This window comes from Pseudomonas sp. Root569, assembly GCF_001427465.1.
Taxonomy (GTDB): Bacteria; Pseudomonadota; Gammaproteobacteria; order Pseudomonadales; family Pseudomonadaceae; genus Aquipseudomonas; species Aquipseudomonas synxantha.
Genome location: NZ_LMGQ01000024.1, coordinates 525038 through 582047, shown reverse-complemented (window position 1 = coordinate 582047; position 57010 = coordinate 525038). Strand labels below are relative to the sequence as shown.

The following is a 57010-nucleotide window of genomic DNA, read 5'->3' as shown; positions in this document are numbered from 1 at the left end:
CGGTCGCCTGTTCGACTACCTCAACCTGCCGCTGACGTATCCGCTGCGGCGTGAATATGCCGAGTACATCAAATGGGTCGCCGGGCATTTTCTGGGCAGTGTCGAGTCCTCTGCGTTCGCGCAAAGGGTCGAGCCGTTGCTATTCAAAGGCGAGCAGGTGTGGAAGGTCACCTATAACGATCAGCGCGTCATTTACGGGCGTAGCCTGGTGCTGGGCACCGGGCGTACGGCGAATATCCCGGCGGTTTTCGAGGGCCTGACTGGCCCTCAGGTGTTCCACCTCAATCACTACCTGGAGCGCCTCAACAAGCTGCCTCCCAGCGTGCAGCGCATCGGTGTAGTGGGCTCCAGCCAGAGTGCCGTGGAGATTGTGCTCGACCTGACCGCCAGGTTCCCGGACAAAGACATCTACTCGCTGCACCGCAGCTTCAGCTTCCGGCTCAAGGACACCAGCCCATTCAGCGACAAGGTGTATTTCCCGGAGTTTATCGACTACTACTTCAACCTGCCGCCCGAGGCCAAGGCGCGGGTGGACAAGCAACTGCGCGGCACCAATTACAGCTCGGCCGATGAAGATGTGATCAACGCCCTCTACGTACGCATTCATGAGGAAAAGTTGCAGGGCAAGCAGCGCATTCACATTCTCAACAACATCGCCATTGAGCAGGCGCAGATCAGTGCATCGGGGCAGGTGGAGCTGGGGCTCAAGGAGGTCAACCAACTGACCCACTCGACCCTGGCGCTGGACGCACTGGTGCTCGCCACCGGCTTCAAGGACATTGCCGCCAAGGAAAATGGCGAGCTCTATCCGCCGCTGCTGGCGCCTTATCACGCACGGTTTCATGCGGACGCCCACGGCGCACTGGTGGTCAACCGCGATTACAGCCTCACGTCTCTTGAGGACTTGCCCGCCGTGTTTCTCAACGGGTTATGCGAAAGCTCCCACGGCCTGGGAGACGCCGGTTCATTCAGCCTGATTTCGCTGCGGGTCGAACACATCCTGGCGTCCCTGGAGGAAAAACTCGCACAGGCCGAAGCCCCGCTGCACGCATTGGCCTGACCTGCCCTCGGCAGCAGCCTGCGCCGGCTGCTGCCTCATACAAGGAGTTCCCATGTTTACAGCAGCATTGATCTATATCCTGGCGGTGATAAGCCCGGGGCCCAACTTCATCATTGTCAGCCGATTTTCTTCGCTGGGGTCGGTCTCGACCGGTATCGGTGCGACCCTGGGCATTTGCACGGTCGGCGTGTTTTTCTCGACCATCTCATTGCTGGGCCTGGCGGCTCTGCTGCATCAGTACCCGGCGTTTTCCAAAGTCGCCACGTTATGCGGCTCGGCGTACCTGCTGTACATCGCCTACAGCATCATCAAAAGCGTACTGGCAAAGAACACCGGCACCGCCGACAGCACCGCCCCGGGCGCGACCAGCTTCGCCAAGGCTTACCGCGTGGGGGTCATCACCAACATCAGCAACATGAAAACCATCGCCTTCATGATCAGTATCTACGCCGGCTTTCTTTCATCGCCGCGTACGGACATCGAAAAAGTCCTGGTGGTGCTGCTGTGCTCGACGCTCGAAGTCATCTGGTACTCCGTGGTGGCCCTGCTCTTCGGTCAGGGCCCGATCAAAGCGCTGTTCCTCAAATACACCCGGCAGATCGACGTGGGCCTGGCCGTATTCCTCGTGGCGTTTTCACTGAACAACGCCATTCCTGTGCTGATAGCCAGTCGATGAGGCTTCGCCATGGAATGGAACGCGTTGCTCAAGGATGTGGGAGGGCGCTTCAAGCATCGTAGTTGGTTGTTGATTGACCTGGCGCCGGAAGCGTTGGTGCTGAGCGATTTGTCGGGAGAGTTGGTAAGGGATTATCCGGGGGTGACGTTGATTCTGGATTGTCATCTTGAGGGGGTTTTTCGGGTGATTGATGGGTTTGGGCCGGGGGTTAGCTATGCGGCGTCGTTGCAGGCTGCTCGGGGGAAGGGTCACTACGTGACTGCTGTGTTGCCTGGGGAGGTGGCTTTCCAGGACTTTAAATGGGCGTGTTGAGCGCACACAAAAAAGCCCCAGGTCTTTTGGCCTGGGGCTTTTTCATGCGTAGGGGGCGCTTGCATTGCCTAGCTGGGTATATGTCAAAGTCTGCCAGGCGCGCGATTTACCCATCTGTGTGAAATAGAACATTTTTGGGCTGAAAAAAACACAGGGGCAAATACGCATATACTGTGCACGATGATGGTAATAGTTGTCTGATGTTGTGGCATGAGGTCTGTTGAGCGTCGATGAATAAAACTGATCTACTGAACTATTTGAAAGAGACCAGTTACGCGATGACCCAAAGTGATATGGACGAAGCTATTCTTCTCCACTTCGAGTTGGTAACGCAAAGCTATCGAGAAAAGCCGTTTTTCTACAAGACGTTGTTGAAATACGACAGGTACATAGTCGCGCTCTCTTTATTAAGCTTCAGTTATGAAGATAGTCGCGTTCCCTTGTCTAAAGTCAAGGCCTTCTGTCAGGAGCGAGGATATCTTTCGCGCAATAGCCTAGATGCCTATTTTTCTTTTTTTTTCATCTCCGGGTATATGCATGTTCATCTGCATAACGAAGATGGAAGGCAGCGTATTTTCGTACCGACACAAACGGCATTGTGTGAAACCGCGAGTATGCTCAAGGCGTTTCTGTTGCCGTCGCAAATGATCGTGCCTTATTTGGGCCGCCAGGTGAACGCCTTAAATTCCGAAGATTTGTTGCGCTATTTCTTCAGAGGCTTCTCCAAGTTGCTTGAAGCCGACTTGATGCTTGACAAGCTAATGCCCGAAACAATGTGGCTCGTCAATCGAGCCGGGGGGCATCTACCCATGCTCGCGCTTTATACAGATGCAATGAGGAACGGATCGTTACACTCTAATCAGAAAGTCTCATCCTATGTTGAGCTTTCGAAACGTTTGAGTGTTTCAAAGACGCATTTGATACGTATGGTTAAAGAAGGCGAGGTGAAAGGTTATTTTAAGTGTCACAAACATTCGGTAGAGCTGCGCCCGGTGTTTCTGGAACTGGCGCGTAAGATCATGTCAGTGCATTTTTCTGTCGTGTGCATAAGCATTGAATTGGGCATGGATATGAAAGCCGACAAATACGCATGCTAAGGCTTTCGGCGTTCGGTGAACCGTCAGGCCTTTAGACGTTTCCAAATGACGGGTGACTGTGTCGGTGTAGTTGATGGGCGGCCTCAAAGATTGACGAGCATATTCGATGGTCTTGGGAAAGGAGTTTATCAATGCCGGCGATTTTCAAGATTAGACCGAGAATGCGAACGCTGTTATCACCAGCAGTCATAAAAATTGAGTTGGTAGGTATATTGGCGTGGCTGGGGGCGCTTTTCATTGATTCGGTATCTGCACTGAATGTGATACATCTGTTGATCACGCTTTGCTTGTTGAGCGTTTGGTACGTTCATCGCGTGATACGCAGTTTTTTAATGTGGAGGGTGATGGGCGGTCTTTACATTTTTGTCCTTTCAGTCGGGTTTGCCTACATTATTCGCTCGCATATGGAGCTGCGAATATTTGCCTTGCCGTTGGCAGTGATCATTGTACTCAGCAGCGCTATCTTATTTATAACCGTTAGTGATTATCTGCTGTCCAGTGTGCAGGTCTGGCTATTGATGTGGACCCATATTGATATCGATATATATCGCGGTCAAGAGTTGTATTTACTGTTGTTTTGCCTCTCGTCTGTGTCGATTGGCTTTACCCTGAGTTTTACCTATTTGAGAAATTTGCGCTCGGTGTTATTGGTAGAGAGTGAGATCAGGACGCTCGCCGAGACTGACTTTCTCACGTCTTTGCTGAATCGTCGCGCCTTTATGGAACTCTTCCAAAAGCTATTGGCGGATGGGCGGTACGGCTATTTCATCATGTTAGATATCGACGGCTTTAAACTGAAGAATGATCAGTACGGTCATGATGTCGGCGACAAGATCCTGTGTGCCATGGCCAACTGCCTGAAATCAACACCGGGCAGTTACTGTGTCGGACGAATCGGCGGTGAAGAGTTCGGGGTCTTGGTGTTGGGCGGCGACGACTTGGTGGTTCAGGAATACGCGTTGCGTTTATTGGGTGCTATCCGGGCCAGTGTGGCGCCCCCGCATCATTACACCTGCAGTGCGGGAATAGCGCGATTCTCGGAAAACTCCGACATGTCGGCGGTGCTCAAGTGCGCCGATAAAAATATGTATAGGGCCAAACATAACGGCAAGGATCGCGTGTTTCAGGATGGCGAACAGGTTGGCGCACTCATGCTTCCTCTTTTTGCGCAATAACCATCAAACGTGGGTGTGATCATGAATATCGAGATTGACTATATTGACTCGCCGCCTTGCTACGTCTTGACGATGGGTGAACTGACTTTGATGTTTGAAACGCGTGACGAGGCAGAAGAGTTTATTCGGTTCCTGCGCGGCTCCGACGATGAAGAAAAAAACGTCAAGGATTAGATAGCTTCATCTGGGCGCGGAAATGGTTTAGCAACTGTTTTTTGTCGGGAGTGATCAGCGCTTTATCACTGAAGCCTCCTCGCCAATAGGTCGGTGCATCTTTTAAATAACCTGAGCACATGCAATGAAGTGGATAAAAAATGCGAAGCTTGCAACCAAGCTGTTGATGTCCTTCGTTTTGGTTGCGCTGATTACGTTGGTGGTCGGGGGCATCGGCTGGAGTGGCGTCAAGAAGTTGGGTTTTGCACTCAATCTTACCTTTTCAGACACCTTGGTTTCGGCTTCCAGCGTGTCCGAGGCGAAAGGCTTGATCATGACGCACAACCGCAATCTTTATCGTTTGTTGACGTTTGCGGCATCGGGCGCCGACAGAGCGGATGTGGAAGCGGTAGCGCGAGCATTGAATGACACCCAGCAACAGGTCGATAAGGTCTTCCACCACTATCGCTCAACCCCAATGGGCACTGAAGAGCGCCTGGCAGGTGAGGCATTCGAGAAACTCTGGGCAGCTTATCTGGTAAGCGCCAAACAGGTCATTGAGGCCATTAATCAAGCAAACTTTTCATCGGCCAGAAACCTGTTGAGCAATGAAAATGTACGCGCCATGAGTAACGCCCGCGAGCAGCTGGACGTTATCTTGGGCATCAACAGGGTTGAAGTAGACAAGCAAGCGCAAGCCGTTAACGCCACGATCAGTGAGTCGACGACTCAGTTGCTCGTGGGCGTATTGCTGTCCTTCATGATCGCCATTGCGTTGGGGGTGTGCATTACGCGCAGTATCACCCGTCCGATCGCCTCGGCGGTCATCAGTGCCGAGCGGGTTGCTCGTGGCGATCTGACTGAAATGATCCGCACCCATCGTGAAGATGAAGTGGGGCAGTTGCTTAACGCGCTGAGCGCAATGCAACGGAGCCTGAAAAAGACGCTACAGGAAATCGCGAGTGCCTCGGATCAATTGGCTGCCGCTGCAGAAGAGCTGAGCGCCGTGACCGATGAAAGTACCCAAGGCTTGATTCGCCAGAACGACGAAATTCAGCAAGCGGCGACGGCGGTCAACCAAATGACCGTGGCTGTGGAAGAAGTGGCGCGCAATGCTATTTCCACATCGCAGGCTTCTGAAGAAACGCGCAACGAGGCAGTAAAGGGGCACGCTCACGTCGATGATGCGGTGATCGGGATCACGCGAATGGTCAGCGAGATTGAAGGTTCGGCCGGTAAAGTCGAATCCCTCGCGGGGCAAGTTCGCGACATCGGCAAGGTGATTGACGTTATACGCAGCGTCGCAGAGCAGACAAATTTATTGGCATTGAACGCTGCGATCGAAGCGGCCAGGGCTGGAGAGCAGGGCAGGGGCTTTGCCGTGGTTGCTGATGAAGTACGCGCTTTGGCCCATCGCACCCAGTCATCGACCGTTGAAATCGAAGGGATGATCAATGCCGTACAGCAATGCGCGGATGAGGCCGTTGCCGCAATGGGCGATAGTCGGTCCTTGGCTACGCAGACGCAGCGCTTGGCCGCCCAGGCCGGGGAAGTGCTGCAAAGAATTTCGCTCGGCGTCGCGCAAATCAATGACCGCAATATCGTGATAGCCAGCGCCTCTGAAGAACAGGCCCAGGTAGCGCGTGAGGTTGATCGTAACTTGACGAACATCCAGGACTTGTCCGCGCAAACAGCCGCTGGCGCGAATCAGACCAATGCCTCCAGCCATGATCTTTCGCGACTGGCGCTGTCGTTCAATGATCTGGTTTCCAAGTTCAAGCTCTGAATGAAGGCCTGCTCTGTGTCGGCAGGGGGGCGTTTTCAAGGTTTTATAACCCGCCGTGGGCCTCTTGCACCGCTGCCAACAGGTAGAGCGCAGGCAGCGGCAGTTACCGCTGGCGACGTCCTTGACCAATTGCCCCGAAAAGCACGGCCCACGGTGGCCCGGCCCCCACATCCAACCGGGCGACACCATGCAAGCGTGCATCTGCGGATGGCTGTCAAGAAACCTCAGCACCTTCCGCTCAGCCAGGATCTTGCTGCGATAGTCGTCATTCGCATCGGCTTCGGCCCGCAGGCACGTTTCGTCGATGGACGTGCGTGGGGTACCGTCGAGCAAGGCAATCGATGACGTATGCACAAACCGTCGTACACCTGCATCGTAGGCATGCTGAAGCAAAGCTCGCGTACCGACGACATTGATCTTTTCCAGCGCTTCCCAATGGCTGCCGCCCTTGTAGTTGTCGCGAAAGAACGCCGCGCATTAACCTCCTTCACCGCAGCCAGCATCGCCTTGTTGCCGTCCCTGGACCTTCTACCCAGGAGTTCATCGTGGGAAGACAGGCGTGACCCATCCCACTGCCTGACTTCAGCGCCTGCGTTGCCTTTATCAAGCTACCCGTTGTCAGCCAGTCCGTTATTTGAGGTACGAGGTAATACGCGTACACGTCTTGCTGGTGACTTTCGGCAGCCGATGTGCCGCTGCAGGCCGTGCCGCTTGGATAATGCAGTGTTCCTTATGACCATCTCCGTAAACCATCACTGCCGAGGTGGTAGAGGTCCCATCTTCGTTCAAATACGTTGTGACATTTTCACTGCTCTCTGGGCGTTTATCAGGGCCGCCATAGGGGTCAGGGATCACAGGGGACTCGGCTGCATAGGTAGCCTGGGTGAGCAATAGAAATGTGAATGTGCAGATGAATTTCACAATAAGTCCTGAGACAGGGTTGGCGGTTCAGTAAATACGATTTGGGGCTGCCACGCAGCTTAGACCGCGAAACCTCTTAGGAAATTTTTGCCACTTTCTCGGCTTGCCTCTCAGACACCGAAAAACGAAAAGAAAAAGGGGATATTTTTATTTTCACAGCGAAAAAGGGACAGAAATCCCGTACAGCTCATACCGAAGGCCTGGGCGAGTAACTCCCAACACCTCGCCTCATCACCGCCCAAATCCAAAAAACAAAAAAGCCCCAGATCTCTCGACCTGGGGCTTTTTCATTTCATATCTGGTGCCCCGGCGTCGTTTGAACTGGTCGGCAAAAGGCCCGCATTCATTGGGTGTGCTTGGTGGTTCTTCGGTTAGGCATACACGTGGGCATACACGGCGCTTCCTTCTGCCCTCTTTTTCGAGGTATCCACGTAGGGTAAAGCAACACCAAATGTTGGCTGATGTGTTGCCATCCAGCAGAGTAATTACTTCTTGGTTCGACCTTCTGCCGCCAGTGAGGCGAGCCCAAGGGTGATGAATCCTGCATTTTCATCCAGGGTATCCAGTGCCCCTCGAATGTTCTGTGCCACTTCTGTAGATCCTCTTTGCTCAACCCAGTTTGACAGCTCCTCGATAGCTGCCCCCAGCGCCAGCTGGTTTTCATTCATGCGCTTAAGCAATGATGCGAGCAATGAGACATCTTCCATGAGTGTTCTCCAAGGGATGGGATCGTTTGAACTTGGCTCAGAATCATCAGCAATGATTGGCTTATGTCAGGTTTTGGAGCTGGGAATACAGCAGGGGGATACATGCCGAAATACCTGCGGTAACGCATCCCCGAGCTGTATTACTCAATCACTATTTTCTGAGCTTGTCGTACTCATCGTCCCCAATCACTGGCGCTGTCGGTGATTCGGATTTGATTAGGCTGACAGAGTCTTCGCAGTCAACGAGGTTGTTATATCCCTCGGAGCTTACGGCGATGATCTTTCCGTTCTTAGCTGTGAACCTCCACCGCCACTCGCCAGCCGTGTCTTTATAAATCTTGAAGTACGATACGCGACTCATGATCCTTTCCTTCTTTTATAGGTGAAAGCGAGCACTGATCCAGTGTTTGTATTAGCACTCCCTCATTAGCGTCCGTGCAGTTCCCACAGCAAAAGGGATACGCTCAACGGCGCCGATTCGACACTACCGGTTCCCTTGCCCACATGTCCATGAACCGAACGAGGATGACGGTAGAGATGGGGCGAGTTGAGCGCTGCCCTGAAACGCCGAAAACTGCTGGGGCCCCTGGCTATTTGTGCGTCACACGGGGCATGAAACCCGCGGGATCGAGGTAGCGGCAGCCGCACCAGCTTACTGAAATTTCAACGTTGAAATTGAAAGGATCTTGAAGAGAAAAGGGCATCCTTACCGGATCTGTAACGGTCATGGGTTTCGTTCAGGATAGTGAACGATTGTCCTGGTCAACTCGGTCAACCAGTCAACTAACTTTGGAGCCCAGCCACTAACGAGATCCGGCGGGTTCTATGCCCCGTGTCTATCCGAAATGCCCAGGGTCCCCAGCGGCTTTCCGATTCATAGGGCAAATGCACTGGTGAACAGCAGTTCACCCGGTTCACCTGTTCACTAAGCTGGGCACCTTTCCGCTGACACGATCACGCGGGTTTCCTACCCCGTGTCAAACCAATATGCGCAGGGTCCCCCGCTACCTAATCAGCCAAGAGAATGATCGATCTCCCTTCGCTGGAGGAGCAATACTCATGGGGCTCGGGGGGGGCATCAAAAAACCGTGTTACAGGTGTTACGCGTGTTACGGAAATGTTTAACTATATGATTTTAAACGATTTATGTGGCGTTACACAGCCATGCCTGGTCTGTCGATAGACGTGTTACATGGCGAATAGGTGTTACATCAATGAACGCTCTCGAGGAGCGGTTTCTGATGATTAAGGCGGCTGTCATCGAACCAGAGCCTTGCAATTAGAAGAGCCGCTGCCGACCACTAGCCAGCTATCGCATCCGTGTGCCGCACTCGAGTTCATGCCACTTCGCTATAAGCATCGAGTTAAGTCGCCACCTCGGCACTAACGCTACAACGTACTCCTGCATGCAAGCAACGGAAGACTAGCACCCGCGCGTGCATATCAGACTAAGCAAATTTGTTCGGCTTTTTGGCAATATGTGTGGTAATGCTAAAGTCTAGGATATTTCGTCAGGAGGACATGTGGTCTGCAATTTTTTGCGCGGCATCTGTAATCGTGTTCGGGGCATCTTCTGTTCTGAACAGAGGCCTGCCCAGCATACGTGGGAGCTCCTCCCGCTTACTCCTGAGTACATGGCAGAGGAGCATGGCTGCTATGTCGCCGCTATCGAAGCTGCCCTCGCTAAGCATCAGATCCGCAACATAGCGTTGTCCGGCAATTACGGGGTCGGTAAGAGCAGTATCATGTGGGAAGTCGCTCGGCGGCAGGATAATCGTATCGTAGAGTTATCTCTCTCGACGCTCGCACCTATCGAAGTTTCCAAGCTTGACAATTCAGTGCCCATCCAGGCCACAACCCCGACCAATCGGATCCAGCAGGAGATTGTCAAACAGCTACTTTATCGAGAATACCCGAGCAGAACCCCTGGCTCACGGTTTCGTCGTATTGAGCGTTTCCGATGGTGGCGGGCGATCGGAGTGTCGGTAATGGTGGGGGTTGTCGTTACTGTAATTTTCCTGCTGACTGGATGGACGGTAAAGATTGCTTCTGCGTTCACGCCATTTGTGGATATTGGTGTTTGGGCTCACCCTGTAATTTGTAGCACTGCGACGCTGATTACGCTTCTGGCGAGCTGGTTATTCTATGGGAAACTGCATATCAAGCAGTTCTCCGCAGGGGCTGCAACCGTCACGCTCAACGAAAGCTCCGTTTCGTACTTTGACCAATATCTCGACGAGATCGTCTACTTCTTTGAGGTCTCAGGCCGCGACGTTGTTCTATTCGAAGACATCGACCGGTTCAACGACTCTCATATCTTCGAGACACTTCGGGCGCTGAACACTTTGCTCAACGCCTCGCCCCAGATCAAGAAACCAATCCGATTCATCTATGCCATCAAAGACAGCATCTTCGATCGCATTGGCATGGAGATAGAAGGTCGGAGGTTGAATACAGAAGTGCTCACGACGGACGACCCGGCACATGTCGAGTCTATACGCGCCAACCGCACGAAATTCTTCGACCTAGTCATCCCGGTGGTTCCCTTTATTACTCACCGGAGTGCTCGCAACTTGGCATTACAGCTACTTGGTCAAGTCGAGCACAAGGTAGCTCCGGAGCTGCTTGACATAGCGACGCAGTACGTACCGGATATGCGGTTGCTCAAGAACGTCCGTAACGAATTCATCGTGTTCCGCGATCGAATCTTCTCCGGTGATGGCAAGCAACTCAAACTGAGTGAAACTGACCTGTTTGCGATGATGCTTTACAAGAGCACGCACCTGACAGACTTCGAGACTATTCGGCTCGGTCATAGCAAGCTGGATATGCTCTACAAGCTCAGCCGTGAACTTGTGATTGAGAACATCAGGCGAATCGAGGGCGAGCTTCGCGTACTTCGCCAGCAGACCACACGAATCAATAGGGCCTCCACCCGCAGTACTCAGATGGGTGAGCGTCTGCTTGCGCATGTCCAAAGGACAGCTGAGGCTGCTGGGTTTAGGACCCAGAGTGCGACTTACTCGCTCGCGGGTGTTGCGATGTCTTCGAAAGATCTCAAGGGTACGCAGTTCTGGATAGACTTCGTCTCTCCAGATGGAGACTCGGCACTCAAATATTACGACAACTACCACGGTCATACGCTGTCGTTCACTCGCGACAGTCTTGCGGCTGCGTTTGGTGATCCGCTGGACGCCGAGAGCTGGAACGAAGTGGACCGTGAGGCGCTCACTGAGCAGATTGACGAGAAAAGGGAGGAAATCAAGTTCCTGCGGAGCGCTGATCTTGGTGATCTCGTCAACCGACCGGAATTCCTCGTCCAGTATAAGGACAGCAAGCAGTCCTTCGAGGCAATTTCCAAGACCATACTAGCGCCGGGCTTGGCGTACCAGATCGTCCGTTCCGGGTATATCAACCGCAATTTCACGCTCTACACCTCAACCTTCCACGGTGATCGCGTGGGTTCCGCTGCCACGAATTTCATTATCCATCACGTTGAGCGAGACGTGATGGACCAGCATTTCCAGCTTACCCCGGAGGACGTGGACGCCGTTGTTCGCGAACGAGGCAAGAGCGCGTTAAAGGAGCCTGCGCTTTACAACATCGCTATCCTAGACCATCTCCTGGTCGAACATGTCGACGCGGCCGACATCATGATCAGCTCCCTAGTTGGTCTTGGGGAGCGTCAGGTTAGTTTTCTGCAGGCTTATCTTACTGCAGGGAAAGAGTGCCTGCGGCTCATCGAGCGGTTCACGGCCGCGTCCACACAAGTGCTCATCTATCTCGTGAGTCAGGCGGACCTAGACGACTCTTCACGACTGGCGCTTGTGGATGTAGCGCTAGCACACCTGACGCCTTCAAAGCAGCGGATAGATTCTGAGGTGTCGTCGTACCTGTCGGTGCACTACGCTGAGTTCGCGGCGCTAACGTCCGATGCGACCGTGCCGGTCCAGGCTGAACGTATCAGCTTACTCTTCGGAGATGCCGGTATTACGGTGCCTTGTCTGGAGCAGTTGGGCTGCCAGACTCGTACATCGTTCGTGTCACGAAATTTGTATGAGATCACATACCCGAACCTCGCGATCGCCATAGGCAATTCAACAAGCGTGGCGCTCGATGTCATCCGGGATCGAAGCGGGACGGTGTACGAATATGTGCTCAGGTATTTGAGCAAGTACATGGAGGCTGTTGATGGCGCTTCCATGACTATAGATGCGAGCGATCACTTCCTTGCAGTAATCGAAGATGTACTCTCGCTAGAAGCAACTCGTCTTGGTGACGTGATCGAGCGTGCTGCTCCAGAATGTGAGGTTGCAGATCTCGCAGAGGTGTCTGAGGGCGCGTGGCCAGCATTGGCCGAGCATAGGCGCGTCCCAGCAACGTTCAGCAACGTTAACCGCTACGTCTTGGTTCTCGGGGCGGTCGATGCGCAGCTGGCGAAAGTCCTGACAGCCGCTGCGGAGATCACCGACACCAACACCGCTGACGATGAGTCGAAGACTGCATTGGCAGCAGCAATCCTTGCGGCAACGGATCAGCTCCCATCCGCAGTGCTCCGTACGAAGCTGGTTGCGAGCTTGAGCCTGCGCCACTACCTTGGAGTTGGTGAAATCGCGGTGGAAGTTGGCGACCTCTTCGCGCAGTTGCTTAAGCACGACATCATTGCAGATGACGCAGCATCCTATGAGCACCTTGCAGCCACTGATTGGCCGACGCGCAAAGGATTTATCCGAGAGTCGCGTGAGTTTTCGAGCTACATGACCCCGGCATTGGTAGGGGCGGATCTGGCAGAGCTTCTGAAAAGCGATGAGATCGATTCGGCTATCAAGCATGTGGTTGTTGAGCAAGCCACAAAGTATGCAGAGGTGGCAGATCGTCGAGGGCTGAATGAACTGGCGCTATTCGCTATGCGATGCGCCTTCAAACTATCGCCCGATGTTGTGCAGAAGATGGCGCAAGAAAATGTCTCAGCAAGGCAGGTCGTACTCCTACTAAAGTCACACCTAGATGTGATTAGTCGTGACCAACTCTTCACTATCCTGCAAGCACTTGACGGTGATTACCCTGAGCTCACTGAAGTAGGCCGCAGTAAATTACGAGTACCGGATACGGTTGCTGATCGTGAGCTCTTGGAGCGTCTTCAACGAGAAAAGACTGTAAGTAGCTACGACGCTAATAAGGGAATGATCGAGGTAAACAGGAAGCGTAAGTGAGACAGGGCCATCTGAATTGTTGCATTGCGAGGATGGCTAGCGCCGGAAACCTTCGGCCCGTAACGGCTAAGATTGTTTGGGTGTCTTAGTTCGATCATGGCTCGTCCGCTGTTGGGCGGGTAGAAGGAAAAATAGAACTAAGATGGAATGGGTTTTTTAAGTTTTTGCATAAGAGTTATCGCTACCTTTTATTACGTGCTGAGTATTCAATTTATAGTTGCCCCTAATTGATTAGAGTTATTTTGATTGGAGTCCAATAACTACAGCGCTTCCCAAATGTTGTATCTTCGGACTTATAAGTAGTTGCTGTCGCGATATTCCATACGATGACTAACGGATAGCGCAGGTGAGAAACGTAAATGACGCCAGAGCAGTTTATTAATAAGGCGCGGTTGATCAAAAATCTGTTGGATAAAATACCAGCAACTCACGGGGAATCGCATTTTCTGGGAGCGCTTTATGCTGCGCGAGAATTTTCGCGGGTTTACTCTGGGCAGGAGAGCGACATCTACAAGAAAACATCACTATTTTATGTGCAGTAACCAAGCCACTCACGTTCGATGAAGGTTAGAAAAACATTAAGATCTGAGTGGGTGTAAAGGCATATTGCCATGCTGCATGTTTTATGCTAAAAGTCTTTGATTGTCTGATTGTTTGTTGGGTTATAGGGAGCAAAAATGATTTCGAGATTCTCAGGGAGTAACTACAAAGCATTCGCAAATTTTGATCTAGAGCTAAAGCCAATTACGATATTGCTTGGGGCGAATAGTAGCGGTAAAAGTGCTCTTATCAATTCATTATTGATGCTTTCTCAATCCGCAGATGCTTCCGTGATTTCAGAGGCTCCCCTTAGACTCAATGGTAGCAAGACAGGGATGGGGGAAACACTAAACATTATTAAAGATAAGGATCCAGCAAATAAGCTTACATTTGTTTTTGAGTTGGAAGATAAGGAGACACTAAAAAAACAAATAAGTGATGCTAAGTCGATTTGCATGGAAAATCATGACACTGTCGTTAGGTATCTAATGTTCATGGTTGGCAATGCGATTACTGGTGCGGCAAATACGAAAGTAGAAAGTTTCAACAAAATTGCGAAAAAGATTGAAGATATTAGTATTCACAGTCCCAATGCTAGTGGCACTAGGTCTCAGAGGCTAAAGAAGTTTCCTGAGTATTACACAAAGCTTATAAAGTGCTACAGGTCTATACTAGTGGACGGCACTAAGACACGAAATATGCCCAGTGAGTTTGTGTCGATAAGTGAGAAGTCTTCTTTACAAAAAATTGATGATTGTTTTTCAAGTTTTTTGGCGGTGCCGACAAATAAAATTACGCCGGTAAGAATATCTTATACGTTTAGTTATAATAAAAGGCTTGAGAGGCTTCAGGTTAGCGAGTATGTTCTATATAACCGGCTGAACAACATTATTATTAGTGTAAATAAAGACGGGAATAATATACAGGTTTGTTCGGACGTAATCAATCAAGCAGCTATCAGCAGATCGCGCTCTGAAATAATTAAGTTAATTACCTTTGACTCTTTGGAGATATCGACTTCACGTGAAACCCCAACATATGGGTTCGGTAGCTTTGCCTTCTTCAAGGGGGGGGTAAGCCCATTTGCAACTTTAATTGCGCAATTTATCCGGACTACATCAAAGCATTTGCTCTCGAATTTTGCGGGGCTGCAGATCAATCACGTCAGCCCATTGCGTGCCTTTCCTCAGCGATACTATCTTCTCGATAAATCTGTTAATCATAGAAAATTAAATGCATTAGATGGTACCGAACTGGCGGAGGTATTAAAGAATAATCCAAAAATAAAGGAAAATATAAATCTGCTTTTTGCAACTTATAATATTGGCATTGACGTGGAGAAGGTTAATGATATTATTTATAAGATTGTGGTTAATCAAGACTCAGTAAACTTAGAGCTAACCGATGTTGGTTTCGGTATATCTCAAGTTCTGCCCATACTTGTGCAGGCATATTTGTCGCCCAAAAACTCACTCACCATCATTGAGCAGCCAGAAATTCACTTGCATCCTAACATGCAAGCTTGGTTAACCGATGCTCTAATAAATATTGCTTTGAGTGAAAGCAAAAAGTTTCTAATTGAAACGCACAGTGATGCTCTCATTCGAAGGGTCAGACTGCGAATTGTTGATGATAGTTCGAAGCTATCAGAAGATGATGTTGGAATATACCATCTTCATAAAGATAGACAGAATAAATGCACTTTGCTTGATAAAATTGAAATTAACGACAATGGTGACATAAAGTGGCCCAAGGACTTTATGGATGTCGAAATCAAAGATACCATTCAAATTCAACAGCTGAAATATGAAAAGATAAAAAAAGATATTTTCCAGAATTCTAGCTCTGGAGAAAAAATCAATGATTAGTAGTCACTGTATCTGTCCAAGCTTCCTTAGTAAGAATATTGCCGACGCTGATATTTTTCTAAATATCTTTATCGGAAAATTCATTTTCTCTGGTGATCAAATAGTTTTAGACAAAGAAGAAAGATTGACTACGTCCTATATCACGTCGTTGGAGAAAGATATAGATGGATTTAATAATTATAAGGCATGGGCAAAAATGCTTGAGCAGCGTCAAGCTGGCAAAACTTTGTTGTCAACGTCCGGTAACTCAAATTCATTTGATGAGATTGTTTATAAAACGATCTCTAGTGCGATCACTACATTCTCTAAAAATATAATCACTGAAAATAATAACCATTACGTTAATTTTATAAATGAAATCAATCGCCAGCGTATTAATCTGCTAAATCTCCAAAGTCTTACGCATCACTCGGCAATGTTGCAAATTGGGAAAAATCCAACCTATTTGGAATTAGAGTTAGATGTTGAGTGGGTTCTCCAGCGCCTTGGCCGCTTAACGGGAAAAGACAAATCAGAAGATGATTACAATGATTATGTCCGCGATATGCTGCTATCAAAAAAGTACGAGGTAAAGGACCAGACTAGAGAGGGCAGTTCAAGTTCGGGTCAGGGAGCGGGAGAATTAGATATAATCATCGAGGATCAGCAAAATCTATTCAGTATTATTGAGGCGATGAAGTTGAACTGCGTGGACTCTGGCTATATAGAGAAGCACTATTTAAAGCTCCTGTCAAATTACAATCCGCTCGCGATTAAGCGAACATTCTTGATAACCTACTATACGGGATCTAATTTTTCTGACTGGTGGTCTCGATACAAGAATCATATTTCTAATCTAGATATGAGAGTGTTTGTAGCTGGGTCGGTTTTTGATTCTCATCATATTGACGAGCAAACTACTTCTTTTGGATGCATAAAAAAAATGCATCATCATTTAATAAGTCGTGATGAGCATTCAATTTGTACCCATATAGCGATAAAAACCCAAAATAAATGATGGTATTATTTGCCAAATTCGGGCATATCAAATTGTAAGGTGAAATATGATTAACTAGATTTTCAGTTTCTGCCCATCATGACAGGGATGATTCGGCCCGTAGCCGACATAACCCGAACGGTTTTTAAGTAAATGATTTTGATAAGCGGATGTCGTTGAGGCTTCCGCTTTTTATCATCCACACTTTCTTTTGAGTTGAAGGTCAATGAGATCAAGCTCTGCAGCGATTGCATCAATCGTGAGCCTCTCGACTTTTGCGTTTTTGTTTGCTCTTGCGTTGAGCTTTTTCATATCGCCCATAAGGGTAATTATCCCGTTCAAATGCAGCCTCCGGGCTTTTAGGTAATCAGGCATCTCAGCGCTGTTCTGTGGTGGTTTATTCATGGTTAGACCGAAGCAGCCGACCCCTCGCCGATTGCTTCGGGAAGGGTTTAGGTTAGGCTGCCAATAGGTCAAGCAGGCTGTGTTGGTGTGAGCGGTCTGCAAGTTCTCGAGAGGTCCAGCTTCCGAAGTTTTCACCTTGCTCAGGGATTTCCAGCTTCATCAGCGCAACCGGATCCCGATTAATCAGTCTTCGCGCAGCCCACAGTTTGCCGCCGGTCTCCAGTAGTGCTTTCGCAGCCTCGTTCCACTGTTCTTCCAGCACAGTGTTCGCCAGGTGAGCCGCTTTGTTCTCGATCTTGGCGCGTTCTGTTTGTGCCTCCTTGATGTGCAGATCAATCGTCACCAGCTCTTGTTCCAGTGCGGTGATCAGCAGTTGTTGGCGGCGGTGATGCTCAACCGCAGCCGTGAGGTTTTTTGCGGCCTTTTGAGCTTCCGCGTTGGCGGCTTTCTCGCCCTCCACATCGCCCCAGGCGACAGCCTGTGCGTAAGCAGTGGCCGCGTCCGTTTCAGCTCGTCGAGCTTTTGCCATGTCTTCGTGATCGCTCTGGCGGACTTGCTGCAACCTGGTCTCAATGCTGTTGCGTTTTTCGTTGAGTTCCATCTCGTCGGCTTTCCAGTTCGCCATAGCACTGATATAGCCTGCTGCTATGTTTTCACGATCCGCGAGAGTTTCTTGACGATTAACTCCACGATCCAGTGCCTCGATTTGACGTTCGAGAGAGTTGATGCGGATGTTGCGAGTACTGATTTCACTGCGAACGGTGCTTTCTCGGCCTCTCGCCATACCTTCGGGATTCTCCAACTCTGCCTCGAGGGGGCCTAGTTCAAGTTGAAGGCTCTCCATTTCGAAGGTCAGTTTGGCACGGCGGTCTTTCAGGTCTTGGATAGTGTTCATCTGTATTGTCTCTGGGTACTGCGGTTAATAGGGATGGTTGTCGAGCGGCTGGCGAGGCCGGGGATGAGCCGGCGCTACCTCTATCAGCAGTCATGCCGTTAGGCGGCCTTGGCCTCGCCTTCATTCGTTCCTGGAACGGTCTTCACCACGTAGCAGCGTTGAGGCCCTAACCCGGGCAGGCGAATCAAGCTGTACGCCTTTCCGTCGCTTCCCGGCTCGAGCACGCCCCGTTGCAGCAGTTCCTTGTTCACCGCACTGATATTCATGCCCTTGAAGATTTCGGCCCTCCAGGCTTCAGGCAGCACGTAGTAGGTGTTGGTGGTGTGCAGGGCGTCGCCCATGCCGTGTTCCATCGTCTTGCGAAAGCCCAACCGATCAATCGTGCGAGGGCCGTGCTCATCGAGCTTGGCGGCGGCGGATTCCCAGCGGGTAAAGCGGCTTTCTCCAAAGCGCTCGATGACCTGGCGCAGCCGCGCCAAGATCGCATCGCCCTCGAAGTTTCCGGCGCCGCCGCGTTCGGCCAGCCATGCATGCAGACACACCCGAGCGGCGGTCGTGGCTGTGCCATCCGGCCAGCCGGTAACACCAAAGGCGGTAGCCAACTCTCCGGCGGCGGCGGCGAGGCCGAAGCGAAGGGCGGCACGTTGGGCTTGCCCACTGGCCGATGCGGGTAGGTTTTGGGTGATGAACTGCTCCACCGTGCGGCGAACGATCACCGACCACCTGAGCATTTCTCCAGGCGCGCACAGTGCGTGCAGGAAGGCGGTGAGGGGTGTGCCGTAGTATTTTGCTACACGGGCCTTGAGCGCATCGGAGAGGGCAGCAGCATCCTCAAAACCGTTCAGCACATCGAACATCCCGAGACCTTTGCTCGCATCCGCAGGCACGGCGAGCATGCGCACCTCCATACCGGCTTTCAGCTCCTTGTTGGCATCCGCCATGTGCTGCGCCAACGTCTTCTCGCCGGTCGAGGGAAACAGCAAGCGCCACTCCTGCACCTGTCGGCCCGCTTGTCCTCGATCATTCGCCCGGGCTTTGCCGGTGCCATTGCCGAGCATATACACCGTTTCCCCAATGATTCGTGGGTCACACATGCCGATTTCATCCAGCACCAGGAGACCGTCTGAGTGGGCGGCGGCGATGGACTCCAGGGCGTTATCCGTGGAACGCCACGAACGCACCAGACGAGGCCCACCATAAACCGAGGCTGCGACTTGCAAGTGAGTGGTCTTGCCGCCGGAGCTGTCGCCGTAGAGGTGGAAGCCGCCCGACTCATGTCCGAGCATGTTCAACAGTGGACCTGCAAAGGCCACAGAGACGACAAACGCCAAGCGATGGTTACCAACGCACAGCGAGCCGATTTGCTGCTGCCACTGGTCCAGAGAGCCCGCCTCGCTGATCGGGGGCAACTGCGCACCGGCCTCATAAAAATGCAGGTGCTCGGAGTGTGAGCCGATCTGTTGTTCGGGTAGAAGGAATGCGTTGTCGTGCCAACCCAGGCGCGTTACCAAACGTGCGCGCTGGGCACTGTCGAAGCCACCGAGGTAACTCTGCAGATCATTGCGTGCGTTACGTCCAGACCGGCTTCCCGCGAGGCGCAGGCCCATGTCGACCAGCGGCCCGAGTACATCCTTGCCGAAGTCGCCGGTCATGGTTCGTGCCGGAATGTTCCAGCGTTTTTTGGCGCCGTCTGGGTCGTCAAATTCGACCAGCAAGCCCCAGTTGTGACCCTTGTCGTCGCGAGTGCGGGCGATGATTTCGAGAGGTGAACACACAGGGCGTGCCTCACCATCATCACCGGAATAAAACACCCCGTCAGGCGTCAGGCGAAAACCGCCCGGCAACAGGTCATTTTTCGATTTCGCAGGACGTTTGGCGGGCGTCTTGGCCCTCAGTTGTTGAGGTTCAGTTGGCTTAGCGGCACTGCCGAAAAACTCACCGCTGCGCACCAGCTCGGCGACGTGGGCAGCGGTCCAGCCTTTGGCTAACGCATCCGCTGCATCGTCGCCGTCTGCACATTTTCCACCCTTGATGAGCGTGGGCTTTCCGCCTTTGCTGCTGGGCTTGAGCTTGAACACGTCGAGCGAGACTCGTTGTACCGAAGCGACGCCCAGCTCAATCAGCTTGAGCTCGATGGCGTCCATGCAGGTCTTGCCGCTGGCATCGTTATCCGGCCATAGCACCACCGTGCGCCCTTTGAGTGGCGTCAGGTCGGCCTTGTGCCAAGAGTTGGAGCCGTTCGGCCAGCACGTGGCTACATGGTCGGGCATCAGTTCAGCGGCGGCATCAGCAGCCTTCTCGCCTTCACATAGCACCACAGGCGCATCCGCCCGCTGTGCCAGCTCATCCAGGCGCAGCAGTGGCCGAGGCTCCAGCAATCCTTGCCAGCGCCATTGTGTGGTTTGCCCATCGGAACGTTTGCACCAGGTCAACGGCGCAAAAACCTTTCGCGGTTTGCCGTCTTCATCTGGGCCCAAGTCGAAGCGATACAGCGCCATGACCGGTTGGCTCTGTGCATCGCGATAGATCCACACCTTGGACGGAACTCCGTGTTGCCGGTGTTTGGCTGGGCACTTGTTCATGGCCTCGGCCGGGATCGGTTGAATCGCGATCCACTCCGGCGTTGCGCTCTTGGCCGGTGCGCTTTTGGTTGTCGCGGAGCCAGCGGAAACACTGAGCAGATCCGCCAGTTTTTTGCAGGCCTCAACGTCCGTGCCGCCGTCGATGTAACGCACCAGGTCGATCAGGTCGCCGCCCTTATCGCCGGTTGCAAAATCCGCCCAGGTGCCTTTACTCAAATTGACCTTGAGTGAGCCTGCTCGTTTGTCCGTGCGCGTTGGATTAGGTGCTGTGTATTCCTTGCCGCCATCAACACGTTTGCCGTTTGGCAGCCAGTGAGTAAGGACGCGGTCGATGTTCTTCAGAGCGGCGCTTTTTACGTCAGCGAAGCTCGGGCGTTTTGATGTGCTGCCGGTGCGCTGAGTCATGGTGCGGTCCTCGACTCAAGCAACGCCTCGTTCACGTCGTCGATTAGCGCCTTGGCCATCTCGCCGAGGTAGAACGCAGGCCAACTAAAGCGCTCGCCCGCATCGCTGATGGCGGCGTCAAGGATCAGTTGATTGGCGTGGTGCAGAATTTGGGAGACGGCTTCAAGTGCGTCCTCCAGAGGGATACCGGCATTCACCCGAAACAGGTTTTGGCCGTTACCGTTGGCAGGAGAAAACTCGGAGCGTCCACGAGTGCTGGAGTGGGTCATAGCGCACCGCCTTTCTGGCTCATCGGCACAGAAGAGGCATCACCGTACATGGTGAGTGTTTTGATCAAACCCAAAGTGCCGCGCACGTCCCAAATAACAGACGACAGCACGCGGTTGGAGAGCAGGGGTTTATCCCCGTCTAAGTGGTCCTCCAGCAGCATGAGAACGGAGTCGGCACGGTCGAGCGCACAGGTGATGGCGTCAATAGGCAGACCGGCTTCGGCGTCCTGGCTGACGCAGAGGAGATCCTCGGGCAGTGCAAAGCCTGGAAGCATGTTCATTGGGCACCCCCTGCGGCTTCCAGGGCGCGAGCCTTGGACATATGGGCGTTGTAACGGGAAAGGCGTGTAGCGAGGCTGGAGTTTGCGTGTAAAGCGGCGAGAGCCATTGCTCGATGAGCGGCGGCGCGAATTTTGGACGGATTGAGGGCGTGCATTTGGTGAAGCTCCTGTATGTGAGGAGCTGCCACTGATCGTCGCCAAACGAATTAGGGTGGCAGCTGTGCGCAGGTTGGCGAACCGGGCATACAGGACCCCGGCAGACCCGAAGGTCTCCCACGCACAGCCGCCATAAAGCAGGAATGCGGGCACAAAAAAAGCGCCTGCAATCGGTATGGGGGCGCCTGTGCGCCTGTATGTACTCGGGTCGCCAAACCCGTTCGCTGAATTTGCAGCGACAGCGAGAGAGTAACGCCCGTTTTTTGAAAGTGCAACTGTGCAGATCACTTGCGGATTTTTTCGAGGCGGCATAAATTGATCAGGCATGTAGATTTACCTCAACGCCTCCGGTTGCCGCCGGGGGCGTTTTCGTTTCAGGCATGGATGTCCCAGCGCAGGGAGACAAAGGGCAAGAGGTCGCCTTCGAGGCAGGCGCGTGCATCTTCGTAGGCGTCGATTTGTTGGCCTTCGTCGACGATGATTGCTTGCGGGGCTTGGCAGGGAACTGACAATGCGCACCAGATGCCATCTCTCCATCGCATCACCATCACGTCCCGGTTCAGGCGTTTTTGCTCTGTGCGGTAACGTTCAAAACGCTGCATACCGCGTGATGAGAATCCGACTGTTCTGAGTACAGAAAAGGGCTGCAAAATGGCGTTGTTAGCGGCTCGATTTTTCATGCCGCCACCCTGTCGCGGGCCGCGATACGCGCCCGTGTCCAATTCAAAATTTCGGCTAATACCCAAGCGACCGGAGCCCCACGCGCATTGCTGTCGGTGAGCTTCACCGCTTGCGGAAAGCCGCTCTCTGGCTGGCTCATAAGTTTGTAAACCGTTGCGCGGCCGATACCTGTTAGGGCTATGACTTGATTGATGCGTATCAGCGTGGCGGCCGGATCGAACTGTCCAATTTCCGTATGAGGCGCGCTGATCGGCAAGCATGCGGATCCGCTAGGGGCTTTTTGGTGACTTTCTCGTGGAGTGGAGGGGGCGAGCCCCACAACTTTTGCAGATTGCTTTGGGGCGCTCATCAGGTCCTGTCTCCAGCGGTTTTTGCAGGTGAGCGCAGTTGGGTTTCAAGCCACGCGACCACGTCTTGGGAGCGATAACGAACCCGAGACCCGGTTTTGACATAGGGAAGTGAGTTGATGCGAGAACTTCGCCAGGCGGCAAGCGTTCGGCTGGACAGGCCTAGTGCATTAGCGACTTGGTCGGTAGTGAGCAAACAAGCAGGGGTGAGAGAGGTAGTGGAGTGGTCTGAAGTGTCGTGAGGCTGCATAGCGCGTTTCCTGTCGTAGTTCGTACAGGCCCCAGCTATGTAAACGATTTTCTATTTTTTAAAAGTTTTATTTTTATAGTTTTAGACGCAGATTTTATGGATAAGGCAATTTAAGTTAGCAAGATCGCAGCAAAGTTTCAGTTTTTTTCGGGGCTGTCCTACCTTGCCCTACTGGTTTTCTATACAGTTAAAAATCGGAAAGCGAGAAATGAAATCCAGTGAAATCCCGACGAACGGTAGTCCCCTGAGCCCCTTCTGGTAGTCCGATAACAGCGGCCCCTCCTCAGCGTGGGGCGACCAATAAGAGATGGCCGCCAGAGGTTTTGGGCGCCTTAGGCGTAACACGCTTTTGACGCGTAACACATGGTGTACGGATCTCTTTTAATACGTGTTACGCAATAAATATTTAATAAAATCAATTAGTTAATCGTATGTGTAACGTGCGTAACACCAGTAACACCGATTTTTGATGGGGGTGTAGTTGGTGTATTCAACCCGCCTTGCCAAACTGTCCCTGAATAATGTTGCCATCTACTAGCTCATCCAGATGATCTGCGTACCACTGCATCATCACTCTGCGCTGAGGCAGGTAGACCGCTTTGTTGTACACCCCTGCTATTCCTTCCTTTGCGTGAGAGAGCTGGGCCTCAATGTGATTCTCATCGAAACCCTGTTCATTGAGTATGGTGCTCGCGATGTGACGAAAGCCGTGGCCTGTTTGCCGACCGGCATATCCCAGTCTGCGGAGCGCCATTAGAAAGACGGTGTTGCTACGGGGAATTGTCCTGTCTTTCCTGCCTGGAAATAGGAGAGGGTACGCACCTGTAAGTGTTCGTAACTCAGTGAGCGCTTCGATTGCCTGCCGAGAGAGAGGCACCACATGTTCGCGACGACGTTTCATTCGTTCGGCTGGGATCGTCCATAGCTTTTTGGAGAGATCGATTTCTGACCAGCGTGCTTCTCGGATTTCGCTTGGGCGCGATGCTAATAAGGAAAGCAAGCGAAGCCCTATACGAACATCCTTTGCGTGAGGGTAGGAGTTGATCGCTCGAAGTAGCGCAGGCAGTTCTTCAATCGAAACGTGTGCATAGTTCTCAGCGCTACGTGATTGCAGGAATTTGCTGAGACCTTCAAGGGGGTTGTGGACGGCTCGTCCTGTTACGCGGGCCAGGTCATATATCTCTTTGCAAAAGGCACGAACTCGGCCCATTTGTTCAATGATCCCCTTCTGCTCCATGCCGCGTAGAAACTCCATCCATTCCAGGGGCAATATTTCTGTGTATACGCGTTTGCCGAAGACGGGGAACACGTGAAGCTCAAGTGCGCCAAGTACTCGTCGAGACGTACCTGATTCCCAGCTTGTGCGTCTGGCCTCAAACCACTCGCGGCCTAACGCTTCAAAGGTGTTATTGGCAGCAACCTGGTCTGCAGCCTTCCGAGCTTGCTTGCTCGCCAATGGATTTTTGCCGGTCGATGCGTCTTCCCGCAGTTGAGCTGCTTTCTGTCTCGCCAATGAGCCACTGATTTCCGGGTAGCCGCCGAGACCCAGCCAAGACCATTTTCCGTCTGGCTTTTTGTAGCGCAGCTCCCATGATTTCTGCCCGTTAGGTTTCACCCGGAAGTACAGGCCATTCCCGTCCTGCTCCCGATACGTTGTGTGCTCAGGCTCTAGGCCTGCAAGCGTGGTGTCTGCTAATGGGCGGCGTTTGATTTCAGTGCGCTTCACTTCCTGTATGCCTCCAGTTATAGGAATCTCAAAGCATACACGTGGGCATACACGGCGGGAAGTTATAGGGGTAGACAGGGACGGATAGCCAGAAACAAGAAAGCCCGCACAGGGCGGGCTTCTTGGGGTGTTTCGTAGACTGTCTGAGACAGCCCGAGACTGCTATATGGTGCACCCGGCGGGATTCGAACCCACGACCCCTGCCTTCGGAGGGCAGTACTCTATCCAGCTGAGCTACGGATGCTTGTGCGGGCGACATCATACCCATGTCGACCTGATGCGTCCATGCTGGTCTTTGGGCGTTTAGGCGTAGGAATTCGCCGCGTGCAGGCCCTGGGCCGGGTGTCAGCGATCAGTGCGGTGAAACCAAGCGCAACTATGCTGATCATAAGATTTAGTCATATGTGCCATATTCGTTCTTTTTTTCGAACATCCTATTGCCCTATACCCCCATTGATCCTAGGATTCGTTTGAGATTTCAAACGCTCTGTCTCCCGTGCGCTGTATTTTTCTTCCGCGCGCTGGGGCTGATTTCCCTGACGGCAGCCCACAAGGCGCCTTTCAACAACTCTAATTCGCTCCGCGTGCGCGCGGTGCTGTTAAGGAAAGCCGACATGCAGCTCAAAGATACCCAGTTGTTCCGCCAGCAAGCCTTTATCGATGGCGCTTGGGTCGATGCGGACAACGGTCAGACCATCAAGGTCAACAACCCGGCCACGGGTGAAATTCTCGGCAGCGTGCCGAAGATGGGCGCCGCGGAAACCCGCCGCGCCATCGAAGCCGCCGATAAGGCCCTGCCGGCCTGGCGTGCCCTCACCGCCAAGGAGCGCGCCAACAAGCTGCGCCGTTGGTTCGAACTGCTGATCGAAAACCAGGACGACCTCGGCCGCCTGATGACCCTCGAGCAAGGCAAACCGCTGGCCGAAGCCAAGGGCGAAATCGTCTACGCCGCGTCCTTTATCGAGTGGTTTGCCGAAGAGGCCAAACGCATCTACGGCGACGTGATCCCCGGCCACCAGCCCGACAAGCGCCTGATCGTGATCAAGCAGCCCATCGGCGTGACCGCGGCGATCACTCCGTGGAACTTCCCGGCCGCCATGATCACCCGTAAAGCCGGCCCTGCCCTGGCTGCCGGCTGCACCATGGTGATCAAGCCAGCCTCGCAAACGCCGTTCTCGGCCCTGGCCCTGGTTGAGCTGGCGCACCGCGCCGGTATCCCGAAAGGCGTGCTCAGCGTGGTCACCGGCAGCGCCGGCGACATTGGCGGCGAGCTGACCAGCAACCCGATCGTGCGTAAATTGTCCTTCACCGGCTCGACCGAAATCGGTCGCCAGCTGATGGCCGAATGTGCCAAGGACATCAAGAAAGTCTCCCTGGAGCTGGGCGGTAACGCGCCGTTCATCGTGTTCGACGACGCCGACCTGGATAAGGCCGTCGAAGGCGCGATCATCTCCAAGTACCGCAACAACGGCCAGACCTGTGTGTGCGCCAATCGCCTGTACATCCAGGATTCGGTATACGACGCCTTCGCTGAAAAGCTTAAGGTGGCGGTGGCTAAATTGAAGATCGGCAACGGTCTGGAAGAAGGCACCACCACGGGCCCGCTGATCGACGAAAAAGCCGTGGCCAAGGTTCAGGAACATATCGCTGATGCCCTGAGCAAAGGCGCCACGCTGCTGGCCGGTGGCAAGGCGATGGAAGGCAACTTCTTTGAGCCGACCATCCTCACCAACGTCTCCAAAGACGCCGCCGTGGCCAAGGAAGAAACCTTCGGCCCGCTGGCGCCGCTGTTCCGCTTCAAAGACGAAGCCGATGTGATCGCCATTGCCAACGACACCGAGTTCGGCCTGGCCTCGTACTTCTACGCCCGCGACCTGGGCCGGGTGTTCCGTGTGGCTGAAGCCCTGGAATACGGCATGGTCGGCGTCAACACCGGGTTGATCTCCAACGAAGTGGCGCCGTTCGGCGGCATCAAGGCCTCGGGCCTGGGCCGTGAAGGCTCCAAGTACGGGATCGAGGATTACCTGGAAATCAAATACCTCTGCCTGGGCATCTGACCAGCAAGAGCTTGCAGCAAACGCAGAGGGCACGAGAGCGCTGCCCCTTTGCGTGTTTCACATCGTTATTCGTAGTGGCCGGGAAAGCTGTGGCAGTCGATCATCGCATGCTGCCGTAGTTGCCTCCCCGCCACGTATGCCTTGGACCACGCCACCCGATGAGTGGCGAATGAGGACTTTATGAGCAAGACCAACGCTTCCCTGATGAAACGCCGCGAAGCCGCTGTACCCCGCGGTGTTGGCCAGATTCACCCGATCTTCGCCGAATCCGCGAAGAACGCCACGGTGACCGACGTAGAAGGTCGCGAGTTCATCGACTTCGCCGGCGGTATCGCCGTGCTGAACACCGGTCACGTGCACCCGAAAATCATCGCCGCCGTGACCGAGCAACTGAACAAGCTGACCCACACCTGCTTCCAGGTATTGGCCTATGAGCCCTACGTCGAAGTGTGCGAGAAAGTCGCTGCCAAGGTGCCAGGCGATTTCGCCAAGAAAACCCTGCTGGTCACCACCGGTTCCGAAGCCGTCGAGAACGCCGTGAAGATCGCCCGCGCCGCTACTGGCCGTGCCGGCGTGATTGCCTTCACCGGTGCCTACCACGGTCGCACCATGATGACCCTGGGCCTGACCGGTAAAGTCGTGCCGTACTCGGCTGGCATGGGCCTGATGCCAGGCGGCGTGTTCCGTGCGCTGTACCCGAACGAGTTGCACGGCGTGAGCGTCGACGACTCCATCGCAAGCATCGAACGCATCTTCAAGAACGATGCCGAGCCGCGTGATATCGCCGCCATCATCATCGAGCCGGTGCAGGGCGAGGGCGGTTTTTACGTCGCGCCGAAAGCCTTCATGAAGCGCCTGCGCGAACTGTGCGACCAGCACGGCATACTGCTGATCGCCGACGAAGTGCAAACCGGTGCCGGCCGTACCGGTACTTTCTTCGCCATGGAACAGATGGGCGTGGCCGCCGACCTGACTACCTTCGCCAAATCCATCGCTGGCGGCTTCCCGCTGGCCGGTGTGTGTGGCAAGGCCGAATACATGGACGCCATCGCCCCGGGCGGCCTGGGCGGCACCTACGCCGGCAGCCCGATCGCCTGCGCCGCGGCCCTGGCCGTGATGCAAGTGTTCGAAGAAGAGCACCTGCTGGACCGCTGCAAGGCGGTCGGCGAGCGCCTGGTGACGGGCCTCAAGGCTATCCAGGCCAAGTACCCGGTGATCGGTGATGTGCGTGCCCTGGGCGCGATGATCGCGGTCGAGCTGTTTGAAGATGGCGACAGCCACAAGCCTAATGCGGCGGCCGTTGCTGCCGTGGTGGCCAAGGCGCGTGACAAGGGCCTGATCCTGCTGTCTTGTGGCACCTACGGCAACGTGTTGCGCGTCCTGGTGCCGTTGACCTCGCCGGACGAGCAGTTGGACAAGGGCCTGGCGATTATCGAAGAGTGTTTCTCCGAACTCTGACACGCCCCGCCCCTGTAGGAGCGAGCTTGCTCGCGAAAAACGCCCAGGCACCGCGTTTCAAGGGCTGCCCGCGTTTTCGTTGACGACCTTCGCGAGCAAGCTCGCTCCTACGAAAAGCAAAAGAACCGCTTCGGCGGTTTTTTTGTGCCTGCTTCATTTTACGCACGCGGCGGCATTGTCTAAGGTGCAAGCATTGCCGATGGAGCGTGCTGGATGACTGCTGTTGATTTACCCGCTGTACCCCGAGTGCTGATTGCCGAAGCGGACCCTTGGTCGCGGGACCTGCTCAAGCAAGTGTTGTTGAATGTGCGTTGTGATGCGCGGCTGGATGTGTGCGCCGATGGGCAGCAGGCCGCCACGCTGTTGCGGGAAAAAACCTATGACCTGATCCTTGCGGACTGGGAGCTTGCGGGCGTCGATGGCCTGAGCCTGCTGCGCAGCGTGCGCCAGCAGCACCGCTCCCCCGCATTGCCATTTATTCTGCTGAGCAGCCGTAACGACAGCGCCAGCGTACGCGAAGCCCTGCCCCTGGCGCCGACTGCGTACCTGACCCACCCGCTGAACATGGAGAGCCTGACCCAGCGCCTGCAAGACCTGCTGCTTAACGAAGGCGAAAGCGTGTATTGCGAGATTCCGGCGCTGGCGCCAGGCATGACCTTGCCAGCATTCCTGGAACGGCGCCGAGAGGTCTGCGATGGCGCGCCGTTGCGTGTGGATGTTAAAACCGCGGTGCAACGCAGCCTGGGGCCCGAGGGTCTGCACCTGCAGCAGCTCGAAGACCAGGTGCGTATCGACCCGCAAATCACCGCCGTGTTGATCGCCGCCGCCAACAGTGCCGGGTATCACGGCACGCCGGTGCAGACTCTGCACGCGGCCCTGAACAAGCTGATCCCCGGGCAAAGCATGAGCCTCATCCTGGGCCTGGCGCTCAAGCACAACGTGGTGCTGGGTGACCCTGGGCTGTTGGCTTACGCCGAGCGGTACTGGCAGTTGTCCGAGGACAGCGCCGAGTACGCCCGACGCCTGGCGCGCATGCTGGAACTGGATCACCAGCGCTGCTATAGCGCCTGCATCCTGCATCGGTTGGGCGACCTGGCCTTGTTGCGCTGCCTGGAAGACTGGCGCCAGGCTGGCGGCGCCCTGGATGACGAAGCGATCGGCGAATCCCTCGACACTTTTGGCGCCGCCTACGGCTCGGCGTTGCGCACCCGCTGGCGTTTGCCGCTGGAGTTGCGCCAATTGATCGCGGCCACCTATTCACTGGAAGGCGGTGTGTATTCACGCGAAGCCTTGGTGGTGAACCTGGCGACACAGATGGCGCGGTTGACCGAGCATGAAGGGCTGCAAGAGCTTGCCAGCAGCAAGACCGCACGGCTGCTCAAAGTGGGCTTTTCCGAACTGACAAGAGTACGCAAAACCTGACAGCCAATGAGACCAAATGTGGGAGGGGGGCTTGCCCCCTCCCACATTTTGACCGAGTCTAGCCTGCGATAACGCGGTTCTTGCCCAGTCGCTTGGCCTCATACATCGCTGCATCCGCCCGGGCGAACAGGCTGTCGAGGGTGGAGTCATCCTCGCGCAAGCTGGCCAGGCCCTGGCTGACGGTCACGTTGAATTCACGGCCCTCATAGCTGAACAGCAACGCCTGGATCTCCTTGCCCAGCCGTTCGGCCACTTGCAGGGCCATCTCCGGTGCGCAACCGGGCAGTACGGCGGCGAATTCTTCGCCGCCAATGCGCCCGAACAGGTCGCCACGGCGCAGTACCCCGCGACCACTCTCGGCAATGCGCCGCAGCACCTGATCGCCCTCCAGGTGGCCGTAGGTGTCGTTGATGTCCTTGAAGTCATCGATGTCCAGCAACAGGAACGCCAGCGCCGTGCCCTGCACGCAGGCGTTGTCGAACGCCTGGTTGGCGCATTCGAAGAAGTGCCGGCGGTTGCTGCTTTGGGTCAGCACATCGGTGGTGGCGAGGCGGTGCAGTTCCAGCTCCAGCAGCTTCTTCTCGGTGATGTCTTCGGCCATGCCGACCACGATCAGCGGCTCGCCAGGCACCACCTGCTGGTTGATGTAGCACTTGTCGCACAGCCAGCGGATTTGCCCGTCGGCGGTGATGATGCGGTACTCGCGGTCTTCCACGGCGCCCTGTTCCAGCACACGGGCCAGGCTGTGTTCGGCGTAGTCGAGGTCTTCGGGGTGAACACTGTTGCGCCATTCCCGGTGATCGGCCAGCAGCAAGCCGGCTGAACGGCCAAAGATGCGCTCGTAGGCCGGGCTCACATACAGCACGCGGCGCGTTTCCCAGTCGATGGCCCATAGCACCGCGTTCACGCTGACCAACAGCGAACTGAGCAGTTGCTCACGCTCACTCAGTCGCTCGACTTCGCCCTGGGCATGCATCAACGCCAACAGGGTCGCCGCCGCGGCCGGGCGCGGCGGCTCGGCAGTAGGCACATCGGGCAGGCAGGGCTTTTCGTGAACCATCGGTACAACTCTCTCTGGGCGCGCCGCAGGATGGAACAGCGGTCACTACAAGGGGTCACCATGATGGCGAAGTGTTCTTTGAGAGAGGGGAATTGCGGTGAAGTTCCATGATCGTGACCGATTGGCGGTGCCCGTAAAATGGCGCCAAAAAGCCAGTGTGAGGGAGGGCGAGCCCTCCCACGTCACCCTCAGACCGCCGCAGGCCGCAGCGAATAGGTCTTCAATTGGTGGGCAAAATCGCGCAGGGATTGGATACCGCTGGCCTCTGCCTCATGCACCCACTCCTTGATCGCAGCCAGCATATCGTGGCCATTGGTGCTGGTCTTGAGCCAGATCTGCTGGAGCGCCAGGCGCTTTTCGTAGATCACCGTCAGCGCATGGCTGTGCTCCAGCATGCTCTGGATGCGCAGGTGGTGGCGGTCATCGAGCAAGCTGGTTTCCCGCGACAACAGGCGCTTGGCCCGGTGGAACTGGTGGCGTACCGAATGATCGACCTTCTCCAGCTCCTGCTTGACCAGCGGGCCAATCACCAATTTGCGGTATTGGGCCATGATCTGGAAGCGGTTGTTGAGGATCGCCATGGCGGTGTCCATGTCCAGGCTACCCTTGCCTTCGACGCGGTGGGCAATGGGCGCCACGCGCTGCACCTTGGCCAGGCGCAGGAAGCTGAACACCTTGATCCACGCCCAACCCAGGTCGAACTCCCACTTCTTCACCGACAGCTTGGCCGAGTTGGGGTAGGTGTGGTGGTTGTTATGCAGCTCTTCGCCGCCGACGATGATGCCCCACGGCACCAGGTTGGTGGCGGCGTCACGGCATTCGAAGTTGCGATAGCCCACGGCATGGCCCAGGCCGTTGATCACGCCGGCGGCCCAGAACGGAATCCACATCATCTGGATCGCCCAGATGGTGATGCCGATGGTGCCGAACAGCAGCACGTCGATTACGCCCATGATCGCCACGCCCAGCAGCGGGTAGGGCGTATAGAGCTTGCGTTCGAGCCAGTCGTCCGGGCAGTTCTTGCCGTAGATGCGCAGGGTGTCGGGGTTTTCCGCCTCGGCGCGATACAGCTCGGCACCTTTGCGCAATACGGTGGACAGGCCCTTGATCACCGGGCTGTGCGGGTCATCGACGGTTTCGCATTTGGCGTGGTGCTTGCGGTGGATGGCGGTCCACTCGCGGGTGTTCTGCGCCGTGGTCAGCCACAGCCAGAAGCGGAAGAAGTGTTTAAGGCCGGCATTGAGCTCCAGGGAGCGATGGGCGGAATAGCGGTGTAGATAGACGGTGACCGCAATGATGGTCACGTGGGTCATCAACAGAGTGACTGCCACCAGTTGCCAGGCTGACAGATCAAGAAAACCGTTGTACCACATAGGCTGTATGGCCCTCAGATAAAGAAAAAAACAGCATCCGCATTATCACTTCCTTTGCAGATAAAACCAGTGGCTGTTTCAGATAAGGCTTACAAGGTGTTTCCTCATCTATAATCCTGATCCTTTGTAGGGCGATTCTGGTTATTTAGTAAGGATTACTAAACATATGCTGTTTTCATACCGAGGTGCCCTACGTGCGGGGCTGGTATACCTGCTGGTTTCCATCGTTTGGCTCCAGCTCAGCAACTACGCATTGATCAACTTTATCGATGAGCCGTGGGAGCTGGGGCGCTGGCTGCAGATGCGCGGTTATGTGTGGGTCAGCCTCAGCGCGTTAGTCATTTACTGGATCGGCCGGCGTTTTGCCCGTGCCCATGCGTTGCAGCAGCCCCTGAAAGAAAACCGCGAGCGCCTGCGTCAGGCCGCTGCGGTGTTCGATTGCACCCGCGAAGGGGTGCTGGTCACCGATACCCAAGGGCTGATAGTGCACGTCAACCGGGCGTTCATAGAGATCACTGGTTATCGCCGCGAAGACGTCATGGGCCAGCGACCAAGCCTGTTCAAATCCGGCCGCCATTCGTCGACTTTCTACCAGCAAATGTTCCAGACCCTGGAACGCACGGGCGAATGGAGCGGCGAAATCTGGAACCGACGCAAAAGCGGCGAAATTTACCCACAATGGCAAACCATTCGCGTCATCCACGATGACCAGGGCAAGGTCAGCCACTACGTCGCAGTGTTCTCGGATATCAGTGCCATCAAGGACTCCGAACACGAACTGGCGCACCTGGCCCACCATGACCCGCTCACCGACCTGCCCAACCGCCTGCTGTTCACCGACCGTGCCGAGCAGGCCCTGGCCTCGGCGCAGGTACACAAGCGTGGTTGTGCCTTGCTGCTGATGGACCTGGACCACTTCAAGATCATCAACGACAGCCTTGGCCATAACGTCGGCGACCAGTTGCTCAAGCTGGTCGCCGAACGCTTGCGCGGCTTGTTCGGGCCCGGTGTGACCCTGGCGCGCCTGGGCGGCGACGAGTTCGCCGTGCTGGCGGAGAGTTGTCCACAGGTGCTGCAGGCCGCAGCCTTGGCACAGCGCATGCTCAATGCCATGAAGGATCCCTTCATTTTTGACGGCAACCAGCTGTTTATCAGCGCCAGCATTGGCATCAGCCTGTTTCCCAGCGACGCCCTGAGCGCCGAGCAGTTGCTGCGCAACGCCGACTCCGCCTTGTTCAAGGCCAAGAACGCCGGCCGCGAAGGCTACGCCCTGTACACCGAAGAACTCACCGCCCATGCACAGAACCGCGTGGAGATCGCCAGCGAGCTGCGTCGCGCTCTCGACCAGCAGGAGCTGCGCGTCTATTACCAGCCGGTACACGACCTGCAGGACAGCCGCCTGGTGGGCGTGGAAGCGCTGGTGCGCTGGGAACACCCGGAACGTGGGCTGATACCGCCGGGCGAATTCATCCCCATCGCCGAACGCACCGGGCTGATTGCCGACATCGATGGGTGGGTGATGGACCAGGCCTGTCGCCAGATGTGCCAGTGGCTGGCCGACGGCGCGCCGCTGAGTTTTATTGCGGTGAATGTCTCCAGCCGCTTGTTCGCCCGACGCGAGCTGTACGAGCAAGTTGCCCAGGTGCTGCACGCCACCGGCCTGGATCCGGCCTTCCTTGAACTGGAAGTCACCGAAAGCGCGGTGATGGACGACCCGGAAGTCGCCCTGGAGCAACTGCACCGCCTGCGTGAACTGGGCCTGCGCCTGGCGATCGACGACTTTGGCACCGGCTACTCCTCGTTGCTGCGGCTCAAACGCCTGCCGGTGCAGAAACTCAAGATCGACCAAGGTTTTGTCGCGGGTTTGCCCTGGGATGAAGACGATGCTGCGATTGTGCGCGTGGTCATCGCCCTGGCCAAAAGCATGGGCATGCAGGTGCATGCCGAAGGTATCGAACAGGTGGAGCAGGCGCGCTTCCTGCTGGACCAGCAGTGCGATATGGGCCAGGGCTACTGGTTTGGGCGACCGATGCCAGCCGACGCTATCGACTGGACCCGAGCGCCCTCAATCCAGACTTGAAATGCAGTCAAAATGTGGGAGGGGGCTTACCCCCGATATCGGTGGGTCAGCCAAGTTTTTCTAACCTGATACACCGCCATCGGGGGCAAACCCCCTCCCACATTTGGATCGCAACCACACGCAACCCCACGTCCTGTCAGAAAATTCTTTCTGGTTATATAAACATTCTTAAATAGTATTTTTAAGAATATCCGCGCTTATCTACTATCGCCCTCACGCCGCAAGCAGTGCCGCCACTGCCAGGCACTATTCATTTCAGGAGCGAGACCATGAGCGCATCTCTACGTAGCGTCGACGGCCAGGACGAAGCAACCATTTTGCGTGAGATCCAGAGCGCCCTGCGCGATCTGCGGTTTGGCGCAGTGGAAATCACCGTGCACAACGCTCAAGTGGTACAGATCGAACGCAAGGAAAAATTCCGCCTGCAGAACCCGGGTAACAAACCCGCCTAAGAATAAGCCATCAGTAGGAGCGAGCTTGCTCGCGAAAAACGCCAACGATAACGCAGCGCATCAGGTTTAACGCGGTGCTGCTGGGTTTTTCGCGAGCAAGCTTGCTCCTACAGGGTGCCGCCAACAAGAATTTCAGGAGCTTCTATGTCGTCGATTCGCCGTTACGCCCTGGCCGCGTTGGCCAGTGCCGTGTTTGCCGGTTCCGCCGTTGCCAAGGACTACGAGTTGCTCAACGTCTCGTACGATCCGACCCGTGAGCTGTACCAGGACTACAACGCCGAGTTCACCAGCTTCTGGAAGCAGTCCCACCCCGGCGACAACGTCAAGATCCAGCAATCCCACGGCGGTTCCGGCAAGCAAGGTCGGGCGGTGATCGACGGCCTGCGCGCCGACGTGGTGACCCTGGCCCTGGCCGGCGACATCGACGAAATCGCCAAGCTGGGCAAGACCCTGCCGGAAAACTGGCAGACCCGCCTGCCGGACGCCAGCACCCCGTACACCTCGACCATCGTGTTCCTGGTGCGCAAGGGCAACCCCAAGGGCATCAAGGACTGGGGCGACCTGATCAAGAAAGACGTGTCGGTGATCACGCCAAACCCGAAAACCTCCGGCGGTGCACGCTGGAACTTCCTTGCCGCCTGGGCCTACGGCCTCAAGACTGGTGGCAGCGAAGCCAAGGCCCAGGAATACGTGAAAGAGCTGTTCAAGCATGTCCCGGTACTGGACACCGGCGCGCGCGGATCTACCATTACCTTCGTCAACAACGGTCAGGGCGACGTATTGCTGGCCTGGGAAAACGAGGCGTTCCTGGCGTTGAAAGAAGACGGCGGCGCCGACAAGTTCGACATTGTCGTGCCGTCCCTGTCGATCCTCGCGGAGCCACCCGTGGCCGTAGTCGACAAGAACGCCGAGAAAAAGGGCAACACCGAGATCGCCACCGCGTACCTCAATCACCTGTACAGCCCGGCTGGCCAGGAGATTGCGGCGAAGAACTTCTACCGACCACGGGATGAGAAAGTCGCCGCCAAGTATGCCCAGCAGTTCCCGAAACTGGACCTGGTGACGATCGACAAGGACTTCGGCGGCTGGAAAACGGCCCAACCGAAATTCTTCAATGATGGTGGCGTGTTCGACCAGATCTACACGGCGCAGTAAGCCAAATTACCTGTAGGAGCGAGCTTGCTCGCGAAGATCCTCAACGATAACGCGTACAGGCTGAATGAGCGCGGTGCCTTTGAGTTCTTCGCGAGCAAGCTCGCTCCTACAGTAGTGTTTACCCTTTAACCAAGGACTCTTATGTCGCGTCGTATTTCCCCCGTCATACCCGGCTTCGGGCTGACGCTGGGCTACACCGTCGTGTACCTCAGCCTGATCGTACTCATCCCCCTGGCGGCGATGTTTGTACACGCCGCTCAACTCACCTGGGATCAGTTCTGGAACATCATTTCCGCACCGCGCGTGCTGGCGGCGTTGAAGCTGAGCTTCAGCACCGCGCTGTACGCCGCGCTGATCAACGGCGTGATCGGTACGCTGCTGGCCTGGGTGCTGGTGCGTTACACCTTCCCCGGTCGCAAGGTCATCGATGCGATGATCGACCTGCCGTTCGCCCTGCCCACGGCTGTGGCGGGTATCGCGCTGACCGCGCTGTACACGCCTAACGGTTTGGTCGGCCAGTTTGCCGCCGACCTGGGTTTCAAGATCGCCTACACCCCCCTGGGTATCACCCTGGCGCTGACCTTCGTCACCTTGCCCTTCGTGGTGCGCACGGTGCAGCCGGTGCTGGCCGATATCCCCCGGGAGATCGAAGAGGCCGCGGCCTGCCTCGGCGCCAAGCCGCTGCAAGTGTTCCGCTACATCCTTGTGCCTGCGTTGTTGCCTGCGTGGCTGACCGGCTTCGCCCTGGCGTTTGCCCGGGGGGTGGGTGAGTACGGTTCGGTGATCTTCATCGCCGGCAACATGCCGATGAAGACCGAGATCCTGCCGCTGCTGATCATGGTCAAGCTCGACCAATACGACTACCGCGGCGCCACCTCCATTGGTGTGCTGATGCTGGTGGTTTCCTTCATTCTGCTGCTGCTGATCAACTTGTTGCAGCGGCGCATCGAACGTCCATAAGGAGGCGCGGAACATGTCCCAATCGTCTATTTCCGCCGCGTCCTCGGCCAATGCCGCCCGGCGTGGCAGTGCGGTGTCGCGACGCATCCTGATCGGCCTTGGCTGGCTGGTGTTCGTACTGTTTCTGCTGCTGCCGTTGCTGATCGTGGTAACCCAGGGCTTGAAGAATGGTCTGGGTGCATTCTTCACTGCGATCCTCGAGCCCGACGCGCTGTCGGCGTTGAAGCTTACGGTGATTGCCGTGGCGATTTCGGTGCCGCTCAACCTGGTGTTCGGTGTCAGCGCCGCCTGGTGTGTGAGCAAGTACTCGTTCCGGGGCAAGAGCATCCTGGTGACGCTGATCGACCTGCCGTTCTCGGTTTCGCCGGTGATCGCGGGTCTGGTCTACGTGCTGATGTTCGGCGCCCAGGGCTTCTTCGGCCCATGGTTGCAAGAGCACGACATCCAGATCGTGTTCGCCTTGCCCGGCATCGTGCTGGCGACCATCTTCGTCACCGTGCCGTTCGTGGCCCGTGAGCTGATCCCGCTGATGCAGGAGCAGGGCACCCAGGAAGAGGAGGCGGCGCGCCTGCTCGGTGCCAATGGCTGGCAGATGTTCTGGCATGTCACCGTGCCGAACATCAAATGGGGTCTGATCTATGGCGTGGTGCTGTGTACCGCGCGGGCCATGGGCGAGTTCGGCGCGGTGTCGGTGGTGTCCGGCCACATTCGTGGGGTGACCAATACCCTGCCGCTGCATGTCGAGATTCTCTACAACGAATACAACCACGTTGCCGCGTTTGCGGTGGCCAGCCTGTTGCTGATCCTGGCGCTCTTCATCCTGCTGCTCAAGCAGTGGAGCGAGAACCGAATCAACCGCCTGCGCAACAGCGCCGGTGAGGAATAAGTCATGTCGATCGAAGTCCGTAATGTCAGCAAGAACTTCAACGCCTTCAAGGCCCTGGACAGCATCAACCTGGATATCCAGAGTGGCGAGCTGGTGGCGTTGCTGGGCCCGTCCGGCTGCGGCAAGACCACCTTGCTGCGCATCATCGCCGGCCTGGAAACCCCGGATGCCGGCAGCATCGTGTTCCACGGCGAAGACGTCTCCGGCCACGATGTGCGTGATCGCAACGTCGGCTTTGTGTTCCAGCACTACGCCTTGTTCCGCCATATGACCGTGTTCGACAACGTCGCCTTCGGCCTGCGTATGAAACCGAAAAACCAGCGCCCGAGCGAAAGCCAGATTGCGGTCAAGGTTCACGAATTGCTGAACATGGTGCAGCTCGATTGGTTGTCTGACCGCTACCCGGAACAACTCTCCGGTGGCCAGCGCCAACGTATCGCCCTGGCCCGCGCCCTGGCGGTGGAGCCCAAAGTGCTGCTGCTGGACGAACCCTTCGGCGCCCTCGACGCCAAGGTGCGTAAAGAGCTACGCCGCTGGCTGGCGCGGCTGCACGAAGACATCAACCTAACCTCGGTGTTTGTGACCCACGACCAGGAAGAGGCCATGGAAGTCGCCGACCGCATCGTGGTGATGAACAAGGGCGTGATCGAGCAGATCGGCTCGCCGGGGGATGTCTACGAAAACCCGGCCAGCGATTTCGTTTATCACTTCCTGGGTGATTCGAACCGCCTGCACCTGGGCGAGGATAAGCACCTGCTGTTCCGCCCCCATGAGGTGTCGCTGTCGCGGCATGAGCTGGAGGATCACCATGCGGCGCAAGTGCGGGATATTCGGCCGTTGGGCGCCACGACGCGGGTGACGCTCAAGGTCGAAGGCCAAAGCGAGCTGATCGAGGCCGAAGTGGTCAAAGACCATGACAGCCTCACAGGTTTAACCCGTGGCGAGACCCTGTTCTTCAAACCCAAGGTCTGGCAAAAAGCCTAAACTCACCGCAAAGCCAAATGTGGGAGGGGCGGTGCGACGATTCGACTTGCTCCCGATAGCAGTGGATCAGCCAGAATATTTGTGACTGACACACCGCCATCGGGAGCAAGCCCCCTCCCACATTTAGACTTCACTTGGCTTGAGATCGCGGCGTCCCACCGGGCCTGAACGTTGTTCAATCTGCTTTTGCAGGTCCTGCCGCAACCCCACCAGAAACGCCAACTCCGCCACCACAAACAACGGCCCCACAATCAGCCCCGACACATCGTCCACAAACGCGGGTTTCTTGCCTTCGTAGTAATGCCCGACAAACTGAATCACCCAGCCCACAACAAACATACCCACGCCACTGCTCAGCCATACCATCGTGCTCTGTGCCGCCAATACATGCCCGGCCCACACCGACAGGCCCATCAGCACCGTCATCAGCACGCCCAGGGCCAGTTCCAGGCGCAGGTAGAACCACGCCGAGAATAACGCCACGAGCATCGCTGGCGAGACCCACAGGCCACCCACCGTCCATTCGGGGCGTGACAGCAGCACGGCCACGGCAACCACGATCAATGGGATACCGATAAAGTGGCTGACAATATTGCGCGGGTCGCGGTGGTACGCGGCGTATTGACTGAGGTGGTCGACGAGGCTTTTCATTGTTGTTCCTCCTGTAGGATGTTTGATCATGCCCTTTCAGTCGGTGCCTAACTGTCAACTGGGCGACAATCTTCGGAGCTCCCATGGACACAGGGATATGGCACGCGCACTTGGCCCGCGGCCATTGGTTCAAACACTTGCCGCCAGACTTGCAGCGTAGCCTGCTGGGCGCGGCGCGCGTGCGCTCATTGACGGCGGGGCAGTTTCTGTTCAAGCGCGGCGACCCGCCGTGTGGGCTGTATGCGGTGCTGGAAGGGGCGGTGCGTATCAGCGCGGTCAGTGCCCAGGGTAAGGAAGCGGTGTTGAGCCTGGTGGAAACACCGCACTGGTTCGGCGAAATCTGCCTGTTCGACAACCTGCCACGCACCCACGACGCCCTGGCCACAGGCGCGTGCACACTATTGCAGGTGCCGCAGGCGGCGATGCTCGACATTCTCGAACAGCATCCAATGTTCTGGCGCGATATGGCCCTGCTGATGAGCCATAAACTGCGCTTGTCATTGATCAATATCGAACAAATCAGCCTGATGCCCGCGTCGGTGCGCCTGGCCCATCGGTTGCTGATGATTGCCCAGGGCTACGGTGAAATAGAGCCGCCGCGCCGCGTGTTGCAGCTGCCCCAGGAAGATCTGGCGGCGATGCTCGGCCTGTCGCGCCAGACCATCAACAGTCTGCTCAAGGCGCTGGAGCAACAGGGCATCATTGGCTTGAGTTACGGCGCCATCGAGATACTCGACCTCAACCGGCTGCGCCTGGCCGCGGGCCTATGAACCGCGATACGTGGAGAAACCGTAAGGGCTGAGCAACAGCGGGATGTGGTAATGCTGGTCGGCCTGTTTGACTTGAAAAATCACCGGCACCTCGGGGAAGAACGTCTCGCGGTTGGCCTTCTTGTAGTAGTCACCCGTCTTGAATACCACGCGGTATTCGCCCGGCGTCATGCTGCGGTCGGCGGGAAACAGTTCGGCGATGCGTCCCTGCTGGTTGGTGACGCCTTTGGACAGCGCCTGCCAGTGGTCGCCCACCTGCTGTTCCAGGGTGACGCTGACACCGGCCGAAGGCAGGCCGTTTTCCAGGTTGAGCACGTGTACGCTCAGCGGGTTGCCGGCGGCCAGGGCCAGGTTGCACAGGCCGCTCAGGCTGAGGGCGGCGAGGGTCATGCTGAGGGTTTTCATTGGAAAGTCCTTTTGATAGAGGTCAAGTCAGGGGGTGATTTTCAAGCCCAGTTGCTCGGCAGCCTGGACGGCACAGGCTTCGTCCTGCGCAGCGCCACCGGCCCCGGCGATGCCCAGCGCACCGACCAGTTCGGCGTCAGCGAACAGCGGTATGCCGCCGCCGAGCAACAGCAACTCGGGCAAGCTGTTAAGGTTGGCGGCCTCGGGATTGTTGCGGGCTCGCTCGGCGAATAGCCGGGTCGGGGTTTTAGTCGACAGCGCGGTGTACGCCTTGCGTTGGCTGGCGAGGCTGTTGTGCGGGCCGACACCGTCAGCCCGCAGGCCCAGCAGCAGGTTGCCGCCGCGATCGAGTACCGTCAGAGCAGCCGTGCAATGGGCCAGGCTGGCGTCGGCCAGTTGGCGTGCGGTGCGCAGATCCAGCTCGGCGTGGCGCGGCAGTTGTGGCGTGGCCTGGGCTGCGGTGGCCACGGCAAGGCTGAGGAACAAAGCGGTGCGATACATGCGAAGAGCTCCAGAAGGCAGGCCATCACGGTAGCCAGTGGACGCGGACAAAAGCCGCACAATTGGATGACAGGTTTGTAATCAAACCCAGAGGTAAGACATGCAGGTGTTGTTAGTGGAAGACCAGCCGCAACTGGCCCAGCGCATGGCCCAGGGCCTGAGCGAGGCGGGCTTCTCAGTGGAAGTCGCGGCCAACGGCATGGCGGCGCAGCGGTTTGTGGAAGGCACCGAGTACGACCTGGTGATCCTGGACGTGATGCTACCGGGCTTGAACGCCTGGACATTGCAGCAGGCGATTCGGCAAAAGGGCGACACGCCGGTGCTGTACCTGACCACACCGGGCGGCATTGAAGACCGGTTGCGGGGGTTGGAACTGCATGAGGATGACTACCTGCTCAAGCCGTTTGACGCCAAGGTGTTGGTGGCGCGGGTGAGGAAAGTATTGCGCCGGGATCGTGGGCGCTGATTGCCTTAGCGACCGCTATCGGGAGCAAGCCCCCTCCCACATTTGACCGCGCTCATAGTTCAGTGTGGGAGGGGGCTTGCCCCCGATGAGGCCATCCCAGCCACTGAAAATCTTCCTACCGCAACCCATCCCGAAACTGCCCCGGCGTCACCCCCGTCCAGCGCTTGAACGCCCGGTTGAAACTGCTGGTATCGGCAAACCCCAGCAAATGGCTGATCTCGGCCAACGAACACTGCGGATCCCTCAGGTGCAACAACGCCAGGTTCTCCCGACACTCATTGAGCAGCGCATCAAACCGACAGCCTTCATCCGCCAGATGCCGCTGCAAGCTGCGTAAACTCAGGTGCAAGGCCTGGGCAACGCGTTCGGCACTCGGCTCGCCATCGGGCAATTGCGCCTCGATGACGGCGCGCACCTTGCGCTCCCAAGTCAACGGTTGCAGTTGGGCGAGGGTGCGCTTGAGCACGGTTTCGTTGTGTTCGGCCAACTCCGGGTTGGCATCGTCAAGATGACTGTCGAAGTCGTGGGCGGCGAACTCCAGGCGATCTTCGTCGGCGGCAAAAGACACGGGAGAGCGAAACACCTTGTGCCATGGCTCGGGGTCGACAGGCTGCGGGCGCCGTAGATAAACGGCCAGCGGCGCATAGTCACGCCCCAGGCGGTTGCGGCAAGTGCGCACGTAGATTGCCGCGAAGGCGTCGATGGCCTCCAGCGCCGGCGCGGGGCTGCCTTGGGGTTGGAGCAGGCGAAAGTGGTAGACGTCACCGTGGCGGCTCAGCTCCAGGCTCAGGGCATCACTGACCACTTGGTGATAGCGCACGATACGTTCGAACACCTCGCGCAAGCTGCCGCTGGCCACCAGGGCATAACCCAGCGCATGAAATGTCGTGGGGCTGACAAAGCGCGACACCCGCAAGCCAATCGCCGGATCACCGCTGGCCTGCACCGCCAGTTGCCACAGGCGCGTGGTCGCCGACAACGGATAACGTGCGTTGGGGTCGTCCATCTGCTGCGGGTCGAGGCCGGCCTCGGCGCACAGCGCGGCGCTGTCCAGGCCCAGGGCGTCGAGCTGCTTGCGCAGGGCGCGGGTCCAACTGGCGAGGGAAGTGGGTTCGGTCATGGCGATTGGCGCTTGCGGTCAACAGGTTGGCGTCCGAGGCTAGCGTCCTGCCCGATCGCTTAGGGCAGGATGGACACATCAATGTACAAGAGGATGGAAGCATGGACGGTACTTCTGCAAGTCCCCAACAGATGAACGCACAACAACGTTCAGCGCATATCCGTGAGGTGGTGCTGGCCGAGGGCGCCCGATTGCGCCAGCGCCACCCCTGGCTGCTGCATCAGGACGCCCTGGGCGCCGGCATCCTGGCGTTTGCCTTGCTCGGCATGCTCGGCTCGGCGGCGCTCTATATCAGTGGTCACCTGGCCTGGTGGGCGTGCCTGCTGCTCAACGCGTTCTTCGCTTCACTGACCCACGAGTTGGAGCACGACCTGATCCACAGCATGTACTTTCGCAAGCAGCGCCTGCCCCACAACCTGATGATGGGCCTGGTGTGGCTGGCGCGGCCCAGCACAATCAACCCGTGGATACGCCGGCATCTGCACCTCAACCACCATAAGGTCTCCGGCACTGAGGCCGATATGGAAGAACGCGCCATTACCAATGGCGAGCCCTGGGGATTTGCGCGCTTGCTGATGGTGGGCGACAACATGATGTCGGCCTTGATCCGCATGCTGCGGGCCAAGACCTGGGCGCACAAACTCAGCATCCTCAAGCGCGTGGTGCTGGTGTACGCCCCGCTGGCGCTGCTGCATTGGGGCGCGTGGTATGTCTTTCTGGGCTTTCATGCCGCCAACGGCATCGCCAATCTGTTGGGCGCGCCGATCATGTGGTCGGCCGGCGCCTTGCAGATGATGCAGGTGATCGACATCGTTGCGGTGGTTATCATCGGCCCCAATGTGTTGCGCACGTTCTGCCTGCATTTTGTCAGCTCCAACATGCACTACTACGGCGATGTGGAACCGGGCAACGTGATCCAGCAGACCCAGGTCTTGAACCCCTGGTGGCTGTGGCCGTTGCAGGCGTTCTGCTTCAACTTCGGCAGCACCCATGGCATCCATCACTTTGTGGTGAAGGAGCCGTTTTACATCCGCCAGATGACCACCAGGGTGGCGCATAAGGTCATGGCTGAGATGGGCGTGCGCTTCAATGATTTCGGCACCTTCGCCCGGGCCAATCGGTTTGAGCGCCAGGAACAGCCGGACGCCAAACTCGCTTTCAGCAAGCAATGAACGCCAGGGGCAGGTCGCGGATCTGTGCGCGCACGGGCGGCTGATAGTGGTCGTCGCTGGTCAGCTCATGCAGCAGTTCTTCGCGTAACTGGTGGAATTCGAAACTGCTGCGCTGGCGCGGATGGGGCAGGGCGATCTCTACCACCTGCTTGATGCGCCCGGGCCGGGGCTCCATCACTACCACGCGGTCGGCGAGGAAAATCGCTTCTTCCACGTCATGGGTGACCAGCACCGTGGTGATCTTGGCGCGGGCGCGAATGGCCAGGAGTTCGTCCTGCATCTGCTGGCGGGTCAGTGCGTCGAGGGCGCCGAAGGGTTCGTCCAGCAACAGGATGCGCGGGCTGGCTACCAGGCCACGGGCAATTGCCACTCGTTGGGCCATGCCCCCGGAGAGTTGGTGGGGGTAGGCGCGGGTGAAATCAGTCAGGCCCACCAGCTCGATGAAATCGCTGATGCGTCGGTTACGCTCGGCCTCGTCCAGGGGCTCGTTGACCAGGCCCAGGCCGATGTTTTGCGCCACGGTCAGCCAGGGAAACAGGCGATGTTCCTGGAACACGATGCCACGTTCGCCGCCGATACCGCTGACGGCCTTGCCATCGACCTGGATCTGGCCGCGAAACTGCGTATCCAGCCCCACCAGCAAACGCAGCAGGGTGGACTTGCCGCAACCGCTGGCGCCGACAATCGCGACAAACTCGCCTTCGGCAATCTCCAGGTTGAATTCGCGGATGGCTTCCAGTTCGAAGCCGTCGACGTCGAAGCTCTTGCCCACATGGTTGAAGCTGACAATAGGTGCGTTCATGCGTGTCTCCAGCGGGTGGCGCGGGTTTCGATGCGTTGGCCGATCAAGTTGAGGAGGGCGCCGGTGAAGCCGACCAGAAGCATGCCGCCCATGATCAGGTCCATGCGCAGCAGTTGTTGGGCGCCGATCATCAGGCTGCCGATGCCGCCGTTGGACGGCATGAAGTATTCGGCGCCGATGGTGCCCATCCAGGCGTAGATCAAGCTCAGGCGCAGGCCGGCGAAAATACCCGCCGCTGCGCCCGGCAGTACCAGGCGACGCAGGCGTTGCCACAGGTTCAGGCGCAGCACTTGGGCGGCTTCGCGCAGTTGCGGCGACAGGTTGAGCACGCTGCGCTGGGTGGCGATAAACAACGGGAAGAACGCGGCGAGGGCGATAAACACCCACTTGGCCAGTTCACCCAGGCCGAACCAGGCGGTGAGCAGCGGCACCCAGGCGAAAATCGCAATCTGGCGCAGCGCAGCCAGCGTCGGGCCGAGTAGCCGCTCACTGCGCCGCGACAACCCCAGCCACAGGCCCAGGGCAAAGCCCAGGCTACCGCCGAGCAGCAAGCCGCCCACGGCCCGGCCGAGGCTTTTGCCTAAAGCCGCGCTCAGGCTGCCATCCAGCACACCGGCCACGGTGGTTTGCAGCACCGCCCAGGGGCTGACCAGAATATTCGGGTCGACCCAGCCCTGTTGCGTCGCCAGCTGCCACAGCGCCAGCAACAGCAGCGGCAACAGCCAAGGTTGCAGGCGTTGCCAGCCTTCATAGCGCGGCCCGCGCCGGATCTGCGCCGTGGCCGGATGGGGCCAGTGCACCCATTTGCGATCCAGCCAGCCGATGCCGCGATCCATCACCACGCCCAGCACGCCGATGACCACGATGCACACGAAGACGATATCGAGCATGAACAACTGGCGTGCCCATACCATCAGGTAGCCGATGCCTTCGCTGGAGGCCAGCAACTCCACGGCCAGCAGCGACGTCCAGCCCGCCGCCAGGGCCAGGCGCACCCCGGCCATGAACGCCGGCAACGCGGCGGGCAGGATCAGGCGGCGAATCAGCAAGTGGGTGGGCAAGCGCAGCACGCGGACGGCTTCGCGCAGGTTGGGCTGGGCGTCGCGCACGCCCACCAGGGTATGCAGGGTCACGGGCACCACGATGGCCTTGATCAGCACCACCAGTTTCAGAGTTTCGCCAATGCCGAAAAACACCATGAACAGCGGGATCCACGCCAGGGTCGGCACTTGCGACAACGCGCTGAACGTAGGGAATACCAGGCGCTCGGCGCGGGCGCTGAACCCCAGGCTCGCGCCCAATAGCGCACCGGTGCCGATGCCGGCCAGCAGGCCCCAGAACAGACGTTGCAGGCTGATTGCCAGATGGCTCCACAACTCGCCGCCGGCCAGCTCCACGGCGCTGCTCCACACCAGGGCAGGGGTTGGCAGGATCTGCTCGCTCATCCAGTGGTTGCGGCTGGCCAGCCACCACAGGGCAAACAGCCCGAGCGGCAGCAACCAGGGCAACAGGTGTTCGCTCAGTTGCGGCCAACGCTGCGTGGCGCCTTTGGACGGGGCTGCCAGAGGTAGGCTCAAAAGTGAAATCCGGGCCATGAAAGACCTCCGCTGGTGCCAAATACGTTATGTGATTTCGGTCTTACAAAAGCGTAATCAAGATGATTGCGAGATAAGAGAAATCATTTAAAGCCTCAGCCCTCCAGGCATCCAATGCATTCGAAGAATATTTTCGATGCTGTTCATGCATAACGCCTTGGAGCCTGCGTATTCGCTTGCATAGTCCTAAAAGCTATTAAATTGTGAATTTATAGTATTTAAAGTTTTGTACGGCTTGTGCCTACTTTCTGCTCCCCAGGCGACCGTCGCCCACCAGGAGCTGTGCTTATGAAATTGCCCTTCAAACATCTGATCAGCCTGTTGGCCGGCACCGCCCTCGCCGGGCTGGTGCAGGCCGCTGACCTCAAGGAAATCCGCATTGCTGTGCCCGACCTCAGCGCTGGCAGCCAGCACAGCGGCGGTGGCATCACCGACGTTTTGCGTGAACAGCAAATCTATGAAAAAGCCTTTGCCGACCAAGGCATCAAAATCCAGTGGAATTACTTCAAGGGCGCGGGCCCTGTGATCAATGAAGCCTTCGCCAATGGCCAGGTGGACCTTGCCTATCTGGGTGACCTGGCGGCGATCATCGGCCGCTCCAATGGCCTGGATACTCGCCTGCTCAGCGCCACCGCGCGTGGTGTGAAGCACTACCTCGGCGTGGTGCCGGGCTCTGGCATCAAGACGCTGCAAGACCTCAAGGGCAAACGTGTCGCAGTGTTCCGTGGCACGGCCAGCCAGTTGTCGTTCGACAGTGCATTGGCCAGCCAGGGCTTGAGTGAAAAGGATTTGAAGGTCATCAACCTGGACTTCAATGCTGCCAGCGCCGCGTTGGCTGCCAAGCAGATTGACGCCACCTGGGGTGGTTCGACCCTGACGGCACTGCAGGCCAAGGGCCTGGCAGAAATACCGCTGACCACCAAGGACCTGGGCGATGCCGGCAGCATCCAGGCCGTGCTGGTGGGCAGCGCCAAGTTTGTCGACGAACACCCGGATGCTGTGGCCAAGCTGCTCAAGGCCCAGCAGCAAGCAGTGCAGTGGCTGACCGATGACAAAAACAAACAGGCCTATATCGCGCTGGTGTCGGGGCTGGCCAGTTACCCGCCGGTGATCCTGACCAATGATTTGAAAGACCAGAAACTCAGCGAGATTTTCCCCTCGACCCTGGACCCGGTGTTCCTGGGCAAATTGCAGGATGCAGTGGATTTGGCCTCGAAGGAGAAGCTGATTCGTCGACCGTTTCAGGTGAGTGATTGGGTGGCGCCTGGGTTGGCGGCGGCTGGGCTTTGAGCTTATCGGTGCCTGGGCGATTGCTATCGGGGGCAAGCCCCCTCCCACACTGAACTGTGAACGCGATCAAATGTGGGAGGGGGCTTGCCCCCGATAGGGCCCTTCAAACCGCCACACTCACCTCCTGCCTGTCCACCTCCACCAACGTCTCAATCATCGCCTTCGCCGCCGGCGACAACCGCGACCCAGTGCGACTGACAATCCCGCAACGCGCACTCATGGTCTCCATGTTCTGCGGCAGGTTGCGCCAGTGCAGCAGCACCAGCGAGCCGCTGGCCACATCCTCGGCAAAGGCTTCCTCGGTGCCGACGCCGATGGCGTTGGACTGCAGCACGATCTTCACCAGCGCCGGGAAGTGTTCGGTCTGGATGCTCGGGGAGAAATCCATGCGCCCGCTGAGGTTCGCCAGCAGTTTGCGAATGCCTTGGGAGATCAACGGCGAGGCCAGCGGATAGTCGAACATGTCGTTGGTCGACAGGCTGTCCTTGGCCAGCAGCGGGTGCCCAGGGCGGCAGAAAAAGACGCCGCGTTTGGGCGTCAGTGCGCGGGTCTGGAAATTCGGATCGGCCTCGAACTGACGGATGTCGGCGATAAAGAATTCGATCTCTTCACGGCTCAGGCTGCGGCTGAGGGTTTCCCAGTTGTCCACCTGGAAACTCGTGCGGATTTTCGGGTGGGCGTTGATAAATCGCGCCACCGCATCCGGCACCAACTTCACCGCGGGCGCCGGGCCGCAACCGAAGCGCAGGTCGCCGGCGTCGAGCTTGGTCATGCGCGTCACTTCACTGCTCAGCAGCGCCGCGCCGTGCACCAGGCTCAGGGCGTGCTGCAACACCACCTGGCCTTCCGGCGTAGGGCGCAGGTCCTTGTGGCCGCGGTCTACCAGCACGCAGCCGAACTCCTGTTCCAGACCCTGGATGCTGCGGCTGAACGCCGGTTGGGTGATGCCCATGGCGTCCGCTGCACGCACGAAACTGCGGTGTTCGTTGAGGGCGATGAAGTAGCGCAGTTGGCGAAGATCCATATGCTTTCCCGGCATTTTAAAAATAGGTCGAAGGCATTTGCGACCGAGCAAGCTGAGGTTTTAAATGCAAGCTCTTATTCCGTCAACGAAGCATTGATTCATCTGCTAGATCTAAATTGCATATGAATAGAGCGTTGCTGGAAAGCATCTCTACCATCAGCAGGCACATGAGGGTCATCACAATGAGCAACGCCGCATTAGCAGTTCAACCCATCGCCCACGCGCTCGACATCCACCCGGTGGCCGGTCGTATCGGCGCCGAGATCCGTGGCATCAAACTGTCTGGTGACCTGGATGCCGCCACTGTCGAGGCCATCCAGCAGGCACTGGTGCAGTACAAAGTGATCTTCTTCCGTGAGCAAACCCACCTCGACGACCAGAGCCAGGAAGCCTTCGCCCACCTGCTCGGTGAGCCGATTGCACACCCTACGGTGCCGGTGCGCGACGGCACGCGCTTTCTGATGGAATTGGATGGCACCCGTGGACAGCGCGCCAACTCCTGGCATACCGACGTGACTTTCGTCGATGCCTACCCAAAAGCTTCGATCCTGCGTTCGGTGCTGGCGCCAGCGTCCGGCGGCGACACCGTCTGGGCCAATACCGCCGCCGCTTACAACGACCTCAGCGTCGAGCTGCGTGCGTTGGCTGACCACCTATGGGCGGTGCACAGCAACGAGTACGACTACGCCGCACGCAAGCCGGATGTAGCGGTAGAGAAGCTGGAGGAATACCGCAAGGTCTTTACTTCGACAGTGTACGAAACCGAACACCCGGTGGTACGCGTGCACCCGGTCAGCGGTGAGAAAACCTTGCTGCTGGGGCACTTCGTCAAGCGCCTGAAAGGCTATTCCCAGGCGGAGTCGACGCAGCTGTTCAACCTGCTGCAAGGCCACGTCACCCGCCTGGAAAACACCGTACGCTGGCGCTGGAATACCGGGGACGTGGCGATCTGGGACAACCGCGCCACCCAGCATTACGCGGTGGACGACTATGGCACCCAGGAGCGCATCGTGCGTCGGGTCACGCTCAAGGGTGATGTGCCGGTGGGTGTGCAGGGGCAGCGCAGCCAGACCACCAAAGGTCTCTAAGCCGGTTGGAGATCAAAATGTGGGAGGGGGCTTGCTCCCGATAGCGGAGTGTCAGTCAAAGCATCTTTGACTGGCCCACTGCTATCGGGAGCAAGCCCCCTCCCACATTTAGTCCTGTACCGTTCTACCAGACCCCGATCTGCACTACTTTTTCCGCCTCCGGCTCACCATACCGAAACCATTGCCCACGCACTTCAATCTCGGTGTGGCTGATGGTGGTACGCCGCTTCAACCCACGCAGCCATTCGAACAGATAACCCAAGTGAGTCTCCCGCACCTCGGCGTACGCAGGATCGCTGCCCAGGTCGTGGACTTCCTGCGGGTCATTTTCCAGGTCGAACAACTGCGGGCGGAAGCCATCATAGGCCAGGTATTTCCAGCGTTCGCTGCGCACCATGGTCATGCGGCAACGGTCGATGGGCTGCGCCAGGCGTTCCCGGGCCGGGGCCTGGAAGGCGTAGTCGTATTCGGCAATGGCGTAGTGGCGCCAGGTGGGTTGCTCGCCGTGCAGCAGTGGAACCAGCGAGCGGCCTTCGAGGCGATGGTCGGCGGCGGGCAGGCCCAGGGCGTCGAGGAAAGTGGGCAGGGCGTCGATGGTTTCTACCAGGCGTGCGTCCACGGTGCCACGGCTGATATCGGCACTGGCTCGTGGGTCGCGCACGATCAATGGCACGCCTACGGCGGGCTCCAGCAAAAACTCTTTTTCGCCGAGGTAATGATCGCCGAGGAAGTCACCATGGTCGCTGGTAAACACGATCAGTGTGTCGTCCCAGCGGCCAGTGCTTTGCATGAAATCAAACAGCCGCCCGAGTTGATCGTCGATCTGTTTGATCAGGCCCATGTAGGTGGGAATCACTGTGAGGCGCACTGCGTCGCGGGAGAAATTCACGCTCTCCTGGTGTTGACGGAATGCCTGGTACACCGGGTGATCGCTGGTTTGCCCAGGTTGAATGGGCGCCTGGATATGCTCGGCACCGTACAGCGCGTGATACGGCGCCGGCGCGATGTAGGGCCAGTGCGGCTTGATATACGAGAGGTGCAGGCACCATGGCTGTTCTGCTTGTTCGCTGATGAAGTCGATGGCGCGGTCGGTGGTGTAGACGGTTTCCGAATGTTCCTCGGCCACCCGTGCAGGTTTGCCGGCGTTGCGCATGTGCCAGCCGCTGAGGATCTCACCGTCTTCGCCTTGGGCGGCATTGGCCCATTCATGCCAGGGGTTGCGACCACCGTAGCCTTGCTCGCGCAGGTAGCGGGTGTAGGGCGCGGACTCGCGTTTGTCGTCGAACAGCGGGCTGTCGGGGTAGATGCCGTCGTGGCGCAAATATGCGTCAAAGCCCACCTCATTGAGCGGCTCGGCCTGGGCGCTGTCGGGGTCTATATGCAGGCGGTGCAACGCCTCCAGGTTCGGCGTGGCGTGGGTCTTGCCCACCAGTGCGGTGCGGATGCCGTGAGGGCGCAGGTAATCACCGATCGTCAGTTCTTCCAGCGGCAGCGGTACGGCGTTCCACGCCACCTGATGGCTGCTGACGTAACGCCCGGTATAGGCCGACATGCGCGACGGCCCGCAGATGGTGCCTTGTGTATAGGCCCGACTGAAACGCACACCGGCAGCGGCCAGGCGGTCGATATTCGGCGTGTGCAGATGGGCATGGCCGTAGCACGACAGATAGTCGCGACGCAGTTGGTCGCACATGATGTAGAGCACGTTGCGAACAGGTTTTGGTTCAGACATGGAGGTTCACCGAACGGAGGACAGGTGGGTTTTTTCGCCGTTCGAGGGGCGCTCTGGCAAGTGCATTTGGGGACTGGGTTCCATGCAGTGAATGCATGGGGCTTGCCCGCGAAGGCGCCGGTTCAGACAGCAATATTTTCAAGTGTGCAAATGTCTTCATCCAGCTCATCAATCTGCTTGATCTGCTCAATCATCGCCTCCGCCAACGGCGACAACCGATACCCCGCACGGCTGACAATCCCGTAGCGGGTGTAACGCTCCTCCAGGTTTTCATCCAGCCCCTCAATTCTCAGGCACACCAGCTCACCCCGTGCCATATGCAGCACATCACTGTTGGCGCTGACGATGCCGATGGCGTCCGAACGCAGCACCACGCCCATCAGGCTATAGCCGTTTTCACATTCCACACTGGGTTGGTAATCGGGCCGGCCGCTGAGGTCGACGATGACTTTGCGCAGGTTAGGCGGGCGGATGGTCACGGCCAGGGGGTAGCTCATCAGCTCGGCGGCGCTCACGCTGTCGCGCCCGGCCAAGGGGTGGCCGGCACGGCAGCAGAAATACCAGCGGCGTGGGCGCAGGCGGTGGGTGTGGTAGTCGGGGTTGGCTTCGAAGTGGCGGGTGTCGGCAACGAAAAATTCGAACTCTTCGCCGAGCAGGCGCTTGTCCAGGCTTTGCCAGTCGTCCACCTGGAACTGTACGCGGGCCTTGGGGTAGCGCCCGATAAAACTGCCGATGGCGCGGGGGATCAAGCCACCTGCCGGCGCCGGGCCGCAGCCGAAGCGCAGCTCACCGGCTTCCAGGCCGTTGAACTGGTTGATCTCGTTGGCCAGTTGCTGGGCGCCGCTGACCAGCCGCCGCGCATGTTCGAGCAATACCTGGCCTTGCTTGGTGGGCGCCAGGTCCTTGCGGCCGCGGTCCACCAGTTGGCAGCCAGCACTGTGTTCCAGGGCCTGGATGCTGCGACTGAACGCTGACTGCGACAGGTTCACGGCCACCGCCGCCGCGACAAAACTGCGTTGTTCGGCAAGGGCGATGAAGTGGCGAAGCTGGCGCAGATCGATATGCATTTTTCACATTGAAAATATCCGGGAAATGCATTGGCTATGCATTAGGTCGACTCCTTATAAAGGCTATCTCTTATGCAGTAAATGTTCGTTAAAACATAAATAAATAACCTTTAGGAATATCTGCCGATGGATATCTCCGGGTTCTGGAGCCGCTTATGAGTCTGTTCAAGTCATTGCCCTTGGCTGTGTTAGTGGCCGGTAGCAGCAGTTGGTCGCCGACCCAGGCCGCAGAAACCCCTGCGCCTGCCAGCAAGGGCGACAGCGCCAGTGGCCAGTTGGAAACCGTCACCGTGACCGCCAGGCGGCGCACCGAAAGTGCCCAGGCCGTGCCGACGCCCATGAGTGTGGTCGGCGGCCAGGCGCTGGAGACCCAGCGGGTGTACCGGATCCAGGATTTGCAGCAACTGGTGCCCAGCGTCAACGTCGCTTATATGCATGCGCGTCAGTCCAGCGTGTCGATCCGCGGCCTGGGCAACAACCCGGCCAGCGATGGCCTGGAAGGCAGCGTGGGGCTGTATATCGACAACGTCTACCTCGGACGCCCGGGCATGGCGGTGTTCGACCTGATGGACATCGAGCAACTTGAAGTCCTGCGCGGCCCCCAGGGCACCTTGTTCGGCAAGAACACCACCGCCGGGGTGATCAATATCAGCACCCGCGCACCGAGCTTTACCCCCGAACGCAGCATTGAAACTTCCTTGGGCGAGGACGGTTATTTCCAGACCAAGGGCACGATTTCAGGCCCACTCAGCGATGACCTGGCGGGGCGTTTCTCGGCCTATCGCACGCGCAGCGACGGCGATATCAAGAATGAACACGACGGCCATGACCTGAATGGCGGCTCGCGCCAGGGCTTTCGCGGGCAATTGCTGTACAAGCCCAACGAGGCGTTCAACCTGCGCTGGATCGGTGACTACAACGAAGAGGACTCGAGCGCCGGCACCCGCGTGCTGTACAGCACCGGGCCGACCATCAACGGCACCAACCTGTATCAATCGCGCGCCAACGCGGCGGGGGCGACCCTGGTGGATGGTACCCATCGCAAGGTCAACCTGGACAACGACCAGCACGTCACCGTGTTCCAGGGCGGCACCTCGCTGGAAGCCAACTGGACGCTGCCGAGTGACTTCACCCTGACCTCGGTGAGTGCCTACCGTTGGTGGAATTTCACCCCGCGCAATGATGACGGCCTCAACGTACCGGCGTCGTATAACGCCGGGGTGTCGGTGGAAGATAAACAATGGTCCCAGGAATTTCGCCTGGCATCGCCTACGGGGGGCTTCTTTGATTACGTGCTCGGCGCCTACTACTTCGGTTCCGACCTGGATAACAAGTCCTTCGCCTATTACGGGCCCAAGGCCGACATCTGGAATGGCACGCCAACTGGCGCGTTGAGCAATGTGAGCAGCGTCGGCAACGGGCATATCCGCACCGACAGTTTTGCGCTGTTCGCCCAAGGCACCTGGCACCTGACCGAGCAGCTGGATTTCACCGCTGGCCTGCGCGGCACTTATGAGGAAAAAAGCGCCTGGGTCACGCGCAATGCCCCGGTGGGCGGCGCCGCCGTGACCGGCGGTGCTGCAACGGCGCGGCGTGGGCGTACCGGGGCATATGACTCCGGCGACCTGACTCAGTACAGCACCACCCCGTCGGGGCTGCTGAACCTCAGTTATCACTTCAATGAAAGCTTGCTGGGCTACGCAACGCTGTCCCACGGCGAGAAGTCCGGCGGGGTCAACTTGGCGGTGGGATCTGCGCCGACGGCCGGGGCCGACTCGCTGCTGATCGGCACCGAGCGCGCCAACAATGCCGAGCTGGGTTTCAAGAGCACCTTGTGGGACCGCCGCCTGCAGCTCAATGCCAACCTGTTCTGGACCCAGGTCAACGGCTACCAAACCAACGCCTACGATCAGGACAACCGCGTGCAGTACCTGACCAACGCCGGCTCTGTACGCTCGCGGGGCGTGGAAGTGGAAAGCACCCTGGTGCCGATCAAGGGCCTGACCCTGAATATCAACGGCTCGTTCAATGACGTGAGTTACCTGTCATACAAGGATGCGCCATGCCCGCCGGAAGTCAGCCTGCGCCCGGGTGCGCCGGCGTCCTGCGACTTGAGCGGCCATCAGGTGGTGGGTGCGTCAAAGTGGATCGCCAATGCCAACGGCGAGTACAAGTGGAACCTGGCCAACGGCTTCGAACCCTACGTCACCGCCAGCTATGCGTTCCGCTCCAAAGCCGTGGGTACGGTGGAAGATTCCGATTACGGGCAGATCCCGGCCTATGCAGTGGTCAACTTATCTACCGGCCTGCGCGGCAACTATGACCAAGGGCAGTGGGATGTGTCGCTGTGGCTGAAAAACGCCTTCGACAAGACCTACTACACCACACTGTGGACCGGCGGTAACGGCGGCTATGAAGGTTTGCTGGGCACGCCGCGCACCCTAGGCGTGACTGGGCGCTACGACTTCTAGGTCGGTGCGATAGGTGGCCGGGCTGAACACCCGTGTCACCAGCAGCATCGCCACCACCGTCACGGTCAACACCACCCAGGCGCTGATAAACGTGCCGGTGAGTTCGCGCAGCCAACCGGTCAGCCATGGCGAAATCGCATTGATCAAAAAGCCCACGCCTTGCACGAACGCCGCCAGTTGCCCGGCTTGGCGAGGGTCGCGATGGTGGTCCAGGGTCAGCAGCAGGCTCAGGGCGAAACACGCACCCAGGCCAAAGCCGATCAGCGCCACCCACAAATGCGGGAATTGCTGCGGCGCCATCAGCAGGCCGAGGTAGCCGACAGTTTGCGCCAGCAGGCTGATGCCCAGCAGTGGGCGTCGGTCGATGCCGCGTTGCGCCAGCACCGGCATCAGCAGTGCGGCGATCACCTGGAAGATGGTCATGAAGGCCAGCAACGAACCGCTTGGCAGCACACCCCAGCCCAGTTGCTGATAGTAGGCGGGCAGCCACGCCACCATGCTCATGTAGCCGCAGTTCACCAGGCCGAAATACAGCGCCAGCAGCCAGGCGCGACGGTTGCGCAAGCCCTCGAACGCGGGGGCCTGCTGCAGATTTCTGGCGGCGCCCAGCGGCAACCAGGCCCACAACAGCAACGCCCCCAGCGCCGGCAATAACCACACCCCCAAGCCTGCCTGCCATTGCTGGAAATGCGTGGCCACCACCGGGCTGAGCAGCGCCGCCAGCCCACCGCCGGCCATCAGTGAGGCCGAATACACGCCCATCGCCACCGGCACGCGGTGATGGAATTCGCGCTTGATCATCGCCGGCACCAACGCCTGGATCAGTGCCACCCCCGCGCCGCCGAGCAAGGCGGTGACCAGCAGCGCCGACGCCAGGCCCATCAGCCAGCGCGCCAGGCACGCCAGCAGAATCATCATCAAGCCCAGGGCGATGCCGCGACGTTCGCCCAAGCGGGCTTCCACGCGCACGCCCACCAATGCCACCAGGCCCATGCATATCACCGGCAGGCTGGTGAGCAAGGCGCTGCTCTGGAAACTCAGGCCGGTGGCCTGGCGAATCTCGCCAAGCAAAGGGCTGATGGAACTGAGGATGGGGCGCAGGTTCAAGCCGAGCACCACCAGCAGGCCCCAGCCAGCGAGGGATTTATTCAGGGTCATGCAGGGTTTTCCACTGGTGATACAGCGCGGTCATGCTGGCGTCGGGCAGGTGCTGGATGGGCAGGCGCTGCGACTCAATGGGCAGGCCGACCTGTTGGCTGATCGCCGCAGTGGACAGGCCGAACGGTTCGGCCATGGCGTTGCTGGCGGCAAACACCACGCGCTCCACGCCACACAGGTACATGGCGCTCAGGCACATCGGGCAAGGCTGGCCGCTGGCGTAGATCACGCAGCGGTCCAGGCGTGCGCCGAGTTGCTGGCTGGCGGTGCGGATCGCCAGCAGCTCGGCGTGGGCGGTGGGGTCCTGGGTCAGGTGGATCTCATTCACGGCTTCTACCAGCACCTTACCGTGGCGCGTGAGCACCGCGCCGAAGGGCCGGCCGCCTTGGGCAACGTTGGCGCGGGCCAGGGCGATCGCGCGTTGCAGGTGTGATTGATCGTTGGTCATGCAAGCCCCCAGGTGCGATGAAAGGTGAAGTATGGTCAGCCACCGGGGTATGCTGAAATTAAATATAAACATGCCAATCAGTGGCAAACGTAATGGTGACGCCTTTGTTCGATCCCGTGTTGTTGCGCAGCTTTGTCGCCGTGGTGGACTGCGGCAATTTCACCCGCGCCGCCGAGCGCCTGCATTTGACCCAGTCCACCGTCAGCCAGCAGATCCGCCGCCTGGAAGACGCGGTGGCGTGCCAGTTGCTGGACCGCGACCAGCGCCACGTGGTGGCCACCGCCGAGGGCGAACGCTTGCTAGCGTATGCGCGCCGTATCCTGGCACTGCACGAAGAAGCTGCCGACGTGTTGATCAACCAGCAGAGCGACGGTGTGCTGCGCCTCGGTGTGCCGGAGGATTTCGCCGCCGAGCGCCTGATGCCGCTGCTCTCGGCGTTTGTCGTGGCCTATCCACGGGTGCGATTGGAGGTCACCAGTGGCCTCGGCCCGGAATTGCAGCGCCAGTACCGGGGTGGGGAGTTCGATGTGTTGTTAGTCAAGCAGATGGGCGACAGCGACGACTGTGTGGCGTCGTGGCCGGAACCCTTGTATTGGGTCGACAGCCTGAGCACCCCGGCGCTGGGCCGCGACCCACTGCCGCTGGTGGCCTTTCCAGTGGGCGGCCTGTACCGCAATGACATGCTCCATCATCTCGAACGCTGCGGTTGGCGCTGGCGTATCGGCTACTCCAGCGCCAGTCTGGCCAGCGTGTGTTCGGCGGTGGCGGCAGGCCTGGGCATCAGCCTGTTGCCGGAGCGGGTGCTGCAACCGGGCCATCGCATCCTCGGCGCCGAGAGTGGCTTGCCCGCGGTTCACGGTGTGCGATTGGCGTTGTATGGCC

Annotated in this window: 50 protein-coding genes, 1 tRNA gene and 2 pseudogenes (2 of these 53 cut by a window edge); 27 read left to right on the top strand and 26 right to left on the bottom strand. The window is 57.7% G+C overall.

Translation table 11 applies throughout. The features are described from left to right. The 8 genes and pseudogenes from ASD70_RS20085 to ASD70_RS30030 all read left to right on the top strand — a co-directional run. Positions 1-1060 carry the 3' portion of a SidA/IucD/PvdA family monooxygenase gene (locus ASD70_RS20085; protein ID WP_056847262.1) on the top strand. The gene continues 245 nt to the left of window position 1, outside the view, so the window shows 1060 of its 1305 coding nt (coding positions 246-1305); its start codon lies off the left edge, out of view; the stop codon is at positions 1058-1060. 52 nt (positions 1061-1112) lie between these two features. Beyond that, positions 1113-1736 (top strand): LysE family translocator, encoded by a 624-nt coding sequence (locus ASD70_RS20080; RefSeq protein WP_056847261.1) that lies wholly within the window; start codon positions 1113-1115, stop codon positions 1734-1736. 9 nt (positions 1737-1745) lie between these two features. Beyond that, positions 1746-2048 carry a hypothetical protein gene (locus ASD70_RS20075; RefSeq protein WP_043049139.1) on the top strand — a complete coding sequence of 101 codons (303 nt, stop codon included), beginning with the start codon at positions 1746-1748 and terminating at the stop codon, positions 2046-2048. Between the two features lie 230 nt (positions 2049-2278). Then, positions 2279-3145 (top strand): hypothetical protein, encoded by an 867-nt coding sequence (locus ASD70_RS20070; protein WP_056847260.1) that lies wholly within the window; start codon positions 2279-2281, stop codon positions 3143-3145. Positions 3146-3276: 131 nt separating this feature from the next. Next, entirely contained in the window at positions 3277-4320 is a 1044-nt protein-coding gene (locus tag ASD70_RS20065; protein WP_046070356.1) for a GGDEF domain-containing protein, read from the top strand. A 21-nt stretch (positions 4321-4341) separates the two neighbouring features. Then, positions 4342-4494, top strand: coding sequence for a hypothetical protein (locus ASD70_RS28940; protein ID WP_156382931.1), 153 nt, complete (start codon positions 4342-4344; stop codon positions 4492-4494). Positions 4495-4618: 124 nt separating this feature from the next. Then, positions 4619-5401 (top strand): annotated as a pseudogene (locus tag ASD70_RS30035) (MCP four helix bundle domain-containing protein); the annotation flags it as partial. Next, positions 5396-6259, top strand: coding sequence for a methyl-accepting chemotaxis protein (locus ASD70_RS30030; protein ID WP_428977829.1), 864 nt, complete (start codon positions 5396-5398; stop codon positions 6257-6259). The pseudogene ASD70_RS30035 and the gene ASD70_RS30030, both read left to right, overlap by 6 nt. 105 nt (positions 6260-6364) lie before the next feature. Here ASD70_RS30030 and ASD70_RS28535 read toward each other — a convergent pair. The 3 genes and pseudogenes from ASD70_RS28535 to ASD70_RS20050 all read right to left on the bottom strand — a co-directional run. Next, positions 6365-6736: pseudogene (locus ASD70_RS28535) on the bottom strand (NAD-dependent epimerase/dehydratase family protein); the annotation flags it as partial. Positions 6737-7665: 929 nt separating this feature from the next. Next, the gene (locus tag ASD70_RS20055) at positions 7666-7887 is read right to left on the bottom strand and encodes a hypothetical protein (protein ID WP_056847259.1); all 222 of its coding nucleotides are present in this window, start codon (positions 7885-7887) and stop codon (positions 7666-7668) included. Between the two features lie 151 nt (positions 7888-8038). After that, positions 8039-8248 (bottom strand): YegP family protein, encoded by a 210-nt coding sequence (locus ASD70_RS20050; protein WP_056847258.1) that lies wholly within the window; start codon positions 8246-8248, stop codon positions 8039-8041. Between the two features lie 1273 nt (positions 8249-9521). Here ASD70_RS20050 and ASD70_RS20045 point away from each other — a divergent pair. The 3 genes from ASD70_RS20045 to ASD70_RS20030 all read left to right on the top strand — a co-directional run bounded on the left by ASD70_RS20045 (position 9522) and on the right by ASD70_RS20030 (position 16505). Then, entirely contained in the window at positions 9522-13100 is a 3579-nt protein-coding gene (locus tag ASD70_RS20045; RefSeq protein WP_236708725.1) for a YobI family P-loop NTPase, read from the top strand. A gap of 677 nt (positions 13101-13777) precedes the next feature. Further along, positions 13778-15508 carry an AAA family ATPase gene (locus ASD70_RS20035; protein WP_056847255.1) on the top strand — a complete coding sequence of 577 codons (1731 nt, stop codon included), beginning with the start codon at positions 13778-13780 and terminating at the stop codon, positions 15506-15508. Further along, positions 15501-16505 (top strand): hypothetical protein, encoded by a 1005-nt coding sequence (locus tag ASD70_RS20030; protein WP_056847254.1) that lies wholly within the window; start codon positions 15501-15503, stop codon positions 16503-16505. The genes ASD70_RS20035 and ASD70_RS20030 overlap by 8 nt, the downstream gene beginning before the upstream one ends. 174 nt (positions 16506-16679) lie before the next feature. Here ASD70_RS20030 and ASD70_RS20025 read toward each other — a convergent pair whose 3' ends face one another. The 10 genes from ASD70_RS20025 to ASD70_RS19985 all read right to left on the bottom strand — a co-directional run bounded on the left by ASD70_RS20025 (position 16680) and on the right by ASD70_RS19985 (position 24725). Beyond that, a complete protein-coding gene (locus ASD70_RS20025) occupies positions 16680-16889 on the bottom strand; it encodes a hypothetical protein (RefSeq protein WP_230957585.1) in 210 nt (69 codons plus the stop codon). Positions 16890-16941: 52 nt separating this feature from the next. After that, the gene (locus tag ASD70_RS20020) at positions 16942-17784 is read right to left on the bottom strand and encodes a hypothetical protein (RefSeq protein ID WP_056847252.1); all 843 of its coding nucleotides are present in this window, start codon (positions 17782-17784) and stop codon (positions 16942-16944) included. Between the two features lie 98 nt (positions 17785-17882). Further along, positions 17883-20771, bottom strand: coding sequence for a DUF927 domain-containing protein (locus tag ASD70_RS20015; protein ID WP_056847251.1), 2889 nt, complete (start codon positions 20769-20771; stop codon positions 17883-17885). Further along, a complete protein-coding gene (locus tag ASD70_RS20010) occupies positions 20768-21040 on the bottom strand; it encodes a DUF3077 domain-containing protein (protein ID WP_017478646.1) in 273 nt (90 codons plus the stop codon). The genes ASD70_RS20015 and ASD70_RS20010 overlap by 4 nt, the downstream gene beginning before the upstream one ends. Beyond that, positions 21037-21321, bottom strand: a complete 285-nt coding sequence (locus tag ASD70_RS20005) for a hypothetical protein (RefSeq protein ID WP_056847250.1) — start codon at positions 21319-21321, stop codon at positions 21037-21039. The genes ASD70_RS20010 and ASD70_RS20005 overlap by 4 nt, the downstream gene beginning before the upstream one ends. A 530-nt stretch (positions 21322-21851) precedes the next feature. Beyond that, positions 21852-22157, bottom strand: coding sequence for a hypothetical protein (locus ASD70_RS20000; protein ID WP_056847249.1), 306 nt, complete (start codon positions 22155-22157; stop codon positions 21852-21854). Further along, positions 22154-22414, bottom strand: coding sequence for a helix-turn-helix transcriptional regulator (locus ASD70_RS19995; RefSeq protein ID WP_056847294.1), 261 nt, complete (start codon positions 22412-22414; stop codon positions 22154-22156). The genes ASD70_RS20000 and ASD70_RS19995 overlap by 4 nt, the downstream gene beginning before the upstream one ends. A 92-nt stretch (positions 22415-22506) precedes the next feature. Continuing rightward, the gene (locus tag ASD70_RS28530) at positions 22507-22755 is read right to left on the bottom strand and encodes a helix-turn-helix domain-containing protein (RefSeq protein WP_081088334.1); all 249 of its coding nucleotides are present in this window, start codon (positions 22753-22755) and stop codon (positions 22507-22509) included. A gap of 490 nt (positions 22756-23245) precedes the next feature. Further along, positions 23246-24481 (bottom strand): tyrosine-type recombinase/integrase, encoded by a 1236-nt coding sequence (locus ASD70_RS19990; protein WP_056847248.1) that lies wholly within the window; start codon positions 24479-24481, stop codon positions 23246-23248. A gap of 167 nt (positions 24482-24648) precedes the next feature. Further along, positions 24649-24725, bottom strand: a tRNA-Arg gene (locus ASD70_RS19985). 370 nt (positions 24726-25095) lie between these two features. Between ASD70_RS19985 and gabD the strand changes: the two genes are divergently transcribed. The 3 genes from gabD (at position 25096) to ASD70_RS19970 (ending at position 29418) form a co-directional block, all read left to right on the top strand. After that, positions 25096-26538: an NADP-dependent succinate-semialdehyde dehydrogenase gene (gene gabD, locus ASD70_RS19980; protein ID WP_056847247.1), complete on the top strand. Its 1443-nt coding sequence runs from the start codon at positions 25096-25098 to the stop codon at positions 26536-26538. A 180-nt stretch (positions 26539-26718) separates the two neighbouring features. Next, entirely contained in the window at positions 26719-27996 is a 1278-nt protein-coding gene (gene gabT / locus ASD70_RS19975; protein WP_056847246.1) for a 4-aminobutyrate--2-oxoglutarate transaminase, read from the top strand. Positions 27997-28209: 213 nt separating this feature from the next. After that, positions 28210-29418 (top strand): HDOD domain-containing protein, encoded by a 1209-nt coding sequence (locus ASD70_RS19970; protein WP_056847245.1) that lies wholly within the window; start codon positions 28210-28212, stop codon positions 29416-29418. Between the two features lie 58 nt (positions 29419-29476). Here the strand turns inward: ASD70_RS19970 and ASD70_RS19965 are convergent, their stop codons facing one another. Further along, positions 29477-30478: a GGDEF domain-containing protein gene (locus ASD70_RS19965; RefSeq protein WP_043050816.1), complete on the bottom strand. Its 1002-nt coding sequence runs from the start codon at positions 30476-30478 to the stop codon at positions 29477-29479. A gap of 188 nt (positions 30479-30666) precedes the next feature. Further along, positions 30667-31851: a delta-9 fatty acid desaturase DesA gene (gene desA / locus ASD70_RS19960; RefSeq protein ID WP_046070369.1), complete on the bottom strand. Its 1185-nt coding sequence runs from the start codon at positions 31849-31851 to the stop codon at positions 30667-30669. A 166-nt stretch (positions 31852-32017) separates the two neighbouring features. Between desA and dibA the strand changes: the two genes are divergently transcribed. The 6 genes from dibA to ASD70_RS19930 all read left to right on the top strand — a co-directional run bounded on the left by dibA (position 32018) and on the right by ASD70_RS19930 (position 38368). Continuing rightward, complete coding sequence (gene dibA / locus ASD70_RS19955) at positions 32018-33931, top strand: phosphodiesterase DibA (protein WP_046070370.1); 1914 nt, start codon at positions 32018-32020, stop codon at positions 33929-33931. 269 nt (positions 33932-34200) lie between these two features. Further along, the gene (oscA, locus tag ASD70_RS19950) at positions 34201-34383 is read left to right on the top strand and encodes a sulfur starvation response protein OscA (protein ID WP_056847244.1); all 183 of its coding nucleotides are present in this window, start codon (positions 34201-34203) and stop codon (positions 34381-34383) included. 144 nt (positions 34384-34527) lie between these two features. Continuing rightward, the gene (locus tag ASD70_RS19945) at positions 34528-35538 is read left to right on the top strand and encodes a sulfate ABC transporter substrate-binding protein (RefSeq protein ID WP_034117176.1); all 1011 of its coding nucleotides are present in this window, start codon (positions 34528-34530) and stop codon (positions 35536-35538) included. 141 nt (positions 35539-35679) lie between these two features. Beyond that, positions 35680-36498, top strand: a complete 819-nt coding sequence (gene cysT, locus ASD70_RS19940; protein WP_046070371.1) for a sulfate ABC transporter permease subunit CysT — start codon at positions 35680-35682, stop codon at positions 36496-36498. A 13-nt stretch (positions 36499-36511) separates the two neighbouring features. Then, positions 36512-37384 (top strand): sulfate ABC transporter permease subunit CysW, encoded by an 873-nt coding sequence (gene cysW, locus ASD70_RS19935; RefSeq protein ID WP_056847243.1) that lies wholly within the window; start codon positions 36512-36514, stop codon positions 37382-37384. A gap of 3 nt (positions 37385-37387) precedes the next feature. After that, on the top strand, positions 37388-38368 hold the full coding sequence (locus ASD70_RS19930) for a sulfate/molybdate ABC transporter ATP-binding protein (protein ID WP_046070372.1): 981 nt from the start codon (positions 37388-37390) through the stop codon (positions 38366-38368). Between the two features lie 123 nt (positions 38369-38491). Here the strand turns inward: ASD70_RS19930 and ASD70_RS19925 are convergent, their stop codons facing one another. Then, complete coding sequence (locus ASD70_RS19925) at positions 38492-39019, bottom strand: Mpo1 family 2-hydroxy fatty acid dioxygenase (protein WP_046070373.1); 528 nt, start codon at positions 39017-39019, stop codon at positions 38492-38494. Between the two features lie 83 nt (positions 39020-39102). On the opposite strand from ASD70_RS19925, the gene ASD70_RS19920 reads away from it, so the two are divergent. Further along, positions 39103-39789: a Crp/Fnr family transcriptional regulator gene (locus tag ASD70_RS19920; RefSeq protein ID WP_046070374.1), complete on the top strand. Its 687-nt coding sequence runs from the start codon at positions 39103-39105 to the stop codon at positions 39787-39789. Here ASD70_RS19920 and uraH read toward each other — a convergent pair. Further along, the gene (gene uraH / locus ASD70_RS19915) at positions 39784-40194 is read right to left on the bottom strand and encodes a hydroxyisourate hydrolase (protein ID WP_056847242.1); all 411 of its coding nucleotides are present in this window, start codon (positions 40192-40194) and stop codon (positions 39784-39786) included. The genes ASD70_RS19920 and uraH overlap by 6 nt on opposite strands. A 27-nt stretch (positions 40195-40221) precedes the next feature. After that, positions 40222-40695 carry a GlcG/HbpS family heme-binding protein gene (locus ASD70_RS19910; protein WP_046070375.1) on the bottom strand — a complete coding sequence of 158 codons (474 nt, stop codon included), beginning with the start codon at positions 40693-40695 and terminating at the stop codon, positions 40222-40224. A gap of 100 nt (positions 40696-40795) precedes the next feature. Between ASD70_RS19910 and ASD70_RS19905 the strand changes: the two genes are divergently transcribed. Beyond that, a complete protein-coding gene (locus tag ASD70_RS19905; protein WP_043050828.1) occupies positions 40796-41161 on the top strand; it encodes a response regulator transcription factor in 366 nt (121 codons plus the stop codon). 115 nt (positions 41162-41276) lie between these two features. On the opposite strand, the gene ASD70_RS19900 is transcribed toward ASD70_RS19905, so the two are convergent. Then, positions 41277-42281, bottom strand: coding sequence for an AraC family transcriptional regulator (locus tag ASD70_RS19900; RefSeq protein ID WP_046070376.1), 1005 nt, complete (start codon positions 42279-42281; stop codon positions 41277-41279). A 101-nt stretch (positions 42282-42382) separates the two neighbouring features. Here ASD70_RS19900 and ASD70_RS19895 point away from each other — a divergent pair, with 101 nt between their 5' ends. Continuing rightward, a complete protein-coding gene (locus ASD70_RS19895; RefSeq protein WP_056847241.1) occupies positions 42383-43453 on the top strand; it encodes a fatty acid desaturase in 1071 nt (356 codons plus the stop codon). Here the strand turns inward: ASD70_RS19895 and ASD70_RS19890 are convergent. Beyond that, entirely contained in the window at positions 43440-44255 is an 816-nt protein-coding gene (locus ASD70_RS19890; RefSeq protein ID WP_046070378.1) for an ABC transporter ATP-binding protein, read from the bottom strand. The two genes, ASD70_RS19895 and ASD70_RS19890, sit on opposite strands and share 14 nt — an antisense overlap. Beyond that, complete coding sequence (locus ASD70_RS19885; RefSeq protein ID WP_056847240.1) at positions 44252-45850, bottom strand: ABC transporter permease; 1599 nt, start codon at positions 45848-45850, stop codon at positions 44252-44254. The genes ASD70_RS19890 and ASD70_RS19885 overlap by 4 nt, the downstream gene beginning before the upstream one ends. Before the next feature lie 288 nt (positions 45851-46138). Here ASD70_RS19885 and ASD70_RS19880 point away from each other — a divergent pair, with 288 nt between their 5' ends. Then, positions 46139-47140 (top strand): ABC transporter substrate-binding protein, encoded by a 1002-nt coding sequence (locus tag ASD70_RS19880; RefSeq protein WP_056847239.1) that lies wholly within the window; start codon positions 46139-46141, stop codon positions 47138-47140. Between the two features lie 103 nt (positions 47141-47243). Here ASD70_RS19880 and ASD70_RS19875 read toward each other — a convergent pair whose 3' ends face one another. Then, entirely contained in the window at positions 47244-48164 is a 921-nt protein-coding gene (locus ASD70_RS19875) for a LysR family transcriptional regulator (RefSeq protein ID WP_056847238.1), read from the bottom strand. Positions 48165-48346: 182 nt separating this feature from the next. Here ASD70_RS19875 and ASD70_RS19870 point away from each other — a divergent pair, with 182 nt between their 5' ends. After that, complete coding sequence (locus ASD70_RS19870; RefSeq protein WP_032878449.1) at positions 48347-49252, top strand: TauD/TfdA dioxygenase family protein; 906 nt, start codon at positions 48347-48349, stop codon at positions 49250-49252. A gap of 124 nt (positions 49253-49376) precedes the next feature. Here the strand turns inward: ASD70_RS19870 and ASD70_RS19865 are convergent, their stop codons facing one another. Then, on the bottom strand, positions 49377-50984 hold the full coding sequence (locus ASD70_RS19865) for an alkaline phosphatase family protein (protein WP_056847237.1): 1608 nt from the start codon (positions 50982-50984) through the stop codon (positions 49377-49379). 122 nt (positions 50985-51106) lie between these two features. Further along, complete coding sequence (locus ASD70_RS19860; protein ID WP_056847236.1) at positions 51107-52051, bottom strand: LysR family transcriptional regulator; 945 nt, start codon at positions 52049-52051, stop codon at positions 51107-51109. 155 nt (positions 52052-52206) lie between these two features. Between ASD70_RS19860 and ASD70_RS19855 the strand changes: the two genes are divergently transcribed. Continuing rightward, positions 52207-54522: a TonB-dependent receptor gene (locus ASD70_RS19855; RefSeq protein ID WP_056847235.1), complete on the top strand. Its 2316-nt coding sequence runs from the start codon at positions 52207-52209 to the stop codon at positions 54520-54522. Here the strand turns inward: ASD70_RS19855 and ASD70_RS19850 are convergent. Next, the gene (locus ASD70_RS19850; RefSeq protein WP_056847234.1) at positions 54493-55680 is read right to left on the bottom strand and encodes a CynX/NimT family MFS transporter; all 1188 of its coding nucleotides are present in this window, start codon (positions 55678-55680) and stop codon (positions 54493-54495) included. The genes ASD70_RS19855 and ASD70_RS19850 overlap by 30 nt on opposite strands. Beyond that, positions 55667-56128 carry a nucleoside deaminase gene (locus ASD70_RS19845; RefSeq protein WP_046070386.1) on the bottom strand — a complete coding sequence of 154 codons (462 nt, stop codon included), beginning with the start codon at positions 56126-56128 and terminating at the stop codon, positions 55667-55669. The genes ASD70_RS19850 and ASD70_RS19845 overlap by 14 nt, the downstream gene beginning before the upstream one ends. Before the next feature lie 104 nt (positions 56129-56232). On the opposite strand from ASD70_RS19845, the gene ASD70_RS19840 reads away from it, so the two are divergent. After that, positions 56233-57010, top strand: partial view of a LysR family transcriptional regulator gene (locus ASD70_RS19840; RefSeq protein ID WP_056847293.1) — the 5' portion only. It continues 74 nt past the right edge of the window; only the first 778 of its 852 coding nucleotides appear in the window; the start codon lies at positions 56233-56235; its stop codon lies off the right edge, out of view.

What these genes read in the sequence shown, in the direction of transcription:
- ASD70_RS20025 (WP_230957585.1), bottom strand. Translation starts at nt 16,889, where the DNA reads ATGAATAAACCACCACAGAACAGCGCTGAGATGCCTGATTACCTAAAA.
- ASD70_RS20050 (WP_056847258.1), bottom strand. Translation starts at nt 8,248, where the DNA reads ATGAGTCGCGTATCGTACTTCAAGATTTATAAAGACACGGCTGGCGAG.
- ASD70_RS19850 (WP_056847234.1), bottom strand. Translation starts at nt 55,680, where the DNA reads ATGACCCTGAATAAATCCCTCGCTGGCTGGGGCCTGCTGGTGGTGCTC.
- ASD70_RS28940 (WP_156382931.1), top strand. Translation starts at nt 4,342, where the DNA reads ATGAATATCGAGATTGACTATATTGACTCGCCGCCTTGCTACGTCTTG.
- ASD70_RS20015 (WP_056847251.1), bottom strand. Translation starts at nt 20,771, where the DNA reads ATGACTCAGCGCACCGGCAGCACATCAAAACGCCCGAGCTTCGCTGAC.
- ASD70_RS30030 (WP_428977829.1), top strand. Translation starts at nt 5,396, where the DNA reads ATGCAACGGAGCCTGAAAAAGACGCTACAGGAAATCGCGAGTGCCTCG.
- ASD70_RS19895 (WP_056847241.1), top strand. Translation starts at nt 42,383, where the DNA reads ATGGACGGTACTTCTGCAAGTCCCCAACAGATGAACGCACAACAACGT.
- ASD70_RS20010 (WP_017478646.1), bottom strand. Translation starts at nt 21,040, where the DNA reads ATGACCCACTCCAGCACTCGTGGACGCTCCGAGTTTTCTCCTGCCAAC.
- ASD70_RS20035 (WP_056847255.1), top strand. Translation starts at nt 13,778, where the DNA reads ATGATTTCGAGATTCTCAGGGAGTAACTACAAAGCATTCGCAAATTTT.
- ASD70_RS19865 (WP_056847237.1), bottom strand. Translation starts at nt 50,984, where the DNA reads ATGTCTGAACCAAAACCTGTTCGCAACGTGCTCTACATCATGTGCGAC.
- cysW (WP_056847243.1), top strand. Translation starts at nt 36,512, where the DNA reads ATGTCCCAATCGTCTATTTCCGCCGCGTCCTCGGCCAATGCCGCCCGG.
- ASD70_RS19905 (WP_043050828.1), top strand. Translation starts at nt 40,796, where the DNA reads ATGCAGGTGTTGTTAGTGGAAGACCAGCCGCAACTGGCCCAGCGCATG.
- ASD70_RS19925 (WP_046070373.1), bottom strand. Translation starts at nt 39,019, where the DNA reads ATGAAAAGCCTCGTCGACCACCTCAGTCAATACGCCGCGTACCACCGC.
- ASD70_RS19900 (WP_046070376.1), bottom strand. Translation starts at nt 42,281, where the DNA reads ATGACCGAACCCACTTCCCTCGCCAGTTGGACCCGCGCCCTGCGCAAG.
- ASD70_RS19855 (WP_056847235.1), top strand. Translation starts at nt 52,207, where the DNA reads ATGAGTCTGTTCAAGTCATTGCCCTTGGCTGTGTTAGTGGCCGGTAGC.
- ASD70_RS20070 (WP_056847260.1), top strand. Translation starts at nt 2,279, where the DNA reads ATGAATAAAACTGATCTACTGAACTATTTGAAAGAGACCAGTTACGCG.
- ASD70_RS20045 (WP_236708725.1), top strand. Translation starts at nt 9,522, where the DNA reads ATGGCAGAGGAGCATGGCTGCTATGTCGCCGCTATCGAAGCTGCCCTC.
- ASD70_RS19965 (WP_043050816.1), bottom strand. Translation starts at nt 30,478, where the DNA reads ATGGTTCACGAAAAGCCCTGCCTGCCCGATGTGCCTACTGCCGAGCCG.
- oscA (WP_056847244.1), top strand. Translation starts at nt 34,201, where the DNA reads ATGAGCGCATCTCTACGTAGCGTCGACGGCCAGGACGAAGCAACCATT.
- ASD70_RS19945 (WP_034117176.1), top strand. Translation starts at nt 34,528, where the DNA reads ATGTCGTCGATTCGCCGTTACGCCCTGGCCGCGTTGGCCAGTGCCGTG.
- desA (WP_046070369.1), bottom strand. Translation starts at nt 31,851, where the DNA reads ATGTGGTACAACGGTTTTCTTGATCTGTCAGCCTGGCAACTGGTGGCA.
- dibA (WP_046070370.1), top strand. Translation starts at nt 32,018, where the DNA reads ATGCTGTTTTCATACCGAGGTGCCCTACGTGCGGGGCTGGTATACCTG.
- ASD70_RS19920 (WP_046070374.1), top strand. Translation starts at nt 39,103, where the DNA reads ATGGACACAGGGATATGGCACGCGCACTTGGCCCGCGGCCATTGGTTC.
- ASD70_RS19910 (WP_046070375.1), bottom strand. Translation starts at nt 40,695, where the DNA reads ATGTATCGCACCGCTTTGTTCCTCAGCCTTGCCGTGGCCACCGCAGCC.
- ASD70_RS19930 (WP_046070372.1), top strand. Translation starts at nt 37,388, where the DNA reads ATGTCGATCGAAGTCCGTAATGTCAGCAAGAACTTCAACGCCTTCAAG.
- ASD70_RS20065 (WP_046070356.1), top strand. Translation starts at nt 3,277, where the DNA reads ATGCCGGCGATTTTCAAGATTAGACCGAGAATGCGAACGCTGTTATCA.
- ASD70_RS20005 (WP_056847250.1), bottom strand. Translation starts at nt 21,321, where the DNA reads ATGAACATGCTTCCAGGCTTTGCACTGCCCGAGGATCTCCTCTGCGTC.
- ASD70_RS19970 (WP_056847245.1), top strand. Translation starts at nt 28,210, where the DNA reads ATGACTGCTGTTGATTTACCCGCTGTACCCCGAGTGCTGATTGCCGAA.
- ASD70_RS20020 (WP_056847252.1), bottom strand. Translation starts at nt 17,784, where the DNA reads ATGAACACTATCCAAGACCTGAAAGACCGCCGTGCCAAACTGACCTTC.
- ASD70_RS19870 (WP_032878449.1), top strand. Translation starts at nt 48,347, where the DNA reads ATGAGCAACGCCGCATTAGCAGTTCAACCCATCGCCCACGCGCTCGAC.
- uraH (WP_056847242.1), bottom strand. Translation starts at nt 40,194, where the DNA reads ATGAAAACCCTCAGCATGACCCTCGCCGCCCTCAGCCTGAGCGGCCTG.
- ASD70_RS19845 (WP_046070386.1), bottom strand. Translation starts at nt 56,128, where the DNA reads ATGACCAACGATCAATCACACCTGCAACGCGCGATCGCCCTGGCCCGC.
- ASD70_RS19860 (WP_056847236.1), bottom strand. Translation starts at nt 52,051, where the DNA reads ATGCATATCGATCTGCGCCAGCTTCGCCACTTCATCGCCCTTGCCGAA.
- ASD70_RS19880 (WP_056847239.1), top strand. Translation starts at nt 46,139, where the DNA reads ATGAAATTGCCCTTCAAACATCTGATCAGCCTGTTGGCCGGCACCGCC.
- ASD70_RS19885 (WP_056847240.1), bottom strand. Translation starts at nt 45,850, where the DNA reads ATGGCCCGGATTTCACTTTTGAGCCTACCTCTGGCAGCCCCGTCCAAA.
- ASD70_RS19890 (WP_046070378.1), bottom strand. Translation starts at nt 44,255, where the DNA reads ATGAACGCACCTATTGTCAGCTTCAACCATGTGGGCAAGAGCTTCGAC.
- ASD70_RS20080 (WP_056847261.1), top strand. Translation starts at nt 1,113, where the DNA reads ATGTTTACAGCAGCATTGATCTATATCCTGGCGGTGATAAGCCCGGGG.
- cysT (WP_046070371.1), top strand. Translation starts at nt 35,680, where the DNA reads ATGTCGCGTCGTATTTCCCCCGTCATACCCGGCTTCGGGCTGACGCTG.
- ASD70_RS20055 (WP_056847259.1), bottom strand. Translation starts at nt 7,887, where the DNA reads ATGGAAGATGTCTCATTGCTCGCATCATTGCTTAAGCGCATGAATGAA.
- gabT (WP_056847246.1), top strand. Translation starts at nt 26,719, where the DNA reads ATGAGCAAGACCAACGCTTCCCTGATGAAACGCCGCGAAGCCGCTGTA.
- ASD70_RS20000 (WP_056847249.1), bottom strand. Translation starts at nt 22,157, where the DNA reads ATGAAAAATCGAGCCGCTAACAACGCCATTTTGCAGCCCTTTTCTGTA.
- ASD70_RS28530 (WP_081088334.1), bottom strand. Translation starts at nt 22,755, where the DNA reads ATGCAGCCTCACGACACTTCAGACCACTCCACTACCTCTCTCACCCCT.
- ASD70_RS19875 (WP_056847238.1), bottom strand. Translation starts at nt 48,164, where the DNA reads ATGGATCTTCGCCAACTGCGCTACTTCATCGCCCTCAACGAACACCGC.
- ASD70_RS20030 (WP_056847254.1), top strand. Translation starts at nt 15,501, where the DNA reads ATGATTAGTAGTCACTGTATCTGTCCAAGCTTCCTTAGTAAGAATATT.
- ASD70_RS20075 (WP_043049139.1), top strand. Translation starts at nt 1,746, where the DNA reads ATGGAATGGAACGCGTTGCTCAAGGATGTGGGAGGGCGCTTCAAGCAT.
- gabD (WP_056847247.1), top strand. Translation starts at nt 25,096, where the DNA reads ATGCAGCTCAAAGATACCCAGTTGTTCCGCCAGCAAGCCTTTATCGAT.